General features: G+C 66.5%; 47 protein-coding genes (2 of these 47 cut by a window edge). 30 read left to right on the top strand and 17 right to left on the bottom strand.

Annotation, left to right across the window (positions count from 1 at the left end; all coding sequences use genetic code 11):
- Both mycP (ACFXNW_RS25790) and eccCa (ACFXNW_RS25785) read left to right on the top strand, forming a co-directional pair.
- On the top strand, positions 1-1,130 hold the 3' portion of the coding sequence (gene mycP, locus ACFXNW_RS25790) for a type VII secretion-associated serine protease mycosin (protein ID WP_379420364.1). It extends 301 nt beyond the left edge of the window; the window shows 1,130 of its 1,431 coding nt (coding positions 302-1,431); its start codon lies off the left edge, out of view; the stop codon is at positions 1,128-1,130.
- Between the two features lie 9 nt (positions 1,131-1,139).
- A complete protein-coding gene (gene eccCa, locus ACFXNW_RS25785; RefSeq protein WP_379420363.1) occupies positions 1,140-5,201 on the top strand; it encodes a type VII secretion protein EccCa in 4,062 nt (1,353 codons plus the stop codon).
- A gap of 125 nt (positions 5,202-5,326) precedes the next feature.
- On the opposite strand, the gene ACFXNW_RS25780 is transcribed toward eccCa (ACFXNW_RS25785), so the two are convergent.
- Positions 5,327-5,899 (bottom strand): GNAT family N-acetyltransferase, encoded by a 573-nt coding sequence (locus tag ACFXNW_RS25780; RefSeq protein ID WP_379420362.1) that lies wholly within the window; start codon positions 5,897-5,899, stop codon positions 5,327-5,329.
- A gap of 2 nt (positions 5,900-5,901) precedes the next feature.
- The gene (locus ACFXNW_RS25775) at positions 5,902-6,705 is read right to left on the bottom strand and encodes a GntR family transcriptional regulator (RefSeq protein WP_379420361.1); all 804 of its coding nucleotides are present in this window, start codon (positions 6,703-6,705) and stop codon (positions 5,902-5,904) included.
- Positions 6,706-6,876: 171 nt separating this feature from the next.
- Here ACFXNW_RS25775 and ACFXNW_RS25770 point away from each other — a divergent pair, with 171 nt between their 5' ends.
- Complete coding sequence (locus ACFXNW_RS25770) at positions 6,877-7,377, top strand: DUF4254 domain-containing protein (RefSeq protein WP_379420360.1); 501 nt, start codon at positions 6,877-6,879, stop codon at positions 7,375-7,377.
- 41 nt (positions 7,378-7,418) lie between these two features.
- Here ACFXNW_RS25770 and ACFXNW_RS25765 read toward each other — a convergent pair whose 3' ends face one another.
- Positions 7,419-10,889 carry an AAA family ATPase gene (locus tag ACFXNW_RS25765; protein ID WP_379420359.1) on the bottom strand — a complete coding sequence of 1,157 codons (3,471 nt, stop codon included), beginning with the start codon at positions 10,887-10,889 and terminating at the stop codon, positions 7,419-7,421.
- A 284-nt stretch (positions 10,890-11,173) separates the two neighbouring features.
- Between ACFXNW_RS25765 and infA the strand changes: the two genes are divergently transcribed.
- From infA to ACFXNW_RS25700, 13 genes are all read left to right on the top strand, one after another.
- Complete coding sequence (gene infA, locus ACFXNW_RS25760; RefSeq protein WP_003418601.1) at positions 11,174-11,395, top strand: translation initiation factor IF-1; 222 nt, start codon at positions 11,174-11,176, stop codon at positions 11,393-11,395.
- A 103-nt stretch (positions 11,396-11,498) separates the two neighbouring features.
- Positions 11,499-11,612, top strand: coding sequence for a 50S ribosomal protein L36 (rpmJ, locus tag ACFXNW_RS25755; RefSeq protein ID WP_003938068.1), 114 nt, complete (start codon positions 11,499-11,501; stop codon positions 11,610-11,612).
- A gap of 218 nt (positions 11,613-11,830) precedes the next feature.
- Entirely contained in the window at positions 11,831-12,202 is a 372-nt protein-coding gene (gene rpsM / locus ACFXNW_RS25750; RefSeq protein WP_014349146.1) for a 30S ribosomal protein S13, read from the top strand.
- Positions 12,203-12,211: 9 nt separating this feature from the next.
- Positions 12,212-12,625, top strand: a complete 414-nt coding sequence (gene rpsK, locus ACFXNW_RS25745) for a 30S ribosomal protein S11 (protein WP_040731638.1) — start codon at positions 12,212-12,214, stop codon at positions 12,623-12,625.
- A gap of 22 nt (positions 12,626-12,647) precedes the next feature.
- Positions 12,648-13,253, top strand: coding sequence for a 30S ribosomal protein S4 (gene rpsD / locus ACFXNW_RS25740; protein ID WP_163826185.1), 606 nt, complete (start codon positions 12,648-12,650; stop codon positions 13,251-13,253).
- A gap of 101 nt (positions 13,254-13,354) precedes the next feature.
- Positions 13,355-14,413 (top strand): DNA-directed RNA polymerase subunit alpha, encoded by a 1,059-nt coding sequence (locus tag ACFXNW_RS25735; protein ID WP_014349149.1) that lies wholly within the window; start codon positions 13,355-13,357, stop codon positions 14,411-14,413.
- 49 nt (positions 14,414-14,462) lie between these two features.
- Entirely contained in the window at positions 14,463-14,978 is a 516-nt protein-coding gene (gene rplQ, locus ACFXNW_RS25730) for a 50S ribosomal protein L17 (protein ID WP_379420358.1), read from the top strand.
- A gap of 108 nt (positions 14,979-15,086) precedes the next feature.
- Positions 15,087-15,944 carry a tRNA pseudouridine(38-40) synthase TruA gene (gene truA / locus ACFXNW_RS25725; RefSeq protein WP_379420357.1) on the top strand — a complete coding sequence of 286 codons (858 nt, stop codon included), beginning with the start codon at positions 15,087-15,089 and terminating at the stop codon, positions 15,942-15,944.
- A 46-nt stretch (positions 15,945-15,990) separates the two neighbouring features.
- Positions 15,991-16,821, top strand: a complete 831-nt coding sequence (locus ACFXNW_RS25720; protein WP_379420356.1) for an LLM class F420-dependent oxidoreductase — start codon at positions 15,991-15,993, stop codon at positions 16,819-16,821.
- Between the two features lie 120 nt (positions 16,822-16,941).
- Entirely contained in the window at positions 16,942-18,312 is a 1,371-nt protein-coding gene (locus ACFXNW_RS25715; protein WP_379420355.1) for an MFS transporter, read from the top strand.
- 43 nt (positions 18,313-18,355) lie between these two features.
- The gene (locus tag ACFXNW_RS25710; protein ID WP_379420386.1) at positions 18,356-19,015 is read left to right on the top strand and encodes a response regulator transcription factor; all 660 of its coding nucleotides are present in this window, start codon (positions 18,356-18,358) and stop codon (positions 19,013-19,015) included.
- 73 nt (positions 19,016-19,088) lie between these two features.
- A complete protein-coding gene (locus tag ACFXNW_RS25705; protein WP_379420354.1) occupies positions 19,089-20,726 on the top strand; it encodes a sensor histidine kinase in 1,638 nt (545 codons plus the stop codon).
- Complete coding sequence (locus tag ACFXNW_RS25700; RefSeq protein WP_379420353.1) at positions 20,723-21,646, top strand: TAXI family TRAP transporter solute-binding subunit; 924 nt, start codon at positions 20,723-20,725, stop codon at positions 21,644-21,646. The genes ACFXNW_RS25705 and ACFXNW_RS25700 overlap by 4 nt, the downstream gene beginning before the upstream one ends.
- 4 nt (positions 21,647-21,650) lie before the next feature.
- On the opposite strand, the gene ACFXNW_RS25695 is transcribed toward ACFXNW_RS25700, so the two are convergent.
- The gene (locus ACFXNW_RS25695) at positions 21,651-21,980 is read right to left on the bottom strand and encodes a metal-sensitive transcriptional regulator (protein ID WP_379420352.1); all 330 of its coding nucleotides are present in this window, start codon (positions 21,978-21,980) and stop codon (positions 21,651-21,653) included.
- 161 nt (positions 21,981-22,141) lie between these two features.
- Between ACFXNW_RS25695 and ACFXNW_RS25690 the strand changes: the two genes are divergently transcribed.
- Both ACFXNW_RS25690 and ACFXNW_RS25685 read left to right on the top strand, forming a co-directional pair.
- A complete protein-coding gene (locus ACFXNW_RS25690; protein ID WP_379420351.1) occupies positions 22,142-22,951 on the top strand; it encodes an S-methyl-5'-thioadenosine phosphorylase in 810 nt (269 codons plus the stop codon).
- Between the two features lie 33 nt (positions 22,952-22,984).
- Entirely contained in the window at positions 22,985-23,545 is a 561-nt protein-coding gene (locus tag ACFXNW_RS25685) for an NADPH-dependent FMN reductase (protein ID WP_379420350.1), read from the top strand.
- 10 nt (positions 23,546-23,555) lie between these two features.
- On the opposite strand, the gene eccE is transcribed toward ACFXNW_RS25685, so the two are convergent.
- A complete protein-coding gene (gene eccE, locus ACFXNW_RS25680; RefSeq protein ID WP_379420349.1) occupies positions 23,556-25,199 on the bottom strand; it encodes a type VII secretion protein EccE in 1,644 nt (547 codons plus the stop codon).
- A gap of 113 nt (positions 25,200-25,312) precedes the next feature.
- Between eccE and eccB the strand changes: the two genes are divergently transcribed.
- Positions 25,313-26,785 carry a type VII secretion protein EccB gene (gene eccB / locus ACFXNW_RS25675; RefSeq protein WP_379420348.1) on the top strand — a complete coding sequence of 491 codons (1,473 nt, stop codon included), beginning with the start codon at positions 25,313-25,315 and terminating at the stop codon, positions 26,783-26,785.
- 202 nt (positions 26,786-26,987) lie between these two features.
- On the opposite strand, the gene mycP (ACFXNW_RS25670) is transcribed toward eccB, so the two are convergent.
- Both mycP (ACFXNW_RS25670) and eccD read right to left on the bottom strand, forming a co-directional pair.
- On the bottom strand, positions 26,988-28,403 hold the full coding sequence (mycP, locus tag ACFXNW_RS25670) for a type VII secretion-associated serine protease mycosin (RefSeq protein WP_379420347.1): 1,416 nt from the start codon (positions 28,401-28,403) through the stop codon (positions 26,988-26,990).
- Entirely contained in the window at positions 28,400-29,866 is a 1,467-nt protein-coding gene (gene eccD, locus ACFXNW_RS25665; RefSeq protein WP_379420346.1) for a type VII secretion integral membrane protein EccD, read from the bottom strand. The genes mycP (ACFXNW_RS25670) and eccD overlap by 4 nt, the downstream gene beginning before the upstream one ends.
- Before the next feature lie 173 nt (positions 29,867-30,039).
- On the opposite strand from eccD, the gene eccCa (ACFXNW_RS25660) reads away from it, so the two are divergent.
- The 4 genes from eccCa (ACFXNW_RS25660) (at position 30,040) to ACFXNW_RS25645 (ending at position 36,354) form a co-directional block, all read left to right on the top strand.
- The gene (gene eccCa / locus ACFXNW_RS25660) at positions 30,040-34,080 is read left to right on the top strand and encodes a type VII secretion protein EccCa (protein ID WP_379420345.1); all 4,041 of its coding nucleotides are present in this window, start codon (positions 30,040-30,042) and stop codon (positions 34,078-34,080) included.
- Complete coding sequence (locus tag ACFXNW_RS25655; protein ID WP_379420344.1) at positions 34,077-35,540, top strand: type VII secretion-associated protein; 1,464 nt, start codon at positions 34,077-34,079, stop codon at positions 35,538-35,540. The genes eccCa (ACFXNW_RS25660) and ACFXNW_RS25655 overlap by 4 nt, the downstream gene beginning before the upstream one ends.
- Before the next feature lie 127 nt (positions 35,541-35,667).
- Positions 35,668-36,009: a WXG100 family type VII secretion target gene (locus ACFXNW_RS25650; protein WP_379420343.1), complete on the top strand. Its 342-nt coding sequence runs from the start codon at positions 35,668-35,670 to the stop codon at positions 36,007-36,009.
- Positions 36,010-36,060: 51 nt separating this feature from the next.
- On the top strand, positions 36,061-36,354 hold the full coding sequence (locus ACFXNW_RS25645) for a WXG100 family type VII secretion target (protein WP_379420342.1): 294 nt from the start codon (positions 36,061-36,063) through the stop codon (positions 36,352-36,354).
- A gap of 79 nt (positions 36,355-36,433) precedes the next feature.
- On the opposite strand, the gene ACFXNW_RS25640 is transcribed toward ACFXNW_RS25645, so the two are convergent.
- The 9 genes from ACFXNW_RS25640 to ACFXNW_RS25600 form a co-directional block, all read right to left on the bottom strand.
- Positions 36,434-36,934: a hypothetical protein gene (locus ACFXNW_RS25640; protein ID WP_379420341.1), complete on the bottom strand. Its 501-nt coding sequence runs from the start codon at positions 36,932-36,934 to the stop codon at positions 36,434-36,436.
- Between the two features lie 38 nt (positions 36,935-36,972).
- Positions 36,973-37,920, bottom strand: coding sequence for a serine/threonine-protein kinase (locus ACFXNW_RS25635; protein WP_379420340.1), 948 nt, complete (start codon positions 37,918-37,920; stop codon positions 36,973-36,975).
- 115 nt (positions 37,921-38,035) lie between these two features.
- A complete protein-coding gene (locus ACFXNW_RS25630; RefSeq protein WP_379420339.1) occupies positions 38,036-39,247 on the bottom strand; it encodes a hypothetical protein in 1,212 nt (403 codons plus the stop codon).
- Positions 39,248-39,297: 50 nt separating this feature from the next.
- Positions 39,298-40,455, bottom strand: coding sequence for a hypothetical protein (locus ACFXNW_RS25625; RefSeq protein WP_379420338.1), 1,158 nt, complete (start codon positions 40,453-40,455; stop codon positions 39,298-39,300).
- 103 nt (positions 40,456-40,558) lie between these two features.
- Positions 40,559-42,214 (bottom strand): serine/threonine-protein kinase, encoded by a 1,656-nt coding sequence (locus tag ACFXNW_RS25620; RefSeq protein ID WP_379420337.1) that lies wholly within the window; start codon positions 42,212-42,214, stop codon positions 40,559-40,561.
- A gap of 109 nt (positions 42,215-42,323) precedes the next feature.
- The gene (locus ACFXNW_RS25615) at positions 42,324-43,493 is read right to left on the bottom strand and encodes a hypothetical protein (protein ID WP_379420336.1); all 1,170 of its coding nucleotides are present in this window, start codon (positions 43,491-43,493) and stop codon (positions 42,324-42,326) included.
- 59 nt (positions 43,494-43,552) lie between these two features.
- The gene (locus ACFXNW_RS25610; protein WP_379420335.1) at positions 43,553-44,767 is read right to left on the bottom strand and encodes a hypothetical protein; all 1,215 of its coding nucleotides are present in this window, start codon (positions 44,765-44,767) and stop codon (positions 43,553-43,555) included.
- Positions 44,768-44,881: 114 nt separating this feature from the next.
- Complete coding sequence (locus ACFXNW_RS25605; protein ID WP_379420334.1) at positions 44,882-46,099, bottom strand: hypothetical protein; 1,218 nt, start codon at positions 46,097-46,099, stop codon at positions 44,882-44,884.
- An 11-nt stretch (positions 46,100-46,110) separates the two neighbouring features.
- Positions 46,111-47,271: a hypothetical protein gene (locus ACFXNW_RS25600; protein WP_379420333.1), complete on the bottom strand. Its 1,161-nt coding sequence runs from the start codon at positions 47,269-47,271 to the stop codon at positions 46,111-46,113.
- A gap of 321 nt (positions 47,272-47,592) precedes the next feature.
- Here ACFXNW_RS25600 and ACFXNW_RS25595 point away from each other — a divergent pair, with 321 nt between their 5' ends.
- Positions 47,593-48,903 (top strand): FHA domain-containing protein, encoded by a 1,311-nt coding sequence (locus ACFXNW_RS25595; protein WP_379420332.1) that lies wholly within the window; start codon positions 47,593-47,595, stop codon positions 48,901-48,903.
- Positions 48,904-48,912: 9 nt separating this feature from the next.
- On the opposite strand, the gene ACFXNW_RS25590 is transcribed toward ACFXNW_RS25595, so the two are convergent.
- Positions 48,913-50,358, bottom strand: coding sequence for a metallopeptidase (locus ACFXNW_RS25590; RefSeq protein WP_379420331.1), 1,446 nt, complete (start codon positions 50,356-50,358; stop codon positions 48,913-48,915).
- Between the two features lie 106 nt (positions 50,359-50,464).
- Here ACFXNW_RS25590 and ACFXNW_RS25585 point away from each other — a divergent pair, with 106 nt between their 5' ends.
- The 6 genes from ACFXNW_RS25585 to ACFXNW_RS25560 form a co-directional block, all read left to right on the top strand.
- Complete coding sequence (locus ACFXNW_RS25585; RefSeq protein ID WP_379420330.1) at positions 50,465-52,975, top strand: ATP-binding cassette domain-containing protein; 2,511 nt, start codon at positions 50,465-50,467, stop codon at positions 52,973-52,975.
- Between the two features lie 73 nt (positions 52,976-53,048).
- Positions 53,049-54,650, top strand: a complete 1,602-nt coding sequence (locus ACFXNW_RS25580; RefSeq protein ID WP_379420329.1) for a hypothetical protein — start codon at positions 53,049-53,051, stop codon at positions 54,648-54,650.
- A gap of 144 nt (positions 54,651-54,794) precedes the next feature.
- Entirely contained in the window at positions 54,795-55,238 is a 444-nt protein-coding gene (gene rplM / locus ACFXNW_RS25575; RefSeq protein ID WP_379420328.1) for a 50S ribosomal protein L13, read from the top strand.
- Positions 55,235-55,750, top strand: coding sequence for a 30S ribosomal protein S9 (rpsI, locus tag ACFXNW_RS25570; RefSeq protein ID WP_379420327.1), 516 nt, complete (start codon positions 55,235-55,237; stop codon positions 55,748-55,750). Before rplM ends, rpsI begins: the two co-directional genes overlap by 4 nt.
- 182 nt (positions 55,751-55,932) lie before the next feature.
- Complete coding sequence (gene glmM, locus ACFXNW_RS25565; RefSeq protein ID WP_379420326.1) at positions 55,933-57,330, top strand: phosphoglucosamine mutase; 1,398 nt, start codon at positions 55,933-55,935, stop codon at positions 57,328-57,330.
- A gap of 118 nt (positions 57,331-57,448) precedes the next feature.
- A protein-coding gene (locus ACFXNW_RS25560; RefSeq protein ID WP_379420325.1) for a hypothetical protein crosses the window boundary here: on the top strand, positions 57,449-57,671 show its start. 365 nt of this gene lie beyond the right edge of the window; only the first 223 of its 588 coding nucleotides appear in the window; its start codon is at positions 57,449-57,451; the stop codon falls past the right edge of the window.

Here is a 57,671-nt window from a genome sequence, read left to right as displayed (position 1 = left end):
TGGCGGTCATCGACACCGGCGTCAACCGGCATCCACGGTTGCCCGCACTACAGGCCGGCGGCGACTATGTTTCCGGTACCGACGGCACCGTCGACTGCGACGGCCACGGCACCCTGGTCGCGGGCATCATCGCGGCTCGCCCGAATCCCGACGACGCTTTCGCCGGAGTGGCGCCCGAAGCAGAGATCCTCACCATCCGGCAGCTGAGCCTGGCGTTCGAGGCGAAGGATCGCCGTGGCGCCGAAGAAAAGCCGGGCGCGATCGCCAGCGGCGGGTACGGCAATGTGCTCACCCTGGCCGCGGCGGTGGTCCGCGCCGTCGATATGGGCGCCACCGTCATCAATATCTCCGAAGTCGCCTGCGCCGCAGCCGGAGTCGACACGGTCGATGCGCCGCTCGGTGCCGCCGTGAAATACGCTTACGATCGTAATGTCGTGGTGGTCGCCGCGGCTGGAAACCTCCAGACAGACGGCGCCTGCAAGTCGCAGAACACCGGTTCCGGCTGGCCCGGTGTGCAGACGGTCGCCAGTCCGGCCTGGTTCGACCCATACGTGCTGTCGGTCGCCTCGATCGACCCCAACGGCATCGTCTCCGAGCTCTCCCTGAACGGTCCATGGATCGGTGTCGCCGCCATCGGCCGCCAGATCGTCTCGCTGGACAGCAAACCCGGCGGCGCCGGCCTGGTCGACGGCGTGCAGACCGCCGAAGGCATCAGCCCCATTGAGGGCACCAGCTTCGCCGCACCCTATGTGGCCGGCTTGGCCGCACTCGTCCGTTCCCGTTTCCCGGATCTGACCGCCGCCCAGGTGATCGACCGGATCGAACGCACCGCCCAGGCGCCGGGGCCCGGCCGCGACGATCGCATCGGCCACGGCCTGATCGATCCGGTGGCGGCCCTGACCGCCGAACTGCCGGACCAGCCGATCAGCGAGGGCGCCGACGTCCCGAGCCCCATGGCCAAGCCGTGGCGTCCACCCGGTCCGGACCCGCTGCCACGGCGCATCGCCGCCATCGGAGCCATCACCTGCCTCGCGCTGCTCGGAATCGGTGCGGCGCTGTGGATTCCATTCCGCCGCAAGAGTGACGACGCCGACATCGCCGACCTCGATCCGGAAGCGACAGAGGGGTAGAGGACCGCCATGGTTACCGAAGGTTTCGTGCGCCGCCCACGGATCGCGCCCCCGCGCGCCCCCGGCGGCGAGGTCGCGCTGAACTCGCCGCCGGAGATCCCACGTCCGCTGCCCGCCCCGCTACTGATGAAACTCATGCCGGTGGTGATGCTGGTCGCGGTCGTCGGCATGATCGCGATGATGGCGATGATGGGCCGCAACCTGTTCGCCAATCCGATGATGATGATGTTCCCGATGATGATGATCATGTCGATGGTCGGCATGATGATGGGAATGCGTGGCGGCGGCGGCCCGAAGTCGGCGGCCGAACTCAACGAGGAACGCAAGGACTACTTCCGCTATCTCGACCAGATGCGCAAGGACGTGCGCCGCACCGGCGGTAAACAGCTGGAGGCGCTCACCTGGAGCCACCCCGAGCCGATGGATCTGCGTTCGGTGATCGGCACCCGGCGCATGTGGGAGCGCCGCCCGGCCGACCCGGACTTCGGGCACGTCCGCGTCGGGATCGGCAGCCACCGCCTCGCGACGAAGCTCGCGCGTCCGGAGACCGGCCCGCTCGAGGACCTCGAACCGGTATCGACGGTGGCGCTGCGCCGCTTCGTGCGCACCCATTCGGTGGTGCACCGGCTGCCCACCGCGGTCTCGCTGCGCGCGTTCCCCGCCATCAATGTCGGCGGCGAGCCCACTGCGGCGCGTACCCTGGTGCGGGCGATGTTGATGGAACTCGCGGCCTTCCACGGACCCGACCATGTCGCGATCGCCATCGTCTGCGCCGACCCGGACGGCCCCAGCTGGGAATGGGCGAAATGGCTTCCGCACCTGCAACATCCGACCGCGCGCGACGGAATGGGTTCGGCCCGCATGATGTACGGCTCACTCGGTGAGCTGGAAACCGCGCTGTCGGCGGAACTGATCGAACGCGGCCGGTTCATGCGCAATCCGCAACCGACGCAGGGCAGGCTGCATCTGGTCGTGGTGATCGACGACGGGTACGTCAACGGCAGCGAACGCCTCGTCAGCGAATCGGGACTGGACTCGGTGACCGTCCTCGACCTCACCGCACCGGAGGACGGTCTGGCGGTGCGCCGCGGCCTGCAACTGGTGGTCGCCGACGATGACGTGAGCGCACGCAGCGCGGCAGGCACCGAGAAGTTCGCCACCGCCGACGAGGTGAGTCCCGCCGAAGCCACCGCCTTCGGCCGCGGCCTGGCCCGCTACCGGATCGCCACCGCCGCGCAGATCGTCAGCCTCGGCGACGAGACCAGGGCCGATCCCGGCTTGATGGCCCTGCTGAAGATCTCCGATGCCGCCCAGATCGAGGCAGGCAAGGTGTGGCGCCCGCGCACCGCCCGCGAACGCCTGCGGGTACCGATCGGCGTGACCCCTGATGGCACGCCAGTCGAGATCGACATCAAGGAATCTGCCGAGAACGGCATGGGCCCGCACGGATTGTGCATCGGCGCCACAGGTTCCGGTAAGTCAGAGTTCCTGCGCACCCTGGTGTTGTCGCTGGTCACCACGCATTCGCCGGACTACCTCAACCTGGTGCTCGTCGACTTCAAGGGTGGCGCGACCTTCCTCGGTCTGGATCCGCTGCCGCACGTGGCAGCGGTCATCACCAACCTCGAGGAAGAACTCTCGATGGTCGACCGCATGAAGGACGCGCTGGCCGGTGAGATGAACCGGCGTCAGGAACTGCTGCGCTCGGCCGGAAACTTCGCCAATGTCACCGAGTACGAGAAGGCGCGCGCCGCGGGCGCCCAGCTCGATCCGCTGCCCGCACTGTTCGTCATCGTCGACGAGTTCTCCGAACTGCTGTCGCAGAAACCCGATTTCGCGGACCTGTTCGTGATGATCGGCCGCCTCGGCCGATCGCTGCACGTGCACCTGCTGCTCGCCTCCCAGCGTCTGGAGGAGAACAAGCTGCGTGGCCTCGACTCGCATCTGTCCTACCGGATCGGCCTGCGCACCTTCTCCGCCAACGAATCCCGTGCGGTACTCGGCATCACCGATGCCTATCACCTACCGGGCGTACCGGGTTCGGGCTATCTCAAGAGCGACGCCGACGATCCGTTGCGCTTCAACGCGACCTACGTGTCCGGGCCCTACGTCTCGCCGACCGGCACCCGTGAGACCGGCGGCGGCGTCATCGGTGGTCAGTCGCCCGCGGTCTTCACCGCGGGTCCGGTGGAGATCCAGGCCAGGATCGAACCCGGCCCGCAGCCGTCCGCACCGTTCGGACTGCCCGAGCTGCCTCCGCCACCCGGCGCCGAGACCGCGGACAAAGAAGAGGGCCTGCCGGATTCGCTGCTCGAGGTCGTGGTGAAACGGCTGACCGGGCACGGCCGTCCGGCGCACGAAGTCTGGTTGCCGCCGCTGGAGGAATCACCGACGGTGGACATGCTGCTGCCCGAGCCGGACTGGCGCTCGCCGGTCAACCGGCACGGCCTGCTGTGGATGCCCATCGGCATCATCGACAAGCCCTACGAGCAACGCCGCGATGTGCTCACCATCAGCCTCGCCGGTGGTCAGGGCAATGTGGCCGTCGTCGGTGGCCCGCAGTCGGGTAAGTCGACCACCATGCGCACCATCATCATGGCGGCCGCGGCCACCCATACCCCGGAGCAGGTCCAGTTCTACTGCCTGGATTTCGGTGGCGGCAGCATGACCGGTCTGTCCGGCATCCCGCACGTCGGCTCGGTGGCCGGGCGACTGGACCGCGACCGGGTGCGCCGCACCATCGCCGAGTTGACCTCACTGCTCACCCAGCGTGAAGAACGGTTCACCGAACTGGGCATCGAGTCGATGGTCGAGTTCCGCCGCCGCAAGTACGCCCAGCTGGAAGCCGCCGCCAACGGCAACCCGCCGGCACCTGACGACCCGCTCGCCGCCGACCAGTTCGGCGACGTCTTCCTGGTCATCGACGGTTGGGCGGCCATGCGCGAGGAGTTCGACACCCTCGAACCTGCGGTCAATGCCATCGCCCAGCAGGGTCTGTCCTACGGCATCCACCTCATCCTCGGCGCCTCGCGATGGGGTGAGATCCGGCCGGTGATCAAGGATCAGATCGGCACCAGGCTCGAGCTGCGCCTCGGCGACCCGTCGGATTCCGAAATGGGCAGACGCAGTGCCGCGTTGGTGCCGGTCGGCCGCCCCGGCCGCGGCTTGACCCCCGATGAGCTGCATATGCTCGTCGCGCTGCCGAGGCTCGACTCGGATTCGGATCCGACCACCTCGACCGATGGTGTCGCCGCGGCCAAGGAGCAGCTGGTGCAGTTGTGGGGGAGCAGGCGTGCGCCCGAGGTGCGCATGCTGCCGCTGGAGATCTCCCGTGACCAGGTGCTGGCCATCGCCCGCGCGCACGGCGTCCAGCAGAGCGCGACCAAGGTCGTCGTCGGGCTCGGTGAGAACGAATTGGACCCGTTCGTCCTGGATTTCGACGCCGAACCGCACTTCATGGCGTTCGCCGACGTCGAATGTGGCAAGACCACCCTGCTGCGCAATGTCGCCATGGGCATCGTCGAGAACTCCGCACCCGGCGCGGCCAGGATCATCATGATCGACTACCGGCGCAGTCTGCTCGGCGTCGTCCCCGACGAACGATTGGCTGGCTATTCGACGTCTTCGCAGACCAGCGGCCCGATGATCACCGAACTGAGTCGCTACCTGTCCAAACGGATACCCGGCTCCGATATCACCCCGCAGCAACTGCGCGAGCGCAGCTGGTGGGAGGGCCCGGAGATCTACGTGCTCGTCGACGACTACGACATGATCACCGCGGGCACGAATCCGTTGCTGCCCTTGCTCGAATACCTCCCACAAGCCCGCGATATCGGCCTGCACCTGGTGGTCACCCGCCGCATCGGCGGCGTCTCCCGCGCCCTCTACGATCACGTCCTCGGCGGGATGAAGAACCTGTCCGTCGACGCGCTGATCATGAGCGGCCCCCGCGACGAGGGCAAACTCATCGGCGACGTCCGCCCCACCAAACTCCCACCGGGCCGCGGCATGCTCGTCTCGCGCACCCGCGGCCAGGAGATGATCCAGATCGCGCACCTGCCGCCGCTGTAGAGCAGCCGTTCGTTACGGACGCTACCCAGTCCAGGAGACGGCCGGCTTCGGGTATCGGCCCGCCGCTGAGCCGATACCCGTGAGGTGGCGATATACCGTCGGTGTCGTCCGGATCGTAGCGATTCTCACCCGTGCACCGGGGTGAACACCGGCGCGCGATCGGGCCGGACCGGTGACCACGAATCGGTGCGCCGCTCGAACAAGGCACGCGATGGTCCCTCCGCGGCGGGCCCGGCGATGCGGGCCAGCTGGAATCCTGCCCGGTGGTAGTACGCGTGCAGATCGGTGTTGGTGGTCCAGGCGTCGAGCCGCACCCAGTCCCGGCCGTACTCGCGGGCCAGCTCACCGGCATGGGCCAGCAGTTGACGGCCCACCGCACGACCGGCATAGCGCAGATCGACGATCATGTAGTGCACGATGACCGCGTCGGAGAGTTCCTCCGCATCCCAGAGACCTTGATCGGCACGGTCGTTCACCGTGATCGTGCCCGCGGGCCTGCCGCAGACCTCGGCGATCCAGGTTTCACCCGAGTCCAGGCAGTGGCCCACCGAACGGGCGAAGATCTCGATCGGCAAGCCACGGCCCGCCACGGTCCACTGGTCCGAACCGCGTGCGCTCAGCCAGGCGGTGCGCTGTACCCGAAGCCGGCAGATAGTTCCGAGGTCGCCGAGGACCGCGGGCCGGATGACCACGGACATGGCTACGCGATGCCGGGCCGATAGGAGCTGCCGAGCACCCGCCGGATGACGGCAGTGCCCTCCTCGTCACCTAGTTCATAAGCCAGACGGTTGCGCGTGGCGATGGAGCGATGCCTGGTCGCGCGCGTGACACGCTCGTGATCGGCGCCGATCCGAAGATGGTCGAGCAGAACGGTTCCGGTGGCGACTCCGAGCACGATGGCCTCCTCGGCGGTTGCGGGCCGGGCGACGACAGTATCCCGATGCGCGGTCTCGGCGTGGCCACGATCGGCCAGTCGGCGAGTCGTGCCCTCGGGGATGTCGTGCGGTGAGTCGATACCGGTGGCCTCGGCGAGATCACGCGGATAGAAGCTGACCTCCCAGGACCACGGTTCGTTATCCAAATACTGGACGACGGTGCGGGCAAGCACCCAGGAATCAGCCGGAACGCCCAGCCATTGGGCAACTTCCGTACCGGCGGGCTCCATTCGGGCGCTGAATTCCTTGGTCGGTTCGCGTTCGGCGGCGCGCGCGATCTCCTCGAATATGTCATGTGACGACCGTGGACGATTCGGTCGGATATGATCTGTGACCACGGATTCGAGTACTTCCTGGTTTCGAACCAGAGTTCCCCGGGAAGTAGCTGTGTAGACAAGATTCTCGGTGACCAGAACCTGAATTGCGTTGCGCGCGGTAGTGATCGATACCTGCATCTGATCGGCCAGCTCGGCATGACTGGGCAGTCGATCACCCGGCTTCCACCTGCCTGCGCGGATCTCCTCGCGGAGGAGGTCTGCGATCCGGTGATACGTCGGACCGTCCGCCATCTTGCTCCTCGGTTGGTCGTGCAGGTAACGAAGTGTACACTTTTCGGCCCACTACGGCCCGATTACGCTTGACAGGGGTTTTCCGAGGTTTATTGTAATGAACGTACTGATCCGGTGTTGTGCGGCGATGACGGCGAGGCAACCGTGGCAGGTTCGGATACAACAGTCGTAATGGCTCTTCCCGGCACTGTGCGCAGTGCCGATCCGGTGGCGCAGCCCCCGATCTCCGGGCCGCTGCCGACCTCGGATCTACTTGTCAGAGCGTGCCGAGGGCACCGTGTTATCGGCGGTCAGCTGCTCTGGTACGCCCGTGACCTGGCGATACTGCATGAAAGACGGCTCGTCGGACGGGGCGGATCGATCGATACCAGTCCGTCGACCGTCGTCGAAATCGAGCGCCGCCGAGGCGAATTGGTCCTGGCGATCGACGATTGGGTGGTGCGCAACGTGCCCCAGCACCGGCTGGGCGCCACCCTGCACACCGAGACCGTCGGCGCGGTGATCGATCGGCTCGCCGAGTCGTCGGTGCGCGCCCATCACGCGTTGATGACCCTCGACGCGCACGATGATCTGCTGCATATCGCCTGGCATCATCTGGCCGAATTGGCCGACGCCTACGACGACCTGGTCCGCGACGTGCTGGCCGGGCGGCGCAGACTGCCGGAATGGTGAGCTAGCGGGCTGCGGCCGGTGTCGACCGGCCGCCGCCCGCGTCAGCCCCGGTACCGGCGGTGGTCGGTGGCGAAATCGTCCGCGACCGTGGCCGCGAGTTCCACATAGGCCCGTTTGGTCTGCTTGTGCAGCCGGTGCAGATCGATCTCCGCGCCCTCGGACATATGCGGGTCGAACGGGATGATGTGCACCGCGCGGCACCGGGACAGGAAGTACTCACGTAACTGCTGGATGCCCACGTTCGGTGAACCGGCACGCGGAGAGTTGATCACCACCACCGCGTTTCGCACCAGATGGTCGTGCCCGTGCAGCGACAACCAGTCCAGGGTCGCGGCCGCACTGCGGGCGCCGTCGATCGCGGGGGAAGAGATGAGCACCAGTGAATGCGCCAGCTCCAGCACACCCGCCATCGCCGAATGCATCAGGCCGGTGCCGCAGTCGGTGAGGATGATGTTGTAGAACCGCTGCAGAATTCGCGCCACAGAGCGGTATTCGTCCTCGTTGAACGCCTCCGACGCCGCCGGATCGCGTTCACTGGCAAGCACTTCCAGCCGGCTGGTGGCCTGCGAAGTGTGCCTGCGGACGTCGGAGTAGCGCTGGATCTCCGAATCCAGCAGCAGATCACGCACCGTCGACCGGGTCTGCAGCGGCACCCGCTGCGACAACGTGCCGAAGTCCGGGTTGGCGTCGACGGCGATCACCCGGTCGCCACGGATCGAGGCGAAGGTGGAGCCGATACCCATTGTGGTCGTGGTCTTTCCGACGCCACCCTTGAGTGAGAGCACAGCGATGCGGTAGTCACCACGCACAGGCTGCCGGATACGGGCCACCAACTCCTGGAGCCTGAGTTCCTCGGCCGACATACCCGGGTTGATGGCGCCGCCGGACACATGGTGCACGGCCTTACGCCAACCCGAGCCCGACGCTTTCTTGGTCGCGCGGCCGCGGATCGGCACATTGTCCAGAGAGGGGGAGGCCCCGGACTGTTGTCCCGGCCCGCCCTGCCACTGATCTTGCGGCGGCCCCTGGTCGGCGGACCCGCGCCACTGCTGCTGCGGCGGTCCCGAATGCTGGGGAGGCACCGGATGTTGTGGCGCCGACGGGTATTGAGGTGCCGCATTCTGCTGCGGTGCTGAGTGCGGGGGAGCGGCATGCTGCTGTGGACCTGGCGCCTGCGCATAGCCCTGCGGACCGGGCGCCTGGTCACTCGGGGCGCGCATGCCCGCCTGCTGGTGCGGGCTCGCCTGGTACGCGGAGTCGGGACCAGGTGCGACCGGGCTCTGCCACTGGGGGGCTTGGGTTGGCGCCGGACGTCCTTGCTGGTCAGCGGGGGGTTGCCCGGCCTGCCGCTGCTCCGGGGCTGGGGTCGACTCGCGCGGCGCCCCGTCGAAGGAACGCAGTGGCTGGGCCGCCAATGCCGCTCGCAGCGCGGCGTCCGCGCCTGATCGGCCGGTGTGCCACTGCTGATGCGGCGCCTGAGCTGGACCCTGCTCGGCGCCGGGTGCGGACTGCGGCGGCAGCCGGTGGTCGAAGCCGGACGAATGAGTGGTCGGACCGGCGTGGGGGGCTCGAGCCCGATCCATGGCCTGGTCGCGGGGCGGCACGGGCGCGTCGGGTGCGGTGAACTGTTGCCCAGTTCCCTGCTCGGGCGCCTGTTGCCGCAGCTCGGCGCTGTCCGTGGCCGAGGGCCGGAGCTGATCGGTGGACGAGGCAGGCGTGATCTCGGAAGCCAGGCGGTGACGCCCACGGGTGGCCGAGACTGCATCGTCAGCAGCATCGAGCCGCCCGCCTGTGGCAGCGGTTCGGTTCTGGTCGCCGCTTTGTTCAGCGGGTCCTGCCTGCACATGGTGGGGTTCGGAATCAGGCCCGGGTGCGCGGACAGCGTCCGCAGGCGCGGCGTCGGCGGGCCGAGGTGTCGTCGGAGGGACCTGCTCCGGCGCCGCAGCATCGGTTGCGGGCGCGGAAGCGTGCATATCGGATTCGCTGGGTGACGGCGGCAGATCCGGTAGCCGTTGCAGCGGGCGCTGGGTGGTGGGCTGCTCGGGTGCGCTCGCGGAATCCGCCGGTCCGAGCCATGAAGGCGGAGCATCGGTTTCGGTGGCCGAGTCGGCCGCAGTGGACGTCGACGCGGAATCGACGGCGCGGGAGTCGGCCGAATTCGACGGTGCAGCTGTCTCGGCGGACTGCTGCACCATCTCCGACGCCATGCGCCCGCCGGCCTGCCCGCCGTCGGCAACCTGTCCACCGTCGCCGCGCGGCCCGTCCAGCCAGGACGGCGGTTCCGTGGCGGTGTGCGTCGTGTCGGCGGCCTGCCCCTGGTCCGCAGGCCGCGGTGCGTGAACGGCGTCGCCGACGGGCGACTGGGCTCGAGGTGCGGATTGCTGCGCCTGGAACTCGGCCTGCGGTGCGAGAGTTTCCGGCGCCGGTGGTTCGGGCAACGACGGACGATCAGCCGGGCTCGCCGCGCTGCCCTGCGCCGATGCCCCCTCGTTCGGTGCCTGATCGGGTACCGATCCGTCGCGCTGTGTATCCGGCGGCGGAGGTGTCGGGCCTTCGACCGGGCCGAGTCGGTCCTGCGGCGGTGGGCCGAGTCGCTCCGGCGCGGCGACCGGCGGCTGCGTCGGCGGAACAGGGCGCTGCGGTGGCGCGACCGGAGTCTGCGGTGGCGCGACGGGAGCCTGCGTTGGCGCGAGGGGAGCCTGGGGTGGCGCGAGGGGAGCCTGGGGTGGCGCGAGGGGAGCCTGCGGTGGCGCGAGGGGAGCCTGCGGTGGCGGCGGCGCGGGCAGATCCGGGCGCGGGCCCAGATGCACCGTCGCCTCGGTCGAGACCGGCGCCTGGTCGACAGGTGGCTGAGGCGGGCGCGGGCCGAGTGGCCGGAAATCGGCCGGCGGTTCGCTCGGCGTGCGGACGGGCAGGTGCGTGGCCGGACGCTCGCCGGTCTGCGCGGGCCCCTGCTGCCAGGAGCCGTCAGGTGCCGGACGGTACGGCTGCTGGTGGGCCGAGCCGGACTGGTAGGGGTCGGCAGGGCGGGCGTCGGGGCCTTGCGAACGATCCGAAGGCCCGTAGTCGGAGGGCGCCGGGCGCTGCTCAGGCGGCGCGCTCTGCCACCGGTCGCCCGGTCCGTCTATGTGCTGCGGTGGGTTCGACCACTGGTCGCGGGGTCCGTCGGTTTGTTGCGGTGGGTTCGACCACTGATCGTTGGGCCGCGGCGCGCGATGACCGGAGTCGGCCTCATCGTCGAACTGATCCGCGACCTGCTGCTCGTCGTTCTTGTCCCGGCGCCAGGGCTTGCGCTTCTTCTCCTTGCGCGGGCCGGGCGCATCGGAACGGTCGGCTTCGGGAGCGGGCCGCTTGAACCTCCGCTTGGGCGCGGGGGTGTCCTCGATCAAATCGTCGTGCGGAAGGTTCTGAACCGGTGGCGCTTCGTAATCGATCTGCTGGCCGACCTGGGTGACCTCGCTGTCGGAGAGCCACGGTGGCAGCATGGGGAGGCCGTCATTGCTGCGGCTCACGCATCCCCCTCTGATGTGCTGGACCTCGGACAGCGGTCAGTTTACGCGACAGCCACCCCTCGGCGTGGGGCAGGCGGTGCGCTGTTGGGAAGCCGCGCGAGACCGCATCTGGGGCGCGTTTTGCCCGATCCGGCGCCTGCCGGTAAGCTTGAGCGGCGGTGCACCTATGCGCCGACTGTCCGCGTGCGATCGGTCAGAACTCATGTGAGTTCACAACCGGCTGATTCATCGGGGCAGTTACCAACAATCAGACCAGGTTGAGCATAACCGGGATCGCGGAGGACATGGCGAAGAAAGACGGGGCCATCGAGGTCGAGGGTCGAGTTGTCGAGCCGCTGCCCAATGCGATGTTCCGGATCGAGCTCGAGAACGGCCACAAGGTTCTCGCGCACATCAGCGGCAAGATGCGGCAGCACTACATCCGCATCCTGCCTGAGGACCGCGTGGTCGTCGAGCTCTCGCCCTACGACCTGTCCCGCGGCCGCATCGTTTACCGCTACAAGTGAGCGGGTGCGCCGCGAGCGCGCCCCCGAAGATTTCCCCGGTCGTGTCCGACCGGGGACAACTGTGTTCACACCCAGGTGCGAACACCAACAAGATTGGACGGACGTGAAGGTTCAGCCGAGCGTCAAGAAGATCTGCGAGAAGTGCAAGGTGATCCGGCGTAACGGCCGGGTCATGGTGATCTGCGAGAACCTGCGTCACAAGCAGCGTCAGGGCTGACACCAGCCAAGCACCGAACGCGGTTTCGGATTGGCACACCAATTGAATGGGGCGAGCGCCACTCGCCCGAGAAGGACTCCCAGATCCAGCCGTGCACTGCGGAAATTCGGGTTCACCCCCGAGGTGCGCGTGCCAACCCCCGGTACGGAGGCCGGGGCCCCGCCACGACGAGGGGACGGACAGGGAGCAGACCTCCGCAACGATTAAGGAACTGCCACATGGCACGTCTCATGGGCGTCGACCTCCCGCGCGAAAAGCGCATGGAGATCGCACTGACCTACATTTTCGGTATCGGCCGTACCCGCGCCAAGGAAATCCTGGCGGCGACCTCGGTCAGCCCGGATCTGCGGTCGAAGGATCTGACCGACGACGACCTGACCAAGCTCCGCGACTACATCGAAGCGTCGGAGTTCAAGGTCGAAGGTGACCTGCGCCGTGAGGTGCAGGCCGACATTCGTCGCAAGATCGAGATCGGCTGCTACCAGGGCCTGCGTCACCGTCGCCACCTTCCGGTGCGCGGCCAGCGCACCAAGACCAATGCGCGTACGCGTAAGGGTCCGAAGAAGACCGTCGCCGGCAAGAAGAAGTAGGGATAACCGATGCCTCCGAAGTCACGGGCCTCCGGCCCCAAGAAGACCCAGAAGTCGCGTCGCCGGGAAAAGAAGAACGTCCCGCACGGTCACGCGCACATCAAGTCCACGTTCAACAACACGATCGTGTCGATCACCGACCCGGCCGGCAACGTCATCTCCTGGGCGTCCTCGGGCCACGTCGGTTTCAAGGGCTCGCGCAAGTCGACCCCGTTCGCCGCCCAGCTGGCCGCCGAGAACGCTGCCCGCAAGGCGCAGGAGAACGGCGTCAAGAAGGTCGACGTATTCGTCAAGGGCCCGGGTTCGGGCCGCGAGACCGCGATCCGTTCGCTGCAGGCCGCAGGCCTGGAAGTCGGCACGATCTCCGATGTCACCCCGCAGCCGCACAACGGCTGCCGTCCGCCCAAGCGGCGTCGCGTCTAACGGGAAAGGAAGGTAGACCACAATGGCCCGTTACACCGGACCCGCAACGCGCAAGAGCCGTCGCCTCCGCGTCGACCTGGTCGGCGGCGACCAGGCCTTCGAACGTCGCCCCTACCCGCCCGGCCAGCACGGCCGCGCGCGGATCAAGGAGAGCGAATACCTGCTCCAGCTGCAGGAGAAGCAGAAGGCTCGCTTCTCCTACGGCGTGATGGAGAAGCAGTTCCGCCGGTACTACGAAGAGGCCAACCGCCTCAAGGGTAAGACCGGTGACAACCTGCTTCGCCTGCTCGAGACCCGTCTGGACAACGTCGTGTACCGCGCCGGACTGGCGCGCACCCGTCGCCAGGCCCGCCAGCTGGTCAGCCACGGCCACTTCCTGGTGAACAACCGGAAGGTGGATGTTCCCTCCTTCCGCGTCACCCAGTACGACATCATCGATGTCAAGGAGAAGTCGCTGGGCACGCTGCCTTTCCAGGTGGCGCGCGAGACCGTCGGTGACCGCCCGGTCCCCGGCTGGCTCCAGGTCATCCCTGGCCGCCTGCGCATCCTGGTTCACCAGGAGCCCGAGCGCGCCCAGATCGATGTGCCGCTGCAGGAACAGCTGATCGTCGAGTACTACTCGAAGTAACGGCTGTGCCGCTGGTGCGTGATCGCCCGTCCTGGGCGATCACGCACAACCCCTGAGACGAGGCGTCAAATAGCGGGCGCCCAAAAAGGAGGATGATCCACATGCTGATTTCCCAGCGTCCGACCCTGACCGAAGAGGTCGTGGCGGAGAACCGCTCGAAGTTCACCATCGAACCCCTCGAGCCGGGCTTCGGTTACACCCTCGGCAACTCGCTGCGCCGTACCCTGCTGTCCTCGATTCCGGGGGCCGCGGTGACGAGCATCCGCATCGACGGCGTCCTGCACGAGTTCACCACCGTCCCCGGTGTGAAGGAAGATGTCACCGACATCATCCTGAACCTCAAGGGTCTGGTCGTGTCCTCGGAGGAGGACGAGCCGGTCACCATGTACCTGCGCAAGCAGGGCCCGGGGACCGTCACCGCCGATGACATCGTCCCGCCGTCCGGCGTCGTCGTGCACAACCCGGACATGCACATCGCCACCCTGAACGACAAGGGCAAGCTCGAGATCGAGCTCGTCGTCGAGCGCGGTCGCGGTTATGTCCCGGCGGTGCAGAACAAGGCGTCCGGTGCGGAAATCGGCCGGATCCCGGTGGACTCGATCTACTCTCCGGTGCTCAAGGTGACCTACAAGGTCGAGGCCACCCGTGTCGAGCAGCGCACCGACTTCGACCGGCTCATCCTGGACGTGGAGACCAAGAACTCCATCAGCGCCCGGGACGCGCTCGCCTCGGCGGGCAAGACCCTGGTCGAGCTCTTCGGCCTGGCTCGTGAGCTGAACGTCGAAGCCGAAGGCATCGAGATCGGCCCCTCGCCGGCCGAGGCGGATCACATCGCCTCGTTCGGTCTGCCGATCGAGGATCTGGACCTGACGGTCCGGTCCTACAACTGCCTCAAGCGCGAGGGTGTGCACACCGTCGGCGAGCTGGTCGCACGCACCGAATCGGATCTGCTGGACATCCGTAACTTCGGCCAGAAGTCCATCGACGAGGTCAAGGTCAAGCTGCACGCGCTCGGCCTCTCGCTCAAGGACAGCCCGGCCTCGTTCGACCCCTCCAGCGTGGTGGGTTACGACGCGGCCACCGGAACCTGGTCCGACAGCGGCAATTTCAGCGACAACGACGGCGGCGAGCAGGACTACGCCGAAACCGAACAGCTCTAGGCCTCTGGGGTAGGCGCCCCGGACCGGCCTCACACAAGGAGAACCAACAATGCCCAAGCCCAAGAAGGGTGCCCGCTTCGGCGGGTCGGCGTCGCACCAGAAGGCGATCTTCGCCAATCTGGCCACGGCGCTCTTCGAGCACGGTCGGATCACGACCACCGAGGCCAAGGCCAAGGCGCTGCGCCCGTACGCCGAGAAGCTTGTCACCAAGGCGAAGGGCGGCACTCTTGCCGACCGTCGCGAGGTGCTCAAGGTGATCCGCAACAAGGACATCGTGCACTCGCTCTTCGCCGAGATCGGCCCCTCGTTCGAGGGTCGCGAGGGTGGCTACACCCGCATCATCAAGGCGATGCCCCGTAAGGGTGACAACGCTCCGATGGCGATCATCGAGCTGGTTCGCGGCGAGACCGTGTCCAGGGAAGCCGATCGCGCCCGTCGCGTCGCCGCGTCCAAGAAGGCCGAGGCGCCCGCCGCCGAAGCCGCCGAGGACACCGCTGCCGAGGAGGCCACTGAGGCTCCCGAGGCCGAGGCCACCGCGGACGAGAAGGCCGACGACAAGGCGTGAGTCGTGGTCCCGGTTCTCCGGGATACGCGTGACGCGTTGAATACGCCGAACGAGCCCGCCTACCCGTTCCCGGGTGGGCGGGCTCGTTCACTTTTCGAGGAGGCCGCGGTGAGCGGGCAGGATGGGAATGAGGTCGAGGCACCGGAGACCACCCGGTTCCGGCTCGACATCGGCTATGACGGTACGGATTTCATCGGCTGGGCCCGTCAGCCCGGCCTGCGCACCGTCCAGGGGGTGCTGGAGGAGTCGCTGGGCAAAGTGCTGCGCGAGACTGTGCAGTTGACCGTGGCCGGGCGCACCGACGCGGGTGTGCACGCCGAAGGCCAGGTCGCGCATTTCGATACCGCCGCCGAGATCGACACCGCAAGACTCGTCCACCGCATGGCCCGCTTCCTGCCGAAGGATGTGCGCATCAAGGACATTCGGGTGGCGCCCGCGGACTTCGACGCGCGCTTCTCGGCAATCCGACGCCACTACGCCTACCGGCTGACCACCGCCCGCTACGGCGCCGAACCCTTGCAGGCGCGCGGCGTGGTGCCGTGCCGCCCGGAGGTCGATCTGCAAGCCATGCGGGCCGCATCGCTGAACCTGCTCGGGCTGCACGATTTCGCGGCGTTCTGCCGCAGGCGCGAGGGCGCGACCACCGTGCGTGAACTCCAGCGATTCGATTGGACTCGCGAGGGTGACCTGCTGACCGCCTATGTCAGCGCGGACGCGTTCTGCTGGTCGATGGTGCGCAGTCTGGTCGGTGCGATCCTGGCGGTGGGGGAGGGGCGACGCACTCCCGAGTGGACGGCGGAGTTGCTGAACGAACGCAGCCGGTCCAGCGCGGTGACGGTGGCGCCCGCCCATGGGCTGAGCCTGATCGCCGTCGACTATCCGGCCGATGCCGATCTAGCGGCCCGTAACGCGCAGACCAGGGAGCTGCGGACCGTTCCCGCCGAGGGTGGCTGCTGCGGTAGCTGATCGCCCCGCGGAAATAAACTCGCCCGCACCGTAGTTCGCTCCGAACATGACGATCGATGGGCTCGGACGGTTCGGTGTATGGCGTGGCTACAAGGGATTCACGCCCGAGGATGCGAAGGAGCTGGAGGGACTCGGCTACAGCACGCTGTGGCTGGGCGGCTCACCGCCCGCCGATCTGCCGGTGGTCGAAGACCTGCTGGCAGCCACCGAGACGCTGAGCGTCGGCACCAGCATCGTCAACATCTGGACGGCTCCCGCGGCGGAGGTCGCCGCATCCTTCCACCGCATCGAAGCGCGCTTTCCCGGCCGCTTCCTGCTCGGCATCGGTGCAGGTCATCCCGAGTTCAACGGCACCTACCGCAAGCCATACGACGCGCTGGTCGAATACCTCGACGAGCTGGACAAGGCCGGTGTGCCACGTAGCCGCCGCGCCCTGGCCGCGCTCGGCCCGCGAGTGCTGGAGCTGGCTGCCGAACGTAGCGCCGGCGCGCTGCCCTATCTGGTGCCAGCGGCTCATACGGCCTTCGCCCGGGAAACCCTCGGGCCCGCCGGTCTCGCCGTCGAACACAAGATCGTGCTGGACGAGGACGTCGACCGCGCCCGCGCGACAGCCCGGCCGTCGGTGCAGATGTACCTGGGTCTCGGCAATTACGTCCGCAATCTGCGCAAGTTCGGCTTCAGCGAATCCGATGTGACCGCACCCGGTAGCGATGACCTGATCGATGCACTGGCCCTGCACGGCTCGGCGGCCGTGGTGGCCGAGCGGCTGCGCGCCCACCTGGACGCGGGCGCCGACCATATCGCGGTCCAACCGCTCGGTGCGGACTACCTGGCCGATCTGCGGGAGTTGGCGCCTGCTCTGATCCATCCGGCCTGAGTCCGGAGCAATCGTCCTAAGGGACGGTTAGGAACGGACTCGTAGCCTTCCCTGGGGGCTGTGACTGCCGACACAGTGGTCTCCGACGGTGCAATGCCGCGCCGATAGAGGAGGCTTCAGGTGACAACGACACAGGCCGGTGGTGAACGGCGAGTAGTAGCGAATGTGCTGCGTGGCTCGATCGGCAATCTCGTCGAGTGGTACGACTGGTATGTCTACGCGGCGTTCAGCGTGTACTTCGCGAAGGCGTTCTTCCCTGACGGTGATCCCACCGCGCAGTTGCTGTCCACGGCGGCGGTCTTCGCGGTCGGGTTCATCATGCGCCCGATCGGCGGCTGGGCGCTCGGACGCTACGCCGATCGCTTCGGCCGACGCTCCGCGCTGACTCTCTCGGTGACGGTGATGGCCGCGGGTTCGCTGATGATCGCCCTGACACCGGGCTTCCAGACGATCGGTATCGCGGCGCCGGTGCTGTTGTTGCTGGCGCGGCTGCTGCAGGGATTGTCCGTCGGCGGTGAATACGCCACCAGCGCGACCTACCTGTCGGAAGTGGCCTCTGCGGGCCGGCGCGGCTTCTACTCCAGCTTCCAGTACGTGACGTTGGTGGCGGGCCAGCTCACCGCCCTCGGCGTGCAGATCATCCTGCAGCAGGTGCTCACCTCCGAGCAGATGCACAGCTGGGGCTGGCGCATCCCGTTCCTGATCGGTGCCTGCGGCGCCATCGTGGTGATGCTGCTGCGGCGCGGCATGGACGAATCGGAATCATTCAAGGCCGCCGCGAACGAGAGAGCGGCGACCGGGCAGACCGCGAAGGGTTCGCGCGGTTCGCTGCGGGTGCTGCTGCAGTACCCGCGTGAATGCCTGCTGGTGGTCGGCCTGACCATGGGCGGCACGCTGGCGTTCTACACCTACACCACCTACATGCAGAAGTTCATGATCAACACCTCCGGTATCTCCAAGGACACCGTGGCCTGGATCAACTTCGTCGCGCTGCTGTTCTTCGTGGTGCTGCAGCCGATCGCCGGTGGGCTGTCCGACCGGATCGGCCGGCGCAAGCTGCTCATCTTCTTCGGTATATCCGGAACGCTGCTGACGGTGCCGATCATGACGGCGCTGTCGCACACAACCAACGCGTTCGCGGCATTCGGGCTGATGATGACCGCTCTGGTGATCGTCACCGGCTACACCTCGATCAACTCGATCGTGAAGGCCGAGCTGTTCCCGACCAAGATCCGCGCGCTCGGTGTCGGCCTGCCGTACGCGCTGACCGTCGCGGTGTTCGGTGGTACCGCCGAAATGATCGCCCTCGCATTGAAGAAGGCGGGCCTCGAGTCGCTGTACTTCTTCTACGTCGCCGGATGTATCGCCATCTCGCTGATCACCTACTACTTCATGCGCGAGACCTCGGCCGAGTCCACCATCGACGCCGAAGTCGCCGTCGATGCCGGCACGGCCGAGCCGGAACGGGAGATGGCCACCGTGCGTGGCTGACCGAACCGGACACGCGCCGATCCTGCTGTGGGAGGATCGGCGCGTGCGGCTGGCGGTGGTCGAGGACGACGACGGCGTAGGCGATGCCCTGGTAGAGGCGCTCACGGCGCGCGGCTACCGGGCCGAACGCATGCGCCGCGGCGCCGATCTGCTCATCGCCCACCGCGACTATGACGCCGTCATCCTGGATCTGGGCCTGCCCGATGCGGACGGCCTGCAGATTCTGCGTCAACTTCGCGAGGTCAGCGCGATGCCGGTGTTGATCCTCACCGCACGCAGTGATGAACGGTCCATCGTGCGCGGTTTGCGTGGCGGTGCCGATGACTATGTGGTCAAACCCCCGCGGATCGCCGAGTTGATGGCGCGTCTGGAGACGGTGATGCGCCGAGCGGCGGTGGTGGCGCAGCGGGCGCGGACCGAAGTCGTCACCGGTGACGTCCGGGTGGACCTGCGCGCGCGGGTAGTGGAGGTGGCGGGTATCCCGATCCCGCTCACCCAGAAGGAATTCGAGCTGGTCGAGGTGCTGGTGGAACGGCCGGGCTCAGCGGTGAGCAGGCAGCAGTTGATGGATCGGATCTGGGGCGATGCGTTCGTCGCGGTGTCGCGTTCACTCGACGTCCATATGACGGGATTGCGGGCGAAACTGAACCGGCCCGGATTGATCACCACGATTCGCGGTTACGGGTATCGGTGGGGCGAATGATGTTCGTGCGGTCATCGGGAGTGCCGAGATCGGCGCGGTCGAGGCGGCCTGCCGGTCTGATCAGGAGGCCGGTATGCGCCGCCGCCTGCTGATAGTGCTCACAGTCTTCGCCGCGATCGCGGTGCTTGCCTTCGCTGTTCCGCTCTCGCTCACTGCCGCGACGAGCCGCACTCAACAGCTGGTGCTCGGCCGTTCCGGCGACGCGGACCGTTTCGCTACCCTCGCCGATGGCGCCGGATCGGCGGGCGGAGTACAGGCTCTGGCCGACGAAGTCGGGCGGTATCACGAGTTGTACGGCGAGAACGTGCTGGTGGTGGACGCGCGTGGGACGCCGATCGTCAATGCCGGGGTCGACGAAAGCGATCCGCGGATCATGGCGGCGGTAGCAGCGGCGCGGCGCAATCAACGCCCGCAGCACGTGGACCGGCTGACGCCGTGGAGTGATCAGACCATGCTCATCGCCCGCCCGGTCGGTACCGGCGTGCAGGTGAACGGCGCCGTGGTGATCGAGGCATCCACCACGGCAGCGCGCGTCGCGATCGCGCAGGTATGGGCCGTGATCGGCTTCGGCGCGGTGGGCGCGATGGTGGTGTTCATCCTGCTGGCGCTGGTGCTGAGCCGCTGGGTGTTGCGCCCGCTGGCTGCGATGTCGGATGCGGTCGCCGAACTCACCGCGACGCTGCCCAAGCCAGGGCCGGCCGCGCCACGGGAACCGAGCGGCGATCCGAGCACGGCGCTGATCACCCGAAGGTACGGCGGCCCACCCGAGGTCCGCGCGCTCGCGGAGTCGGTCGACGCCATGGCCGCCGCCGTCGCAGATTCCGCCGACGCCCAACGCCAGCTGGTCGCCGACACCGCGCACGCCATGCGCAACCCCTTGGCGGCGTTGACGATCCGCCTCGACTCGTTGGAAGCGGCCATCCCGGAACGCGCATCGGCGACTTTCCGTGGTGCGAGCGCGGAGGTCGACCGCCTGACCGCACTGCTGGACGCCCTGCTCGAGCTGGCTGTGGCCGAGGCACCGGCCGCCTTCGGTGCCGCAGCCTTCGCAGACGATTACTGCGATGCCATCCAAGTCGTAGCGGACCGAATCGACGCCTGGACACCTGCCTTCGCCGAAGCGGGAATACAGTTGACCACGGGTGTCCCGGTCGGCGGCGCCGAGTCGACTTATACCGATCGGGCCGACTGGGGTTCAGCGAAGCCGAGGGCGAGCAACGAGGCAGCCCATCGCGGTGCGGCGGTCGAGCACGTGCAGGTTTCGGGCGCAACCAACGGTCCGCGAGGTTCGGGTGCGGAGAACTCGCCGGCGACCGACGTGGCTGAGAGAGAGATCGCAGCTGCGGCGCGTGGGGAGCGGTCTACCGAGACGGCGATCAACTCTGCAGCGCTGGCCCAGATACTCGATGTGGCGCTGAGTAACTCGTGCCGATACGCGGGCTCCGGTGCACACACAGTTGTCGATGTGCTGATCGAGCCGGGCTGGGTGATCGTTCGAGTCGCCGATGACGGGCGGGGCGTCGAGGCGGGCGAGCTCGACAAGCTCACCTCCCGATTCTTCCGTGGCGCGACAGCTGCGGCCGGCGGCACAGGGCTCGGCCTGTCGATTGCGCAGGCCTTGACCAAGGCCAGGGGCGGCACGTTGACGGTGGAGTCTGTCCAGCCACACGGCCTCGCCGTCGCAATCCGATTACCGGCGGTGAGCCGATGAACGGGCCGCCGCTCTCGCGACGCCGGGCCTTGGCCTTGGCCGCGCTCGCGTCGGCGAGCGTGTTCGGCTGTGGGAGCAACGACCGGACGACGGTGCGCTTGGCCTCCGGCGAGGACGGCGGCTTCTATTTCGCCTTCGCGGGTCTGCTCGCCGCCGCGGCCGCAGCCGAATCGGATGTGATCCGCATCGAACCCGTGGAAACCGCAGGCTCGCAACAGAATCTACGAATGCTCGCCGCAGGCGAGGTCGATACCGCGCTGGCGCTGGCGGATTCGGCGGGGGATGACGGTGGGCGAGTGGTGGCGCTCGGCCGGGTGTATGAGAACTATTTGCAGCTGGCGGTACGCGCGGAGGGTCCGATAAAAGAGGTCTCGGATCTGCGCGGGCGGCGGGTGAACCTCGGTGCCGAGGGTTCGGGTGCGGCGGTGACCGGTCGCAGGCTGTTGACTACAGCGGGGCTCGATCCCGCCGTCGACGTCACGGTCGAGCACCGCCCGCTCCGTGAGGCGGCACAGGCGCTGACCGACGGCACAATCGATGCGCTGCTATGGGCCGGTGGCGTCCCGACGGGCGCGCTCGATGTGCCCGATCCCATGCGTCTGGTCGACCTCGGCGCGCTGGCCGGGCCGATGCGGGAGCGGTACGGCCCCGTCTACGACCTGGTCGCGATCCCTGCCGACGCCTACCCTGGCAGCCCGGCGGTGCACACCATCGGCGTCGCCAACCTGCTGCTCGCCGCGGCGACCCTGCCCGATGAGGCGGCCGCCGCGATCGTCGAGCTGCTGGTCTGGCATGCCGACGCTCTGGTTCCCGCCGAGGCCGCGGGCACCCAGTTCCTGGACGGGCGGTTCCTCATCGGCACCGGCACCGTTCCATTGCATCCGGGCGCCGCCGAGGTGTACCGGCGCTGGCACGGCTGAGCGGTCAGGAACGCACCATCCGGGCGATGGCGTCGGTGGCTTCCTTGATCTTGGCGTCGGCTTCCGGTCCGCCCGCTACCGCGGCGTCGACGACGCAGTGGCTGATGTGGTCTTCGAGCAGACCCATCGCCACCGCCTGCAGCGCCTTGGTCATCGCGGAGACCTGCGTCAGAATGTCGATGCAGTACTTCTCTTCTTCGACCATCCGCTGCAAGCCGCGGGCCTGACCCTCGATCCGGCGCAACCGTTTGAGGTAGTCGTCCTTCGCGGTGATGTAGCCGTGCGTGGAATGGTCGTGTGCGGTGTGGTCGTTGTTCGACGGGCTGGGTGTCACCGACTGCCTCCTCGTTGCCCGCCGGGTCGGCGGCCTGAACATCAGAATACCCCCCTAGGGTACACCGTGTGGCGGGAATTGTCAGGTGAGCGCGTCGTCCACCGCAGATCCGGGCACCCCTCCGCGCCGGGGGTTCGATCGAGACGGGGACAATCGTCATTATGAACTCGCACGCCCACCCCGCGATCGCCGTCATCGGCGGCAGCGGCTTCTACGACTTCTTCGACAATGAGGCGGTCACTGTCGAGGTGGACACGCCCTATGGCGCGCCGAGTGCGCCGGTCGCGGTCGGTGAAGTCGAGGGGCGGCCCGTCGCATTCCTGCCACGCCACGGCAAGCGCCACGAGTACTCCCCGCACACACTGCCCTACCAGGCGAATATGTGGGCACTGCGGTCGCTGGGCGTGCGCCGGATCTTCGCGCCGTGCGCGGTGGGCAGCTTGCGCCCGGACTGGGGGCCGGGCACGGTCGCCGTCCCGGATCAGATCGTCGATCGCACCTCCGGACGTCCGCAGACCTTCTTCGACGGCGGCGGCGTGCATGTGTCCTTCGCCGACCCGTACTGCGACGAACTCCGCACCGCCGTCATCGGTTCCGCCGGCGACGCGCTGCCGATGCGGGACTCGGGCACCATGGTCGTGGTGCAGGGCCCGCGCTTCTCCACCCGTGCCGAAAGCCGCTGGTTCGCCGCGCAGGGCTGGGAGCTGGTGAACATGACCGGTCATCCCGAAGCGGTCTTGGCCCGGGAACTGGAAATGTGTTACGCCGCAGTCGCTCTGGTCACCGATCTGGACGCCGGTGTGGAAGAGGGCGACGGCGTGCACGTCACCGACGTCTTCGCCGAATTCGAGAAGAACATCACCCCGTTCAAGGCGCTGGTCCGGCGCGCGATAGCCGCCGTCGACGGCACCGACACCTGCGCGCGCTGCCAGGTGCACGCGGGGGTCTCGCTGCCGTTCGAACTACCCTGACTCCCGCGGTACGCACAGGTATAGGCTCGCGCCGTGGACACCCCGTTGCGGCTCGAGGTCATCGTCGCCAGCGTGCGCCCCGAACGGTTCGCGCCGGTAGTCGCCGACTGGTTCCTGCGCACGGTGCGTGATCGGCCGGAATTCGATACGGGCGTCATCGATCTCATCGACACCCCGCTACCGACCGACCTCACCGAAACGCCGGAGGCGCAACGGTTTCGTGCCAGGCTCGCCGCCGCCGACGCCTTCGTGGTCATCACCTCCGAGTACAACCACGGCTACCCGGCTTCGCTGAAAACGGCCTTCGACACCGCCAAGCACGAATGGCGTGCCAAGCCGATCGGATTCGTCGCCTACGGCGGACTGTCGGGTGGGTTGCGCGCTGTCGAACAGTTGCGTCAGGTCGTCGCCGAGATCCATATGGTCTCGATCCGCGAGACGGTCAGCTTCCACCAGGCCAAGAAACGGTTCGACGCCGCGGGCGAAACCCACGACGGTGCCGCCATCGATGCGGCCGAACGCATGCTGCGTCAATTGGCCTGGTGGGGACGTACTTTGCGATCCGCTCGCGGGTCGGATCCCTATCCGGGATGACCTGCGTGTGCTACTGGTTCGCCATGGCGCGGCGTCCACGCGGCTGGCCGATGTAGGTGGCCTCCCGCGGAATCGACACCAGCGTCAGATCGACCTGTGCGGTGCCGGTCCGCAACACCACATGGTTGCCGATCGCACCCGGCTGGTGGATCGACAGATCCGGCTTGGTGGCGGGCCAGCCCATCGGATCGCCGGTCACATAGATCGTGGTGACACCGGCGTGCGGCGCGGGCGCGAGCACGCCGTCGACCACGGTCGCGGTGAATCCGGCATCGGACTGGTGGGTTTCCACCGCGATGGTCAGCCGCTCCGGGTTGCCGATCGTGGTGACCAGGTTCTCCCAGGCATGTGCACGGTCGGTGCGGATCAGGATGCGCTCACCGACCGCGAGGGCGCGGAACACCAGCTGCTGGGCCAGGTAGAGCTCGCCGGCCAGGTACACCGTCGAGATACCGGCACCGATGATGCGGACCGCGACACCGTTGCCCTCGTCGTCGGAGCCGATCAGCTGACCGCAGCCCGACGACGGCAGATGCAGCGCGCCGATCACATCGATCGGGTACTCGCTCATCGGCACCGTGTCGTCCACGTCCGGGATACCGATCGGCAGATGCGCGAGCAGTCCGTCGCGGTGTCTGCCGTTCATCGAAACCATGCCCTCGCGTTTGGTGCGTTCGGGCAGCTCACGTGCCGTCAGCCGCCAGGCCGCACCGATATTCACCGAATCGCGGCTGGTACCGGGCCGCAATCGCACCGCGACCGTGGTGCCGCGCGAGGGTGCCACCCACAGCTGGGCCAGCAGATCCGAGCCGAGCCGCTTCGGGTCGACCGCACCACCGATATTGACGCTGTTGCCCAGCTCGGCGTAGCGCCAGCGCTGAGTCAGCGTGCGCGGATCGTAGCCACCGGTGATCTGCAGAACCGCCTTGCGGATTTCCGGCGCGGTGAGGATACGAGCGTTGCAGTCGGCGTCTTCGAGCGCGCGCATGATCCGCTGCGTCGCGATCGTCACCGCGCGGGACGCTCCGTCGTTGCCGCCGCCGCGCCGTTCGGCCGCACCGGGGCAGCCGACCGCGTCGAAGCTGATGGCGAGCCACACCGTGCGGTGCGCGGTGGCGGGCAGCGGACCGAGCAGCGATTCGTAGATCTTGCCCGCGGGCGTGCCCGCACGGCTGCGGTGGCCATGGCTGATGATGTCGATGCCGCTGAGCAGGATGTCGTGCTGGGACAGGCATTGCGCCAGCTCGGGCAGCGGCAGCAGATGCGAGGCGTGCACGGTGGTGCGGGCGATACGGGTCAACCCGCCCTTGGGGGCGAGGACCTCGACAACGGTCACCACCCGGCTGCCGTCCCAGTACAGGCCGAGCGAACGTCCGTCGGGACCACGGAAGTCGACGGTGTCACCGATCTCGTACTCGCGCTGGGCCAGATAGCCGGTGCCGGTGCCGATCCAATCCAGCAGCACCCGCCGCCCGACCGGGATCAGCGGGATCAGCGCGACCACAACGCCTACGCCGACCGCAGGCCAGACGCCGAGCCCGGCCAGCAGCGCGATCGCACCCGCGATGAGCCCCACGAATTGCGCGATCATCAGGTTGCGCAGTGAGATGCGGCCCAGAAGCGGGCGCGGTCCAGCGCCGGCAGGTTCGGCCATCGTCAGTCCCCCAAGTACCCGTATCGGCCGCCTTCGGTGTGGCCGAGCTGAACAAGAGTCCTCGGGAACTGTACTGTGTTCCGCGGACGCGAGCACTGTTCGGGGGAGGAAACATGCCTTCAAAACCCACTACGCGCTGGCAGGTGAGCGGTTACCGCTTCCTGGTACGCCGGATGGAGCACGCCCTGGTGCGCCGGGACGTGCGAATGCTGCACGACCCCATGCGCTCACAGTCGCGTGCCTACGCCGCCGGGCTGGTTCTCGGCATCGTCGTGCTGGCCGGCTGCGGTGTGCTGGCCCTGCTACGCCCGCAGGACAAAATCGGCGACAACAAGATCCTGATCGGCAAGGAATCGGGTGCGGTGTACGTCGTCCTCAACGACGTCGTCCATCCCGCGCTCAACATTGCCTCGGCGCGGCTGGCGGCCGGTGACGCGCCAAGCGCCGTCATCGTCAAGGAGTCCGAACTCGGCAGCAAGGCGCGCGGCCCGCTGATCGGCATCCCCGGCGCGCCGAGCGTGCTGAACTTCGACAAGGACGGCAAGGGCCGGGCCTGGTCGGTCTGCGACTCCATGAAGATGGACGGCGGCCGCGACCTCACCACCTCCGTGCTGGCCGGCGACCCGGAACTGGGCGAGAAGGCCTCGGTCATGGGTGGCGACAAGGCGCTGCTCGTGCAGGGCGACGACGCCACCTACCTGGTCTACGACAAGAAGCGCGCCCGCGTCGATATGACCGATCGCGCCGTCACCGACGCATTGAACATCACCGGTGTGACGCCGCGGCCGATCAGCGAGGGTCTGCTGAACGCGATTCCCGAAGTGCTGGAACTCGAGCCGCCACAGATCGTCGATCCGGGTGGTATGCCGGATAAGCCGATCGGCGACTTCCGCAACGGCACCGTCGTACAGGTGTCGGCCACCGGTGAGACCGAGAACTATGTGGTCTTGCGCGATGGGCTGCAGCGGATCTCGCCGTTCACGGCCGAGATCATCCGCAACGCCAATCCGCAGCCGACCGGCGACACCACCATCAACCAAACGGTGCGCACCAGGGCCGATGTCTCGAATGCGCTGCGCGTCGAGAACTACCCGGTCACCGCCCCAACGATCGTCGACGCCAAGGACCAGCCGGTGAGCTGCCTGTCCTGGAAGCCGATCACCACGGCCACCGAGGATTCCGGCAACCGCGCCGAACTGTCGGTGATCATCGGCATGGCCCTGCCGATGTCGGAGAAGGCCAAACTGGTTCCGCTGGCCCAGGCCGACGGCTCGGGCCCCAACGCCGACTCCGCCTACATCCCCCCGGCGTCGGGCGCCTACGTCCAGACCACCGGCATCGAAGAGGACAGCCGCCGCAAGGACAGCCTCTTCTACGTTGCCGACACCGGCGTCCGCTACGGAATCAAGAACGCCGAAGCGGTGAAGGCCCTTGGTATGCCGGAAAATCCGGAGCCGGCCCCGTGGCCCATCGTCGGACTGCTCGCCAACGGGCCGAGCTTGGGCCGTGAAGAGGCGATGGTGGCGCATGACGGCGTCGCGCCGGACCCGTCACCGGCTCAGAAGCCGGTTGCCGCAGGGAAGTGAGAGGCGGTGCGCCGCTCGGATCGCGGCGCACCACCTATCCGCTGATCTGGTCCGGCGTCACTGAACAGCTTGGACTCTGTTCTGGGAGTGGAGCGTTGATGGTCTAGACCCTGGGGATCGCGACCGACAAGTATGGCCCGCCGTGTGGCGGGCCATACTTGTCGGTCGAATTCGTTGTCTGCCTGGTGTTACCGGATGGCCGTCAGTCTTCTCGAACCCCGAACCGGCGACGGATGGGGAACGAGGCCAGGTAGCCGAGGATCAGTCCACCACCGATGATTCCGGTGCCGATGAGCGCCACGTTGCGCGCCAGGTTGTCGGGCGGGGGTGGGGGAGCTGGGACCGGGAGTTGGATGCTCTGGGCCGGGCTGGGTTGCTTCGCCTGTAGTGGAGTGTCGGGAACTTCGTTGGTGAGTGCCGCGACGGGATCCACTGCGCCGTAACCGATATAGGGGTTCCAGCCCTCGGCGGGGGCGTGGGCCGTGGCTTCGAGACGCTTGATGACGTCCTGGGCGCTCAGGTGGGGAAAACGGGCCCGGACCAATGCCACAACGCCGGAGACGTAGGGCGCCGCAAAGCTGGTGCCTTGCAGTGTGGTGATCTTGTCCGGTTCGCCCTTGGCGACAATGGTCCCGTCGGTCAGGGTGTCCAGCGAGACGATCCCCTCACCGGGCGCCGCAATATCGACCCATGGCCCCGGTACCGTGAAATCCGACGGTTGGCCCTTCGGTCCGATCGAGCCGACCGTAAGGACGTAATCGTCATAGCGCGCCGGGGTGACGTTCGTGGACAGGTTCTCCCACAGGTCAGCGGTCGGATCGAGCGGATCGACATCCGGATTGCCTGCCCCGCACTTGGAGGTCTGATCCATGTTCCCAGCCGCTGCCACGACAACCACGTTCTTTTCCAGCGTCGCGTATCGCAATGCCGCACCGAGCGCCGAGTCCGCGGGATTGTGCGATCCCGGCACACACAGAACAAGCGAGATATTGATCACCGATACGCCGCGGTCGGCCGCGCGCCGAACCGCCGAGGCCAGCGCGTCGATATTGCCGTAGCCGTCCGGCGGATCTTCCGGCCGCTGCTCGGTAGAGCGACCCTTCTTCTGAAACTTGCTGCTGGTCTGCCGAATCGACATGATCCGGGCTTCCGGCGCGACACCGGAAAAGCCCTGGCCATCCACTTGACTGGCAGCGATCAAGCCTGCCACGACGGTGCCGTGGGCATCACAATCTTGCAGGCCATCACCGCCCGCCGCGACATAGTCTCCGCCAGGGATCAGTCCAGGCAGCCGTGGATGCGGGGCGACGCCGGTATCGATGACTGCGATCGTCTGGCCGGCTCCACGGGAGAATTGCCATGCATGCGGCAGATCGAGCGCCCGCTGTGGTTCCGGAATTGTCGGTCCATCGCCGCCGAGCTGGGTACTCGCGCAAGGCGTATTCGATTTCTGCTCGGTCGGTTCCGGCGGTACAGCCGGATCTCCCGGCGGCAACTTCCCCATATCGATCGGCGGCGGCGGATCCGCATACGCCACGCCCTGGCCGAGACCCAAACCGAACGACGCGCTGAAACCCAGCGTCAGGGCGGCGGCCGTGACGCGCAGGTGCCCGCTCACAGCCCGCGAACGAGGGAGTAGAGCGAGGCCACCCAGAAGACCAGGGGCAGTACGGCAGCGACGAACGCGTACTCGAGCAGTTCGACGGCCCGGCGCATCGGCGGTGTCGCCGACTGGTTCGGGATGATGATGCCGAGGATCAGCGCGCCGACCAGCATCGCCATCGCGGCACCGAACACCGCCAGCGGCTGTTCGGCCACGAAACCCATTCCGACCAGCAGAGTCAGCACGATCGCCGCGCCGCCCGCGACCAGCACGATCGCCTGTTCGGCGCCCGCGTAGGTGCGGCTGCGGAACATCAGCACCACGGCGCAGACCAGCGCGAGGGCGATGCCCTGCCAGTAGAAGCCCTCACCGGTGGGGTCGGTCGCCGCGAGCGCGCCGATCACGGTGACCAGCGTGGTCGCGGAGACGAGACCGCTCAGGTACATGCGAGCGCGCTCGGACTTGGCGCGCAGTGCCTCCATGGTCGGCAGTGCGCGGTGATCGTCGGGGTCTTCTTCGGTCGGGTCGATCGGGGTGCCCGGCGACGGCACCGGCGGCAGCGGCAGCTTCGACAGCAGCATCGAAACCCGCGGTGCCAGTGACAATCCGGCGAGCCCGAGGGCCGCGGCGACCGCACCGATCGCGCGGACCGACTGATCGGTCAGCAGTCCGACCAGCGAGGCAGGAACGGCGTAGATCGCGAGCGCGCCCGCGCCGATGAACAAGCCGAGCCCGACGCCGGTGACGCGCCACGCGAGGATCGCCGTCGCGCCGAGCAGCACGGACCCGAGCAGGAAGTTCGCCCAGCCGTAATGGTCGGGGACGATGAGCATGCCCCCGGTGAACGAGGTCGGCAGCGCGCAGCCGCCGAGCACCAGCGCGGTCGCGGTGTCGCCGTACATCCGGCTGAGCAGCATGCCGGCGACCACAAGCAGGATCGTCACGCCGAGTGCGATGGAGCCGGTGATCCAGCCCGCCATGGCGTCCGGGGCGGCCAAAAGACCCGCACATCCGGCGAGCATGGTGAATGCCGCCAGGATCGAGCCGGTGATGCGGGCGGTCTTCGGCGTCCAGCCCTTGAAATGGTCGGCGTCGGCGATCGCGACGTTGTACATGATGTCGTCGAACAGCGGCGTCGGCGCAGTATGGGCCGCGCTCTCCAGCATCAGCAGCTCACCGTCACGGACACCGTGCTCACCGAGGCTCAGCGAGTTGGAGAACGGGGGATGGCCGATGCGCGCCAGCACCCATTCGGCCGGTTCGAAACGTTCACCCTCATTGTCGAAATCGTTGGTGCGGCTGTGCTGGGCGACCATGTCGACCACGCTCGGAATCACCAGAGCGACCGGGACATCCACCGGGATGGCCATGTCCACTTGGGTATGTTTGGCCAGGATGGTGACCCTGGTCAGATCGGGTGCGCGGACGATGCCGCGTGAGGATTCCTCCTCGATGTGGTCAAGTCGCGCGTGCGTCAAGGCTCCCCCAACTCGGTCGCTACCTCGTGTTTTCCGCACCCCGCCGGCCCGAGCGGAGCTTGCGAACCCATGGGTCCGGGCAGCAGAATGCTGGTCGAACTGTACGACATGTCGGCGGTTGCCTCTACACTGAGGCCCGAACACCGCAGGCCAAGAGGGGGAATTCTCGTCTTATGAGCACAGTCCGGTTTCAGCGGCGCGCACGCCGGGAGATGCCGCGGACGCCCGGTGGCGAAGTCACCCTGCAGCCGCCTCCCGAGATCCCCCGGGTGACACCGGGCAACCTGCTGATGAAGCTGATGCCGGTCGTGATGGTCATCGGCATGGTCGGGATGATGGCCCTGATGTTCACCATGGGCGGCAGCAAGATGATGTCGAACCCGATGTCGATGATGTTCCCGGTCATGATGCTGTTCTCCATGGTTGGCATGGTCGCCGGCCAGGGTGGTGGCAAGGGCCAGAAGGCCGCCGAGGCCAACGAGGACCGCAAGGACTACCTGCGCTACCTCGACCAGGTCCGCAAGGATGTCGACGACACCGCCACCCAGCAGCGCGCCGCGGTCGAGTGGAGCCACCCCGAGCCCGGCCTGATCTGGATGCTCGCGGGCACCAGCCGGATGTGGGAGCGTCGCGCGGGCGACAAGGATTTCTGCCACGCTCGTATCGGTATCGGCGGCCAGCGCCTGGCCACCAGGCTGATCGCCCCGGAGACCGGTCCGGTCGAAGAGCTGGAGCCGATCGCCGCGGTGTCGCTGCGCCGTTTCGTGCGCGCGCACTCCACGGTCCCGGATCTGCCCACCGCCATCGCCGTCAAGGGTTTCGCCACCATCGCACTCGACGGTGATCGCGCCGAGGCGCGCGATATGACGCGCGCGATGCTGTTGCAGCTGGCCATGTTCCACGGCCCCGACCAGGTGCTCGTCGCCGTCGTCTGCGGTCCGGACACCGCGTCGGAGTGGGAGTGGACGAAGTGGCTGCCCCATACACAGCACCCCGACGCCCAGGACGGCATCGGCACCCAGCGCATGTTCTACAGCTCTATCCGTGAAGCCGCCGCGGGGCTGCAGCCGCTGCTGGCCAACCGTGTCCGGTACTCGCGCAATCAGCCTGCCAACGCGAACCTGGTGCACATCGTCATCGTGGTCGACGGCGGTCTGCTGGAGTCGGAGGAAGACCAGCTCCGCGAATCGGGCTACGAGGGCGTCACCATCCTCGACCTGTGCGGTTACGCGCCGCGACTGGCCGTTTCGCGCGGCATCAAGATGATCGTCGAGAACGGCGAATGCGTCGGTCGCGGTGCCACCGGTAATCAGGAACGTTTCGCGTTGATCGACCAGATCAGCCCCGAACAAGCCCAGCAGGTGGCCCGCAGGCTGGCGCCTTTCCGTGCCGCGAGCCAGCGCAGCAGCGACGTCGAGGTCAGCGACACCGAGGTCATCTCGACCTGGGCCCAGCTGATGAGCCTCGGTGATATCGGCATGTTCAACCCGGAGCACGCCTGGCGCCCCCGCTACGGCCGCGAGCGCCTGCGCGTGCCGTTCGGTGTCGGTGCCGACGGACTGCCGGTAGTGCTCGACATCAAGGAAGCCGCCGAAAGCGGTATGGGCCCACACGGTCTGTGCATCGGTGCGACCGGTTCGGGTAAGTCGGAGTTCCTGCGCACCCTGGTGCTGAGCCTGCTGGCCACGCATTCGCCCGACCAGCTGAACCTCGTTCTTGTCGACTTCAAGGGTGGTGCCACCTTCCTCGGCTTCGATGATGTGCCGCATGTCGCGGCGGTCATCACCAACCTCGAGGACGAAGCCGACCTCGTCGACCGTATGCGTGACGCCTTGGCCGGTGAGATGAACCGGCGCCAGGAAGTGCTGCGCCAGGCCGGTAACTTCGCCAACGTCTCCGAATACGAGAAGGCGCGCGCCGCGGGCGCCGACCTCGATCCGCTGCCCGCGCTGTTCGTGGTGCTCGACGAGTTCTCCGAATTGCTCACCCAGCACCCGGATTTCGCGGAGCTTTTCGTCATGATCGGCCGCCTGGGCCGCTCGCTGCACGTGCATCTGCTGCTGGCCTCGCAGCGCCTCGAAGAGGGCAAGCTCAAGGGCCTGGAGAGCCACCTGTCCTACCGTATCGGCCTGAAGACCTTCTCCGCCAACGAATCCCGTCAGGTCCTCGGTGTCCCTGACGCCTACAACCTGCCCAACAGCCCCGGTGGCGGTTACCTGAAGTCCGACTCCGGTGAGATCCAGCGCTTCCAGGCGTCCTATGTCTCCGGTGACTATGTCGGTGGCGGTTCGCAGCGCGATATGACCATCGCGACGCAAGCCGGTGAGATCGACGTGCGGGCGCGACCGTTCGCCGCAGGGCATGTCGACTTCCGCAATGCCGACCGCCTTCCGCTGCCGTCCGCACCCACCGACGATCCGGAACCCCAGGTCAGTGACGACGGCGAACAGCTGTCCAACATCGGCATGCTGGTCCAGCGCATCAAAGACCACGGCAGGCCCGCGCACGAGATCTGGCTGCCGCCGCTCGACGACGCGCCCACCCTCGACCAGCTCGTCCCGCGTTCGATCCTCACCGGCGAATACGCCGCGGTGGCAACGCTGCGCGCCCCGATCGGCATCGTCGACCGCCCCTACGATCAGCGCCGTGATCCGCTGGTCGTCGACCTGTCCGGTTCCCGAGGCAACGTCGCGATCGTCGGCGGTCCGCAGTCCGGTAAGTCGACGATGCTGCGCTCGCTGATCATGTCGATGTCGCTGACCCACACCGCCGAACAGGTGCAGTTCTACTGCCTCGACTTCGGTGGCGGCACGATGGCCAGCCTCGAAGGCATGCCGCATGTGGGTTCGGTGGCCGGTCGTCTCGACGAAGACAAGGTCCGCCGCACCCTCGCGGAAATGACCACGATCGTCCGCCAGCGCGAACTGCGGTTCCGGCAACTGGGTATCGAATCGATGGCGGAATTCCGTCGCCTGCGCTCGATGGATCCGTCCAGCAGCCCCGCTGCCGCCGGCGCTCACGAAGATCCCTTCGGTGACGCCTTCCTGGTGATCGACGGTTACGGCTCCATCCGCCAGGATTTCGACACCCTGGAACAGCCGATCATGAATCTCGCCGTGCAGGGTCTGTCCTACGGCGTGCACGTGGTGATCGCGCTGTCGCGCTGGATGGAAGCGCGCCCTGCGCTGAAGGACCAGATCGGCACCCGTCTGGAGCTGCGGCTCGGTGATCCCGCCGACTCCGACTTCGGCCGCAAGATCGCGGCGCTGGTTCCGCAGGGTCGCCCGGGTCGCGGTATGACCCCGGAGAACCTGCACATGCTGACCGCGCTACCTCGTGTCGACGGCAGCTCCGACCCGCAGGACATCAGCACCGGTGTCGCGAACGCGGTTCAGCAGCTCGCCTCGATGACGCCCGGTCGCCACGCGCCGAAGGTGCGTATGCTGCCGGAGCGGTTGGATCGCAACGATTTGCTGGCAACGCTCGAGGGTTGGGGCACGGTTGTTCCCGGCCGGAAGAATGCCAGCATTCCGATCGGTATCAGCGAGTCCGAGCTGGCGCCTGTCTTCCTCAACTTCAACGAACAGCCCCACTTCCTCATCTTCGGTGACACCGAATGCGGCAAGACCACGCTGCTGCGCGCTATCTGCCAAGGCATCATGGAGTCGAACCGGCCCCAGGAAGCGGCCATCATCCTTGCCGACTACCGGCGCTCGCTGCTCGGTGGCGTCGAAGGTGACCACATCGCCGCGTACGCGACGAGTGCACAGGGCCTCACCACCAATGTCAAAGACATTGCGGGGCTGCTCGCGTCGCGCATGCCCGGCCCGGACATCACGCCACAGCAGTTGCGTGATCGCTCCTGGTGGGCGGGTCCGGATCTGTATCTGATCGTTGATGACTACGACCTGGTTGTCACGGGCAGCGGCAACCCGATCGCGCCGATCGTCGAATACCTGCCGCACGCGAAGGACGTCGGCTTCCACTTGATCATTGCCCGCCGCTCCGGCGGTGCGGCACGTGCCATGTACGAAGCGGTCATCTCGCGACTGCGCGACCTGGCCACCCCCGGCTTGATCATGAGTGGCACCAAGGATGAAGGAATCCTGCTCGGCAATGTCAAACCCAGTGCGATGCCGCCGGGTCGAGGCACAATCGTCAGCCGAGCCGGCGCCGAGCTTGTCCAGACCTCATGGATGCCTCCGATCGTATGACCGCCGTCGAGCTGACTCTCACCGAAACGCGCTTGTGGGCGCGTAGCTCGAATACCCACGCGGACCTTCCGCCGTCGGTCGCACCCGGCAGCGACGGGTTCAGCCTCGTCGTCGGCGAGCCGCTCATGCCGCAGTCGATGGCATGTTCGGCAGTGCAACTGCTGACCGCCGACCGAATCGCCTATCTGCCGAGCTTGCCCTCGCCCGTAGACGCTATGTCGGCGGTCTTCGGCAGATTGCTTGCTGAGCTTCGGGTTCCGGAGCCCTGTGAGCGCCTAACGATCGTCACCCCGACCGAATGGGGGACAAGGCGCCGTTCCGACATCGAAACAGCTGCGTCCCGCGTCGCCTCCGAGGTCGAGTTCCATACAGCGGCGTTGCGTGCGGTTGCCGCTGATACTCGAAACCGAGACCGCCGCACGGTGGTGATCGAGTTCGGCCCGCTGTCGACAACCGCGACATCGGTGATCTACGGCCAACATGGGCCCGAGATCGAGGCGTGTGAGCACGAGCCGAATCTGGCCGCTGTCGAGATCGCGCCGGACAGCCAAGGTTTGAGCGAGCTGCGTGCGCTTTTCGAACTCCTGCTGGCCGGTCGGCCGGCCGACAGTGTGTTGCTCGTCGGCGGAGCCGACCCGGGTTTTCTCGAGCTGATCGGTTCGGCCGTCACCGAGGTTTCCGGACCCGATACCGACCTTCGGACTGTGGCGAGCGCTGATCTGGCTCGCAACAAACAGAACGAGGCCACGCACTACCCGACGGCGGCGATTCCACAACTCCCGCAGACCGAATGGCTACAACCATTGCGTGAGCGCGCCGCGGCCACCCGCCCGCCTCGCTCGCGTACACCGATCTACATCGGCGCCGCGGCGGTCGCGGCGATATTGGTCGCAGGTGTCGGCGCAGCTGTGGTCCTGAACCAGCCCGACGACGCAGGAAGCGCGACAGCCGCGGCCCAATCGTCGACGGTTGCCGAACCTTCTCGGTCGGCGGTCGCGCCGACGACCGCTCCGAAGGCGACCACCACGAAGGCGGCGCCGGCGCCTCAAACCATCGGCAACGTCCGATTCAAAGTTCCTGCCGGCTGGCGGATCACAGATGCCGCAGGCGGATCCCGCATCTACCTGGTCCCCGAAGACGGCACCAAGGCTCGAATCACACTCACCCAGAAGCAGGTCGTCCCTGGCGTCGGCTACGAACAGGTCGCGGCCAACCTCGAGGCTCAGATCAGGCAACGCCCTGAAGGAACCATGAGCCCGCTGCGCCGCGATGTGGTCTTCGGCGGCCGCTCCGGCCTGGCCTACAGCGAACATCCAGACGACGGCTCACAGGTCGACTGGCATGTTATCGTCGAACACAGCACCCAGGTCGGGATCGGGTGTCAATATCAGACAGGGGGGCAAGACACGACAACACAACTCTGTGCAGATGTCGCAACCACGCTGGAAGTCATCCCATGACACCAGCCCAAAATTCTTTCCAAATTGATGGAACCGATTGGGCGGGTCTCTGCGTCCAATCTAGTAGTTGGAACGAATCGGCTCGGTCCACGAGGGGCGGCCGAATCAAGTCACAAGAACGGAGTGCATGATGTCGGGTACCGTGAGGAACGACCTCGCCACGATGGAGGCCACTTCTGGCCACGTCGTGAATGTCAGCAACCAGATCCAGAGCGAGATCACCGGGGTCAGGAATCTGGTCGACGGCGCAACGCACTGGGGTGGTACAGCGAAGCAGGCGTTTACGACTGTGATGGCTGATTTCGACAAGGCAGCCTCTGACCTGAAGGTCATCCTGGAGGACAAGATCGCCGCGAACATCAAGAAGAACGGCGTGGCGTACGACCAGCAGGAACAGGACATCCAGGCGCAGGTGCTGAAGGCCGGCGCCTCCGGTGAGCTCGGTTCGAGCCTGAATATCCAGATGTAATCGAACGAGCTTCGAAATCAACAGACAATCGCTGAAATAGGGAGATGAGCAGTGGCTGATCAGGGGATCAATTACAGCAAAGAACAGCTGATCGAGCTTGCCGGCCAGATCCGCGCTAGCGAGCGGCGCCTGCAGGAAACGCAGGAGGAGCTCAAGGGCTACGTGAACGGTCTGGTAGCGGAATGGGATGGTGCTGCTCGTGAGGCGTACCAGACGACCCAGGCCGAGTGGGACAAGGCGCAGCAGACGATCATGACCACCCTCGAGACGATCGCCAAGGTCGTCGAGGACGGTGCCATTTCGATGGCCGAGATGGACATGATGAACTCGCGCTCCTGGGCGTAATTCAGCTGTTCCTCGCGAACACACAGTGGGCTCCGGCGTTTTCGCGCCGGAGCCCACTTGCGTATGGGCTCGTAGCGCTCTACCTGACGCGACCTTGCAGCGCCGGGATCGCCTTCTCGACCAACACCGATTCCGAGTTCGTCGACCAGTTGCGCAGGGCGACAACGGCAGTCGGGTCGTCCAGTGCGATCACTGTCGCGGCCGACCCAGTGATGAGGAAGGGCAGTCCGGAAAGGCCTCCGCCACCGGCCTCCGAGTCGCTACGAACAACCAGGACATAGCTGTCACGATCCGCCGTCAACCGGGAAGTATCCACTGCCCGTGGCGATGGCTCATCGCCCTGCTTCTCATAGCTGAAGTTGTAGACGAACCCGAGATCCTCGAAGAACTTCGTTTGCGGTGAAGGGCTCAAATAGACTGCAGGGGAGCCGTTCGCGCTGTAATCGATCAGAGTGATCGTTTTCCCGTGGAACGCCGGATTGTTCTGGCGGGCCCGGCCGATCGGCGTTTGCGCTTCCGAGGTCGGCGAGGAAACGGACCCAGCGGCTTCGGCCGAACCCGACGGGTCGTCTCCGGACATGGCCAGCGCAGTGCCGCCAACGGCAAGTCCGAGGACAACTACTGACGCGCCGACAGCAACCGGCCATCGCCGCCGATGTTTCTGCTGGCTCGGGGGCGAGGTAGTGTTCGGCTCGGAAACCGGTCGCGGATCAATGACCTGCACCGGGTAGGTCGGCGAAGTGTTAGTGGACACCGGTTATGGCCAGGCACAAGGGAATCAGCCGCCGCATCGGTGAACTCTCGGCAGCTGTTGAACCGATCGCCCGGCTGCTTCGCCAACGCCTTGGCGAATACCTGGTCGAGTGCGGCGGGAAGGCCCGGATTGACAGCGGTCGCCAATGGTGGCGGCTGATGGAGGTGCCCCATCATGACCATGGCGGGCTGGGCGCCCGGGTATGGGTTCTGGCCGGTGATCAGCTTGAACAGTGAGCAGGCGAGACTGTAGATGTCGGCGCGATGGTCGAGAGGTTGTCCGGAAAGCTGCTCAGGCGGCGCGTAAGCAATCGTCGCGAGCAAGTTTCCGGTCTTGGTGAGCTCCGAGGCATCGTCGGCTGCCTTCGCGACACCGAAGTCGGTCAGCAGCACACGCTCGTCCTCGCCCGAATCGGGGGACGACAGCAGGAAATTTGCGGGCTTGACGTCGCGATGAAGCAGACCCCGCCGATGTGCGTAGTCAAGACCTTTGCCGACCTCAGTGATGATGCGAAGCGCGCGCAACGGCGTCATCGAATGAGGGTCATCGGCTGTCACGGCAGATGCGTCGGTTCCCTCGATGTACTGCATCGAGATCCACAGCTGGCCGTTCTCATCGCCGCGGTTGTACACCGACACGATGTTCGGGTGGTCCAACCCAGCCGCGATGTTGGCCTCGCGCTCGAAGCGGACGCGGAACTCGCGGTCACGTGACAGCTCCGGGCTCAGCACCTTCAGCGCATCCATCCGAGGCAGGCTCGGATGCTTTGCGAGATAGACGGCTCCCATTCCGCCCGCGCCGAGCGCCCGCACGATCCGGTATCCGCCGATCACGGTTCCTGGGCTCAGCGCCATGATTTACCTTCTCCTGGCTCGGGCGTGAGAGATTCAACCACTCGAAATGCAGTGGCGACATATAGAGATCCGGTCATCGGCCGTTCGCCAAGATGGAGTATTGCGCCGCCGCACGCTGATGCACGTCGATCAGTTGGTCACTGTTCACTATTCCGACGTACTCGTGATACGCGACCATGCACACAAACCGGTCGAACCTGGCCAGGCCGAACTTCTCGGGTGTTTCCGCGCACACGGAATCCGGAATATTCGGGACGGGGTCGGCAGCTCTGGTGGTGGCGAAAGGAAACAACTTGTCAGTGATCGATGTGCGTGCCGAATCGTGGCTATCGGTGCGGACAACGATCGAGTCACCGGCAGTGCCGAACCGTACGGCATTCATTGCTGTATAACCGCTGCGTGCTGTGCCGCGGTCAGGTGCGGCATGCAGGATTCCGCGTAAGCCGACATTCAACGAAGAGTCGCCGAGGGACGGCCTGCCGCTGTTCAGTGGATCCATGGCGCGCACTACCAAGCGATCGGCGTCCCATGGTAGCGAGAGCATTTCGATGTCGCTGATCGGCGGCAGCTGGTCCAAGAGCGGTAGCTGGGCGTCGTATGCCTTCTCGGTGAGAGTGGTCAGTGTCTGTAGGTCATTTGTCGGAGCTGAAATCTGGTATACAACGACCCACTTGCCGTGGGAGATCGTCGATCTGATGAAGGTGGAATCTGGGTTCCAGTGGCTTAGAGCGTTGGGATACTTACCCAGCGCAATAGCCTTGTTCTTCTCCTTGAAGTGGGCAAGATCGCGGTCGTACAGCTGTTGGGAAGTTCGTTCGGCTGCGCCCTCGTCCGGGAACTGCAGGATCAATGTGTTGATCGTGCCTGCGCCGGGTTCGACCTTTGCCGGCCATTTTCCGGATGAGCGGCTGACCGACGTGGGTGCGCTGCTCCCACCAGTGATGAAGCCGTACAGAAAGCGATTGCTCTCCGCAATCTCTCCTAGACCCGTTCCGAACTTCTCCATATCCGACTCGAGCACCGTGTATGACACATCATGATGGAGGGTGTATTTGAAGGATGGATCGATCTCATCCGCAGTTGCGGTGTAATCCGCGAGACGCATTCCCGCGACCCCGGCCATGTCATAAAAGGGTGCGTCGATCGGGTCATCATGGGCATCGACAGCGAGGGTCGGGTATGTTCCGGTATCGAGATTTCGCACGTCGATCTCGCCTGGCATCGGGCTTCCGGACAGCGTATCGCCACATGCGCCGACGGATGTGGCGAGCAGCGCAATGGCCATGGCTCTAGCAACGGTTCGGCCGGCGATGCGAAAGCGGCCACTCCTCTTGATCATTCTGCGTTCACCAACAATGCGTACTGAGCGGAAATCCGCTGTTGAGCATCCAGGAGCTGCGACGACCAGGTATACGCCGCGTAGCGTCCATGCGACACCGAGCAATAGAACCGGAAGGCCAGCATTTCCCGGCCGATATATTCGACGCATCTGGCTTGCGGGAGATTTCGTGGTGAATCTTCGCTGCGAAGTTTGCGCGAAAGCTTGGTGAGATGTGCGCTGACGTTCGCAGCACCAGCGGCATCCTTGGCTCGAAAGAGTTCGGATCCATCGAAGGCGAATTTGTCGACGCCGTTGTCGGCGATTACCTGCCTCAGCTCGCTCATATCGACCGCGAAATGTACAGCTGAGACACCATCGTAAACACCGGGTGGGTTCTTGGTTCCTTCGCTTGTGGTCCCGGGCAAGGTACGTCCGAGGACGCCCTCCGGGTCCACGTCGATGTCCATCAGCTTGTCCGGTGGCGTCGGTTCGAACTCGGACATTGCGGGGATGACCACATCCAAGTTCCTCGCGACCAATCCTTGCAGACCGGCGAGGTCATGCCGCTCGACATATGACAGCTTGTAGTCGTAGACCCAGCTGTAGATCACGACGGGCCCCACTGCATACCACGACCCGATCGATTGACTACCCTGCGGCTGCCAGTGTGCATGGGCCTCAGGGTATTTGGGGATATCGACGCGTTGATTTCGATTGTTGTACTCGAAGTCGACCCGTTCGAGTTCCGCGGCGGCGCGCTGTGCCGATTTCTCGCTCGGAAACAGTAGCGCGGCATTGAGAATATCGATGCCTTCGTTGTCGCGCTCGCTACCCGCTGTGGTCACGAACCCGCCGATGAAGTCGGGCGCTGCCTCGGAAAACCGTTCGGTGGCCATTATCGCCCCCAGCGGCTTCGGATCGATGAACGCGTTGACCCACATACCGTCGTTGTGGACGAAGATCGGGTCGGTGGCGGACGGCAGCGGAAGGTAATTGCCGAGCCGTTGGGCCTCGACCAGCCGCGCGTGTTCGCGGGAGACAGGCTTTCCGAGATCGCGCGGCTGCGTAGGGAAATTGCCGGGATCGAGTTGTGCGATATCGACCGCCGGCGTGGGAGCCGGATCGGGAGCAGCGGACGCGGCCTCGTCCGCACCGCAACTTCCGACGCTCACCGTCAATGCGCTAGCGGCCAGAATCGCCCAAGCGGCCCGGGCCCCCCGTGACCTCGCCGTGGGCATAACAGACTTCCCCCTTCGATCGAGCGTTTCGCGGATCCTACTTCACCTGTGCACGCAAGATCGGAACGAGCTTCTCCAGCAGCAGCGGTTGGCTGGAGGAGGTCCAGTTGCGGAAGGCGTTCACGGTCGCGGGGTCGTCGACGACGATGACGGTGGCTGTGACGTCGTTGACGTAGGGGTTGAGGCCCGAAAGTCCGCCGCCGCCTGCGCCTTCGTCGCTGCGGATCGCGATGAGGTAGCCGGAGTTGATCTTGGAGAAGGTCGTGTACCGGTCTTCTTTGGTCACCGGGCGAGGGGAGGGCTCGCTACCGGAGCTGTTGAAGGCGGAATTGAAGGCGAAACCGAGGTCCTGCAAGAACTTTGCCTGGTCACTCGGCGTGAGATACATGGCGAGCTGGTTGTCGTAGGCCTTACCGCCGGTGACGTCGACGACGGTGACGGTTTTACCTTCGAACGCCGGGTTATTCTGACGCTCTTCCTCGATGGAGCCTGGTGCGGCGGCGGAGGTCGATGTGTCGGTCGGTCCCGCGGGAGTGTCACCACCACTGAGGGCCCAGATGCCGATACCCGCGGCAAGGGCGACCACGACCACCGCGGCTGCGGCGCCGACCAAGCGATTGCGTTTCGGTCCGGGCGAGGCGGACTGCGCGAGCGACACCTGATTGGTTGCCGACGTGTGCGCCCGTGGGTCGGTGGGCGGACGGGTCTGCTCGGCGGTGTTGTTGACGGCGTAGCGGGGCCAGCTGGGCTCCTGCGCGTGTGGATGTGGGCCGGAGGTATAGCCGATCGCGCCGGTGGCAGTCGGATGCGCGCCGGAGGCGTAGCCAACCGGACCGGGAGCCTGCGGAATCCCGCCGGAGAGCACCTGGGTTGCCGCGTCGGTGAATTCGCGGCAGGTGTTGAACCGTTCGGCGGGGTTCTTGGCCAACGCGCGAGCGAAGATCTGGTCGATCGCGGGCGGCAGGTTGCGGTTGACGGCGGTCGCACGCGGGGGTGGTTCGTGTAGGTGGCCCATCATGACCATCGCCGGTTGGGTTGCCGGATATGGGTTTTGGCCGGTCAGCAGCTTGTAGAAGGCGCACGCGAGGCTGTAGATGTCGGCGCGGTGGTCCAGGCGGCCCCCGGCGAGCTGTTCCGGCGGCGCGTAGGCGATGGTGGCGACGAAGCTGCCGGTCTGGGTGAGATCGGTGGTGTCCTCGGACGATTTGGCGACGCCGAAATCGGTGAGCAGGACGCGCTCTTCCTCGTCCTGTTCGTTCGACAGCAGGAAGTTGGCCGGTTTGACGTCGCGGTGCAGCAGGCCACGGCGATGCGCGTAGTCCAGGCCCTTACCGACCTCGGTGACGATGCGCAGCGCGCGCTGCGGCGTCATGGCGCGGGGATCGCGCTCCAGCTCGGCGGCGGCGTCGGTGCCGTCGACGTACTGCATGGCGATCCACAGCTGGCCGTCTTCCTCGCCGCGGTTGTAGACCGAGACGATATTGGCGTGGTCCAGCCCGGCGGCCAGGTTTGCCTCGCGTTCGAAGCGGGCTCGGAACTCGTTGTCGGCGCTGAGGTGTCCGCTGAGTACCTTGAGCGCGTCCATCCGCGGGAGGCTCGGGTGTTTGGCCAGATAGACGGTGCCCATCCCACCCGCGCCGAGTACACGCTGGATGCGATATCCGCCCACGATGGTGCCGGGGCTCATCGCCATCTCGCGGTCTCCTGTCTTGGCTGGTTCGGCATGTGGATGCCGTCTGTGTCGCTGTCCATCGGAGCATAGTGGGCGGGTGGTCGAGCCTGCCCGCCGTCCGTGATCGGGGCTACTGGAACTGGCTATTGGCGAGCAGGGCGTACTGTGCGGCGGCTCGTTGTTTGACGTCGATCGGCTGTCCGCTCTGAACCTGTGCGACATAACGGTCGTACTGGACGATGCAGGCGTATTTGTTGTCCGAGTCGGAGGGGTCGGCGTCCTCGGTACAGCGCACGCCCGGTACGTCCTTCGGCGCGTCGATCGGCGTCCATCTGCTCGACTTCAGTCGGGTGTCGGCGAACTTCGCCGCCGAGTCGGCATCTCGCGCTCGCCACAGATAGGTCTCGTCGGCTATGGAGATACTGTCGACGCCGCTTTCTTCCATCGCCTTCTGTAGCTCGGCCGGTTCGCCCACCCAGTGCAGGATGCCGCGCGGCTTGTGGGTAGCGACTTTGCCGACCATGAATGTGAAGTAGAAATCGTCGGAGGTCAGCGTTCGCTGGAACATCGAGTCCGGATCGAACGGCAGCTCGAGCACTTCACGCTTGGACAGTGGCGGCAGTTTCTCGAGCAGCGGTACCTGTACCGCATAGGTCTTCTCGGCGAGGTCCGTCAGCGAATCCAGGTCCGGAGACGGCCAGGTGAGTAGCAGGGTGATCACGTAACTGCCGACCGCCATGGTCGAACCCAGTGTCGGAATCCCAGGACGCCAATGGGAATGGGCGTCGGGGTACTTCTTCAGCTCGACCCGCTTGTTCTGGTCCGGCGCGACCGCGAAATCGGTCTGGTCCAGGTCGCGTGCGGCGGCCTCGGCGGTCTTGTCGTCCGGGAACTGGAGGACGCCGATGGTGACAGTTGTCCTGTCGGCCGATTTGTCGGCTGTCTTGGCAGTGTCCGCGGAGGTCAAGCCGAGTCCGAACATGAAGTTGTGCCTATCCAGCACCGGGCCATTGACATCGGCCAGCAGTTTGGTCGCCGACTTGCTGTCGTTGAACCCCTCGACCCCGCGGTTGTACTTCAACTTCGGGTCGACTTCGATGCCGTTGATGACGTTGTCCGACAGTCGCATGATCGCCAGCTCGGTGCCGGAGGGCAAGCCGTTCAGGTATTCCCAGCGCATGTCGAGTGGCGTGGTCGGATAGGTGCCGATAGTGAACTCGCGGACGTCGACCTCACCCGGCAGCGCTGTCCCGGATACCGAAGAGCAGCCGGTCAACGCGGCGGTCGCGGCGATGGCCACGGCGGCATATCGGACGGTCGAGGTTCTCAGAATGTTTCGAATTCGCATGTGCCGCAGCCCTACTTCGAGTTGGCCAGGATGGCGTACTGGGCGGATATCCGTTGCTGGGCATCCAGCAGCTGTTCGGCGCCAACGAACGCGTAGTAGCGGTCATAGGCGACGTGGCAGTAGAACCGGATCGCGCCCTTGGCCGGGCCCTTGTATTCCATGCAGGTGGCCTGCGGCAGGCCCTTCGGCGACGCCGAGCCGCGGAAGTAGCGGTCGAGTTCGGACATTTTGTCCTTGAACTCTTGTGCGGACTCCGCGTCCGCGGTTCGGTACAGCTCACCCGCGTCATAGGCGACCCGATCGACGCCCGCTTCTGTGAGCGCTTCCTTGCGCTTCACCGGGTCCGTGGGGAAGTGCAGGGAGCCGTGCATGTCGTAGGTGCCGGGGACGTTCAGGAAGGAATCGCCCTCGGGGCGGCGCAGGGAGATCGAACGCATACCGTCCGGGTCGACGGAAGTGTCCATGAGCTGGTCCGGAGGGGTCGGCTCGAATTTCTCCAGGGCGGAAGTGGTCGCCGCAATGGCCTTCTCTGCGAGCGCCGTCAACCCGGGTTTGTCGGATTCCTTCAGAATGACGTTCTCGTAATTGTTTGTGATGGTGACGATCACGAACTGGTCCTGGGCCAGCCAGGACGCGAGCACCTGCCCACTCGGCTGCCAGCGGACATGGGCGTCCGGATACTTCTCCAGTTTCGCAGGCTCGACCGGGCCTTCGTCGTAGAACGCCGCCCGGGAGAGGTTTGCCGCCGCATCGGTCGCCGACTTCTTGTCGGGGAAGATCAGCACCGAATTCGACAGCGTGTAGGCGATGCTGTTGACCTTGTTCGATTGCCCGGTCGCCGAGAACCCGGAGACGAACCCCTTCGCGTCATCGGCGAAGTTGTCTTCCTTGATCCAGCGGTGGATCGGGCTCGGGTGCGACTCATCCGGCAGCAGGAACGGGCGCACCGTCCCCGGCGGCTGATACACCAGCTTCGGGTCGATCTCCACCGGCAACGGCATGATGTTGCCGAGCCGCTGCGCTTCGACGAATCGGGGGACCCAGTCGTTCTTCGGTTCGTTGAGCTCGCGCGGTAGCGTCGCGTATCCGCCGACGTCGAGCTGCGTCAGGTCCACCGCCGGCGCGGCCGCTTCTGTGTCGGACCCGCAGCTCGTGGCCGCCAAGGCGCAGGCGAACAGCAGGGCGACCCCCGCCCGGAAACGATGCGATCTCGCGGTGAGCTGCACGCTCCCCCCTTTGCTCGAGTGTGTCAGCCGGATAGTACTGCACCGTAGCGATATGCGAATGTGATCTCGGGTGCACAGCCGGCCGATGAGTTCGTCCGGTCTCCTCGGCCGAATTCACCAAGGCCGGCTATTGGCGAGCAGCGCGTACTGGGCGGCGACTCGTTGCTTGACGTCGACCAGCTGCCCGCTCTGAACCTGTGCGACGTAACGGTCGTACTGGACGACGCAGACGTACTTGTTGTCCGAGTCGGCGGGTGTGGAGTCCTCGCTGCAGCGGGTATCCGGTACGTCTGCCGGTGCGTCGATCGGCGTCCATCCGCTCGACTTCAGCCGGGTGCCGGCGAATTTCGCCGCTGATTCGGCGTCCCGCGTCCGCCAGAGGTAGGTGTCATCGGCGATGGAGATGCGGTCGGTGCCGCTGTCTTCCATGGCCTTCTGTGTCTCGGCCGGCTCGCTCGCCCAGTGCAGAATGCCTCGCGGTGTATGGACCGCGACACTGCCGACCCTCGGCGACATGAAGAAGTCCTCCGAGGTCAGCGTTCGCTGGAACATCGACTCCGGATCGAACGGGAGCGCAGCCACCTCACGCCTGGACAGCGGCGGCAGCTTCTCCAGCAGCGGCACCTGTACCGCATAGGTCTTCTCGGCGAGGTCCGTCAGCGAATCCAGGTCCGGAGACGGCCAGTCGATCAGCATGGTGATCACGTAGCTGCCGACGGCCATCGTCGTCCCGAGAGTGGGAACGCCCGGACGCCAATGGGAATGAGCGTCGGGGTATTTCTTCAGCGCCACCGGCTTGTTCTGGTCGGGCGAGACCGCGAAATCGGTCTGGTCCAGCTCACGTGCGGCGGCCTCGGCCGCCTTGTCATCGGGGAATTGGAGGACACCGATGGTGATCGCCGTTTCACCCATTGATTTGTCGCCGGCCTTGGCTCGGTCCGCCGAGGTTATGCCGAGACCGAACATGAAATTGTGCCGTTCCAGCACCGGTCGGTTGACGTCGGCGAGCAGATCGGTGGCCGCCTCGGCATCCCCGAATTCCTTGACTCCGCGGTTGTACTTCAGCTTCGGGTCGATGTCGATCCCGTTGACGACGTGGTCCGACAGCCGCATGATCGCCAGCTCGACACCGTCGAGCAAGGTGTGGGTGTACTCCCAGCGAAGATCGAGCGGCGTGGTCGGGTAGCTGCCGATATCGAACCCGCGGACGTCGACCTCACCTGGTACCGCCGTTCCCGGCACTGATGAGCAGCCGGTCACAGCGGCGGTCGCGGCGATGGCGAGGGCGGCGCACCGGACGGTGGACGTTCTCAGAATGTTTCGAATTCGCATGTGCCGCAGCCCTACTTCGACTTCGAGTTGGCCAGGATGGCGTACTGGGCGGATATCCGTTGCTGGGCATCCAGCAGCTGCTCGGACCCCATGAACGCGTAGTAGCGGTCGTAGGCGACGTGGCAGTAGAACCGGATCGCGCCCTCAGCGGGCCCCTTGTACTCCATGCAGGTGGCCTGCGGCAGACCCTTCGGCGACGGTGTGCTGCGGAAGAAGTGGGTGAGTTCGGCGGACTTGTCTTTGAGCTGCTGTGCGGATTCCGCATCGGCGGCCCGGTACAGCTCGCCGGCGTCGTAAGCGACCCGGTCGACGCCCGCGTCGGTGAGTTCCTGCTTCCGTTTCACCGGGTCGGTCGGGAAATTCAATGAACCATGCAGGTCGTAGGTTCCCGGGACGTTCATGAATGAATCACCCTCGGGGCGGCGCAGCGAGATGGACCGCATGCCATCCGGGTCGATCGAGGTCTCCATGAACTTCTCCGGCGGCGTCGGCTCGAACTTCTCCAGGCTGGTGCTCGTCGCGGCGATGGCCTTCTCCGACAGCGTCGACAAGCCGGGCAGATCGGATTCGCCCAGCATCTTGGCCTCGGCGTTGTAGGCGATCGTGACGATGACGAATTCGTCCTTGGCAATCCACGAAACCAGCGTCTGCATTCCGGGCTGCCACCGCACATGAGCCGCGGGGTATGCGTCCAACTTCGCCGGTTCGACCGGGAAGTCCTCGTCACGGAAGAACTGGGCGCGCGACAGGTTCGCCGCCGCATCGGTCGCCGACTTCGCGTCCGGAAAGATGAGGACATTGCTCGACAGCGTGGAAGCCAGGGCCGGAGACTTGCTCGACTGCGCTGTGGCGGAGAACCCGGAGATGAACCCCTTCGCGTCGTTGGCGAAGTTCACCTCACTGATCCAGCGGTGGATCGGGCTGAGGTGGGACTCACCGGGCAGCAGAAATGTATGCGTAGCGGGCCCCTGGTACACGAACTTCGGGTCGATCTCCACCGGTAGCGGCATGATGTTGCCGAGCCGTTGTGCCTCGACGAGCCGGGGCACGACGTCGTTCTTCGGCTTGCCGATGTCGCGAGGCAACGTCGCGTATCCGCCGACGTCGAGCTTGGCCAAGTCCACGGCCGGTGCGGCCGCCTCGGTGTCGGCCCCGCAGCTCGTCGCAGCCAACGCGCAAGCGAACAGTAGGACGATGCCCGTCCGGAAACGATGAGATCCCACGGTGAGCCGCACGCTCCCCCCTAACTCGAGTGTGTCAGGCGGGATAGTACTGCACAGGTACGACAGCGGATCGCGCTCGCGGGTCGATCACTGCCGATCAGCGCCTTGATAGCGAACGCGTCTCAGTCGATCAGGGGCCGTCGGCGCGCGGACTCCGGACGAACCACGGGTAAGCGGGCCGGTGATGTTCGCATTGCAATACTCTGGTCTGGTGGCGACGATCCAGCATTCCGCACCAGGGGAAGGCCGATACCGTTGAAGGATCGGCAGGTGGAGGTTGTCGCCGGGAACCACGCCGCGGCTCGGGTCGCGGGCGCGGTGGTGGTCGTCGCACATCGGGATCGGGGTAAACCCAGCCAGGAATCTTCTGCTGTTCGCGCCCTGGAATCACTGGCCGAGCTGGTCACCGAGGCTGTCGAGCAGCAACCGAGCGGCCCCGGCGCGCTGGTCGCGCGCAATGCGACGCGCTGGCTGATGAAAGACGCCGAGCAGATCAGCCCCGGGCGCCCGATCGACTTCGGCATTCTGTCGCCCGCCGAGAACGGCGGGGTGGCGATCTTCCTGCACGGCGCGGTGACGGCGGTACTGGCGGGGGAGCAGATCGAGCGGTATCGCGGCAGCGATGCGGCGTTCACCGTCGACCGGGTCGCCTCGGTGCCCTCGCGTGCGGTGGCGTTGTTCGTCGACGACACCACGGGACGCGTTCCCGAGCTGCCCACCGAACGCGGAATCGGCTGGCTGGTCGAAGGTATCGCCCAGGCCGACGGAATGATCGTCTGGTCGGATGAGGTGCGCGCCCATGGGCCCCGCACGGTGAATGTGGAGGCGACCGAGGGCGGCTCACATCGCCGTGCCACCCCACCGCCGCTGCCGACCGCGCGCATCGACCAGGAGCGCTCACCGGAACCCGTTGCGGCGCAATCCTCGCCGGTGGACCCGAATGTGACGCCGACCCAGGCCGCTACCTCGATGCTCGACCTGAGCGACGGCCAGGAACCGCCCGCCGAGCCCGAATCGATCGAACACCGCGGAACCGATCCGTCGCCGCGCCCCGATCCTCAGCTGCAGCGTCGACTGGAGGCGACGGCGCGCGCCACCACGATCGCGGTGAAGGTCATGGGATTCAAATGCGCCCGTGCGCATCCGAGCGATCCACGCGCCGCGTTCTGCACGGTCTGCGGTATGCCGGTCGATCAGACCCAGGCGATGACCGAGGTGGTGCGTCCGCCGCTCGGCGTGCTTGTACTCGATGACGGGATGACGTTCATGCTCGCCGCCGACGCCGTCATCGGACGCGACCCGGAGCATTCCGAGCAGGCCCGGCGCGGCCTCATCCCGCTCAAGATCGAGGACAACTCGGGCGGCATGTCCCGCGCGCACGCGGAGATCGTGCTGGTGAATTGGGATGTGACGTTGGTGGACCGTGGCTCGACCAACGGAACCAGGACTCGGGTCGCCGGCTATCGCGACTGGGTGCGCCTGACCCCGAATCAGCCGATGGTGCTGCTGCCCGGCACCGAGATCATGATCGGCAACCGGGTACTGCGTTTCGATCCGGCGGCCCCGCCCCCGTTCGGCTGAGCGGTTCCGTCAGGAGTACCGCGACATGCAGGTGGTCTCGCCGTTGAGTACCCCGGCGCGGAAGGCGTCCACCCTGGCGAAACCACTCGGCACGGTCTGTCCCTTGATGTCGCTGGCGGCCAGACCGTCGGTGAGCAGTCCGGATACCGCCTCGTCCAGATCGCCCGCGGCCAGCGTGATATCGCCTTCCGAGGAAGGCCTGCCCGGTTCGGCGAGCTTGCCGGTGACAACACCGGACAGGCAGGCCGAACGCAATCCGGTCTTGGCGCCGACGAGCTGCTGTCCGTGGTCGCGCTGTACGGCGAGTGCGTATCGGGCGATGAAGACGACGTAGCCGTTGTAGTCGCCGGTCACTTTCACCGGCAGCGGATCGTCCGGATCGGTGTCGGAGGTGCCGCGCTCGGCCAGCCCGGGGATATCGGTGGCGATGGTGTTGCTGGCGGGGCAGTAGCTGACCGGTTCGGTGGTGGTGCCGTTGGTGCAGTCGACCGTCGCGCCGCCGTAGCTGTAGGTGGGGCCGGCGTCGATCGGCAGGATGGCGGCGAGTGCCTTGGTCAGCTCGATCAGGTTCTCTTTGGTGATCGGGTATTCGCCGCGGCCGGAATCGCCTTCGAAGCTCTGCGGCAGATCGCCACGGCGCTGCTCGATCTCGCCCATATCGATGGCCTTGCAGCCCTTGGGGCCGTCGGTGAAACCGATCTGCACCGCGGTGACTCGTTCGAAGGCCGAACCGTGCACGCTCTCCGGATCGTCGGGGTCGGAGTCGCGGATGGCGACGGTCGCGGCCAGGACCGAATTGAGGCCGTCGGAGGTGTTGATGGTGAAGTGCTCGGACTTACCTTCGGCGACATGGCGCATGAAGGCGCCGGCGAAGCAGTCGGCCTGCTGTTCCTTGACGATGACCGGATCTTTGCGGCCGACGATCTTGGACATGGTCTGGATCGCGTGCCCGTACTCGTGCGCCAGCACCATGACCACCGACATCTTGCCGAAGGTCTCCTCCATGGTGGGAAGCAGCAGCGAGCGGTCCCAGCCGATGGAATTGTCGAGCCTGCAGTAGGCGGCATTGACCAGTCGGTAGGTGGTCTCGGTGCAGAATTCGACCGAGTCGTTCTTACTGGCCTTGGCGCTCCAGGAGATCAGCTTGTCGACCGGCTCGAACTCGCCGTCGAATTCGTTGGGGTACTCGGCCGCCCAGTAGGTCTGGATGTCCTCGACGGCGTTGAGCGCCAGCTGGTCCACATCGCCGCCGTCACCGTTGCGTGCGGTCAGCGAGCTGTCCGGGGCGTCGGGACGCGGGCCGCTCGGGCCGCTGGTTGTCGGCAATCCGGCCACTTTGAACGGATCGTCGTAGATGGAGACGGCGCGTCCGTCCACGGATCGGGTGCATCCCGCGAGTGCAGCCACAGCGCACAGCACGGCGATGATGACGGCGATCCCACGACGTTGCCGCATCTTTCTCCCCCTCGTCGGCCGGTCGGTCAGTGTTTCGGTCGCCGGAACGGGGCATGGCGCATCGGGGGCACCGCCGATGTCCGGGTGATGGAATAGTATCCGCTGCATGTCTTCACCGGGGGCGCAGACCATCACCGTGCGCCATGATGGAACCGAACGAGTATTCGATTCGAGCCAGCAGGTCACGATGGGCCGCGCGCCGGAAGTGATGCTGTTCGTGGACAGTCCGCTGGTCTCACGGGTGCACGCGATCCTCGCCTGGCAGGGGGGTGCCTGGGTGCTGCGCGACAATGGCAGCACCAACGGTGTGTTCGTCGAGGCGGCCCGGCTCAGCCGCCCCGTATCCATCGACCGGCCTACTCAGGTGCGTCTCGGTGACGCGATCACCGGTCCACTGTTGCATCTGGTGCCCGCGGTCCCGCAGGCTCGTCCGCCGCAGCATCAGTCGCAGCCGCCGCGCACGGGGTTGCGTCCGCCGCCCGCGCCACCGCAGCGTCCGCAGTCCGGCCCGCAGTCGGGCGCGAATCGGGTCTCCGGATTCCACAGTCAGCCGCAGCCGCAGGCGCAGCCGAACATCAATATGACGACCAAGGCCGACACCTCGGCGCTGCCGCCGGTACGGGCGAGGCCGTCGACCTCGCCCGTCGCGCGGGCGGACCGGCTGCCCTCCGGTGGGCTCAAGATCGGCCGTACCGCCGACAACCAGATCGTGGTCAACGATCCGCTGGCCTCGCGCAGCCATGCCCGGCTGATGGCGGGCTCGCAGGGCCTCACGATCGAGGACCTCGGGTCCGCCAACGGCACCTTCGTCAACGGTGTCCGCCAGCAGAGTTCGGTGCTGCGTGAGCGCGACATCATCACCATCGGCAATATCGACTTCGTCGTCCAGCAGGGCACCCTGGTCCACCGGCAGCGTCCGGTCGCCGAACAGGGTCTGCATGTGCACGGAGTCGGGTTCACCGTCGAGGGCAACAAGCAGCTGCTCGTCGACGTCAATTTGCAGGCAGGCCGTGGCACGTTGACCGCGCTGATCGGTCCGTCGGGTGCGGGTAAGTCGACGCTGTCCAAACTGATCGCGGGCAACACCCATCCCTCCGGCGGTGTGGTCACCTTCGAGGGCCGCAATCTGCACGCCGAATACGAGGCGCTGCGCTCCCGGATCGGCATGGTCCCGCAGGACGACGTGCTGCATCGCCAGCTCACCGTCCGCCAGGCCCTCGGCTTCGCCGCCGAACTTCGCCTGCCGCCCGATACCTCGAGCGCCGACCGGCAGCAGGTCATCGACGGTGTGCTCAAGGAACTTTCGCTCACCGAGCACGCCGATACCAGGGTGGACCGCCTGTCCGGTGGTCAGCGCAAGCGTGCCTCGGTGGCGTTGGAACTGCTGACCGGTCCGTCGCTGCTGATCCTGGACGAGCCGACGTCCGGTCTGGACCCGGCGCTGGACCGCCAGGTCATGGTGATGCTGCGCGAGCTGGCCGACGCGGGCCGCGTCGTCATCGTGGTGACGCACTCGGTCGCCTGCCTGGATATGTGCGATCAGGTCGTGTTGCTGGCGCCGGGCGGTAAGACGGCCTACGCGGGCAACCCCGCCGGGGTCGGCGGAGCACTCGGGACCAGCGACTGGGCGGAGATCTTCGCCAATGTCGCGGCGAACCCGGATCAAGCGTTCGCGGCGTATCGGTCGCGGCAGGCGTTCGTGCCGCCACCGCCACCGCCTGCACCGATGCGGCATGGCGGGATGGGCAGCCCGCCGCAATCGAGTGGGTGGCGGCAGTTCTCCACCCTGGTGCGGCGCCAGGTCCGATTGATCCTCGCCGACCGCGGCTACCTCGCGTTCCTGGTGATCCTGCCGTTCGTCCTCGGTGTGCTGACACTGGTGGTGCCCGGCGACAACGGGTTCGGGGCAGGACCCCAGGTGCCGGTTCCCGGGCCGAATGGTGAGCAGCTGTTCGTCCATCAGGGCGGCGGGGAAACTCAGCAGCTGCTGGTGGTCCTGGTTCTCGGCGCCTGCTTCATGGGTTCGACCCTGACGGTGCGTGATCTGGTCGGCGAGCGAACCATCTTCTACCGCGAGCGGGCCGTCGGTTTGCTGCCCTCGGCGTATGCCATGGCCAAGATCGTGGTCTTCAGCATCGCGGCGTTCCTGCAGTCGGCGGTGCTCATCGGCATCGCGCTGGCAGGTAAGACGCCGCCGGGCGCGGGGGCGTTGATACCGTCCGGCAGCCTCGAGTTGTATTTCGGTGTCGCCTTGACCGCGGTGTCGTGTGTGGTCGTCGGTCTGGCGTTGTCGACACTGGCCAAGTCCAACGAACAGGTCATGCCGCTGCTGGTGGTGACGATCATGGTCCAGCTGGTGATGGCGGGCGGCATGATCCCGGTCACCGACCGCGTCGTGCTCGAGCAGCTGTCCTGGCTGTTCCCCTCGCGCTGGGGCTATGCCGCCGCGGCGTCGACCGTCGACATCAAGACCTTGTTCGCCAATGCGCAGCCCGACAATCTCTGGGAGCACAGCGCGGGTATCTGGTTGCTGAACATGACCATGCTTCTTGTGGTGACCGCGATCCTCTCGGCGCTCACCTGGCATCGGCTGCGGCTGAAGAAGACCGCCTCGTGACCGGGCGTGTCCTCGCAGGTAGCGGCCGGTCTGCCGGTGCGGCGAGCGTGTCGCGCGTACAGCAGGCACACTGATGCCTGTGACGGTGCGAGTAGGGGCGGTACATCTCGGGTGGGATGTGGTGTCCGTGGCCGCAGGCGGTGGGGGCACCCCGATCCGCCCGGTCCAGGTCGATGGAAGTTATACGACGCCGGCATATCTGCTGGCCGATGCCTCGGGGCGGTTGCATACCGCAGGTGTGGATCGTCAGCGTCCCGATCTCGGCATGGCCATTGCCGATGTGCGCGACATTCTCGGACATCAGCAGATCGTCATCGCCGGGGCCACTTGGCCCGCCGAACTGGTGTTCCGGGCTCGGCTCTACAACCCCATGGCCTCGGTCGGTAAGTATCTGCGCGGCAAGCCCGACGTGGTGGCGTTGCCGTACCCGGACGGCTGGCCGGATGAGAAGGTCGACGCCTACTGCGAGCTGGTCGAGCAGCTCGACGTCACCGTCGAGCCGCTCCCGGAGTCGGTCGCGCTGTCGGGCTATGTGCGCGCGCTCGGTCTCGTTCGTGCTCCGGACCGCCACAACCGCCGGGGCGTCGGCGCGACCGGCGTGTACTCCGACGGTCGCACCGTGCTGGTGGTCGCGGTGCACGCCGATGACGAACAGCCCACCGAATCGGTCGACGTCGCGATTTCCCCCGAGGCCACCCGCGACGCCCGCTCCGCCGACGACGCCGTGATCGAGGTCATGGCCGCCGCCCGCGCGATCGGCGCCGACACCTCCACGGTGCTGCTGGCCGGAAACGTGTGCTTCAACGATCCGATCCGGCTCGCGTTCCAGAACCACCTCGGCCAGCGGCTGCACAGCGCCGACCATCCCATGCATGCGCTGGTGCTCGGTGCCGCGCATCTGCTGCTCAGCGAGGGCGACGAGGCGGAACCGGAGACCGGCGGCAGGCATGCCGACCCGCGGCAGGAACCGGCGCCGCGTCCCCCGGCGCCGCCACGTCAGGAGCCGCCGCGTCAGCCGCAGCCCCAGCACCGGCAGCCGCCGCCCGCCCCGCAGCGTCCGCCGATGCAGCAGGAACCGCCGCGTTCGCAGACCTCGGAGATGCGGGACCGGCCGCCGATGACCGAAGGTAGGCATCGGCAAGGCGCTCCGCTGGGTGACAGCGACGTCGCGATGGTCCGTGCCGGCGAAACCGGCGGACCTCTGACGTCGGATCGACCCGACCCGGGCAGCCGATTCACGCGGCCGCCGGAGCCGGGGGATCAGTCCGGTGGGCCGCCGCCCTACGCGCCGCCCGGCCAGGAACGTGCCGGATGGACGGGTTCATCGCAAGCCCGAGGCCAGGACGACCACCCGGACCGTAAGGGCAGGGTGCGGAACATGATGACGGGCAACGCGTTCGGCGCCCAGGCGGTGGCCGGTGCGTTCGCGCTGGCGGCGTTCGCGCTGGCGCCCGGCGCCGGAGCGGTCGAACTCGTCGCGGCAGCGGTCGACACAGATCCGGCGCCGGTGGCCTGCTCGCTCACTCCGGAAGCGCTCCTCGAACCCCAGTCGGGCATCTCCTCGGTCCGTGGTACCTCACTGACCGAATGCAGTCAGCCGGGCGTCAACACCCTGCGCTACCTGGTGCCGGGCCCGCCGGGAGCCGCCGACTTCGGGCCGCCGGTCGATATCTGAGCCGCGGTTTCGTCGCGGCCATACCCGACTGGTATCGTGACCAGCTGGTGTGTGGCATGCCGAGGCCCGGGTCTCAACCGGCCGCCGGGAACAACCTCGACCGCACACCAGGCCGGCAGCACCGACGACAGACAGGGAAGCACTGTGCCTACGTACAGCCCGAAGGCGGGTGACGTCACCCGTAAGTGGTACGTCATCGACGCCACTGACGTAGTGCTCGGCCGTCTTGCCGTTCAAGCAGCGACTCTGCTGCGTGGCAAGCACAAGCCGACCTACGCTCCGCACGTCGATGGTGGCGATTTCGTCATCATCATCAACGCTGACAAGGTTGCCATCAGCGGCAACAAGAAGCAGGACAAGCTCATCCACCACCACTCCGGACACCCGGGCGGCCTCAAGTCGCGCACTGTCGGTCAGGTGCTGGAGTCGCGGCCCGATCGTCTCGTGGAGAAGGCCGTCAAGGGCATGATCCCGAAGAACAAGCTCGGTAACGCGATCGCAGGCAAGCTGAAGGTGTACGCCGGCCCGAACCATCCGCACACTGCCCAGCAGCCCGTTCCGTTCGAGATCAAGCAGGTGGCCCAGTGACCGCTCCCGAGGAATTCAACGAGGAATACGTCGTCGAGGACACCACCGTTGAGGTGGTCGAGGACGGCGCCGGTTACGAAGAGGCCGGTTTCGAGTCCGACGAGGCTTACGTCCCCGTCGTGATCGACCGTCCGGTGCAGACCGTCGGCCGCCGTAAGGAAGCCGTCGTCCGCGTCCGGCTGATGCCGGGCACCGGTAACTTCGTGCTCAACGGCCGCACCATCGAGGATTACTTCCCGAACAAGGTGCACCAGCAGCTGGTCAAGTCCCCGCTGGTCACCGTCGAGCGCACCGAGAACTTCGACGTGCACGCTCGCCTGGTCGGTGGCGGCCCGTCGGGTCAGGCAGGCGCGCTGCGTCTGGCCATCGCCCGTGCGCTGATCGAGGTCACCCCCGATGATCGCCCCGCCCTGAAGCGGGCCGGCTTCCTGACTCGTGACCCGCGTGCCACCGAGCGTAAGAAGTACGGTCTGAAGAAGGCCCGTAAGGCGCCTCAGTACTCGAAGCGCTGATTTTCGCATCGTCGACTGTCCGCTTCCGGCACCGTGCAGGTGCCGGAAGCGGTACGGTCGGCGCGGCACCTGTACGAGAGCAGGCTTCCAGCAACGCTGGGCGCCTGCTCTCGTGCTGTATATAGGCTGCGTGCGCGGGGCGGTCGCGTTCGGAGCAGGATTCATCGATCGAGGGGCGAGGTATGGGACGTCTGTTCGGCACCGATGGGGTTCGCGGGCTGGCCAATGAATCGTTGACACCGGAGCTTGCGCTGCGCGTGTCCGGAGCGGCGGCACAGATTCTGAGCCGCGGCAAGAAGCGGGCGCTCGCCGTCGTCGGGCGTGATCCCCGGGCCAGCGGCGAAATGCTGGAAGCCGCCGTCACCGCGGGGTTGACCGCCGCCGGGGTCGACGTGCTGTCGGTCGGTGTGCTGCCGACCCCTGCCGTCGCCTACCTGACCGGCCTCTACGACGCGTGCCTCGGCGTGATGATCTCCGCCTCGCACAATCCCATGCCCGACAACGGGATCAAGATCTTCGCCGCCGGTGGGCACAAGCTCGACGACGCCATCGAAGACCGGATCGAGGCCGTGATGGCCGAGGCGCCGGTGCGCCCGACCGGTGCGGGCATCGGCCGGGTGGTCGGTTCCTCGGGTGTGCGCGATCACGGATTCGCCATTCCTGATCAGTACAGCGTCGCCGGCACCCATGAGCGCTATGTCGAACATCTGGTGGAGGCGACCGGGCAGGAGCTCAACGGCCTCACCGTCGTCGTCGACTGCGCGCACGGTGCGGCCTCCGAGGTGGGTCCGGCCGCGTATCGGGAAGCAGGCGCGACCGTCATCGCGATCAGCGCCGACCCCGACGGCCTCAACATCAACGACGGCTGCGGCTCCACCCACCTCGACCAGGTGCGCCGCGCCGTCCGTGAACACGGCGCCGACCTCGGCCTGGCTCATGACGGTGACGCCGACCGCTGCCTGGCCGTCGACGCCGACGGCAATGTCGTCGACGGCGACGCCATCCTCGCGATCCTCGCGCTCGCCATGCGCGATGCCGGCGAGCTCGCCGAGAACACCCTCGTCGCCACCGTCATGAGCAACCTCGGCCTGCACATCGCCATGCGCGAGGCCGGAATCACCATGCGCACCACCGCCGTCGGCGACCGCTACGTGCTCGAGGAACTGCGCCGTGGCAAGTTCACGCTCGGTGGCGAACAGTCCGGTCACGTGGTGTTCCCCGCACACGGCACCACCGGCGACGGCATCCTCACCGGTCTGAAACTCATGGCCCGCATGGCCGTCACCGGCCGCACCCTCGCGGATCTGGCATCAGTGTTGCAGACCGTCCCGCAGATCTTGGTGAACGTTCCTGTCAACGACAAGGCCGCCGTCATGGCCGCCACCGACGTCCTCGACGCCGTCGCCGAAGCCGAACGGGTGCTCGGTGAGACCGGTCGAGTCCTGTTGCGCCCCAGCGGGACCGAACAACTGGTCCGGGTGATGGTCGAAGCCACAGACCTCGGCCAGGCTCAGCGTTTGGCCGATGATATGGCCGAGCGGGTCGCGGCGGTTCAGCGGGTTTCGGCGCCCTCGCACTGAGTGTTGCCGTCGTCTGCGCAACGGCGAACCGGTATACCCGCAGCGCAATCGCGTTGAACATGGACGTTGTGCCGCATTTCCGCTGGTCTGTCGGTCGGTCGGCCGTATCCTCCGACTCATGGCTCATGAGCCGTTGCCCACTCGCCGCCCGATCTTCGGGCACCGTGCTGTAGCTCTGATGTGCCTGGTCGCGCTGGCCATAGTCGGCACGCTCACGCCCCCGTTTCACTGGGCCTCGACCACGCTGGTCGTACTCATCGGCCTCGCGGCGCTGGTCCTGGCACTTTTTCCGCCCTCGACCGTCCGATTCCCATCGGTTGGCCGGACGGACGGTGGCGAGA

Source organism: Nocardia sp. NPDC059180 (assembly GCF_042754945.1).
Lineage (GTDB): Bacteria > Actinomycetota > Actinomycetes > Mycobacteriales > Mycobacteriaceae > Nocardia.
This window is presented reverse-complemented; position numbering and strand designations above follow the sequence as displayed.

What these genes read in the sequence shown, in the direction of transcription:
- eccCa (WP_379420363.1), top strand. Translation starts at nt 1,140, where the DNA reads ATGGTTACCGAAGGTTTCGTGCGCCGCCCACGGATCGCGCCCCCGCGC.
- ACFXNW_RS25780 (WP_379420362.1), bottom strand. Translation starts at nt 5,899, where the DNA reads ATGTCCGTGGTCATCCGGCCCGCGGTCCTCGGCGACCTCGGAACTATC.
- ACFXNW_RS25775 (WP_379420361.1), bottom strand. Translation starts at nt 6,705, where the DNA reads ATGGCGGACGGTCCGACGTATCACCGGATCGCAGACCTCCTCCGCGAG.
- ACFXNW_RS25770 (WP_379420360.1), top strand. Translation starts at nt 6,877, where the DNA reads ATGGCTCTTCCCGGCACTGTGCGCAGTGCCGATCCGGTGGCGCAGCCC.
- infA (WP_003418601.1), top strand. Translation starts at nt 11,174, where the DNA reads ATGGCGAAGAAAGACGGGGCCATCGAGGTCGAGGGTCGAGTTGTCGAG.
- rpsM (WP_014349146.1), top strand. Translation starts at nt 11,831, where the DNA reads ATGGCACGTCTCATGGGCGTCGACCTCCCGCGCGAAAAGCGCATGGAG.
- rpsK (WP_040731638.1), top strand. Translation starts at nt 12,212, where the DNA reads ATGCCTCCGAAGTCACGGGCCTCCGGCCCCAAGAAGACCCAGAAGTCG.
- rpsD (WP_163826185.1), top strand. Translation starts at nt 12,648, where the DNA reads ATGGCCCGTTACACCGGACCCGCAACGCGCAAGAGCCGTCGCCTCCGC.
- ACFXNW_RS25735 (WP_014349149.1), top strand. Translation starts at nt 13,355, where the DNA reads ATGCTGATTTCCCAGCGTCCGACCCTGACCGAAGAGGTCGTGGCGGAG.
- rplQ (WP_379420358.1), top strand. Translation starts at nt 14,463, where the DNA reads ATGCCCAAGCCCAAGAAGGGTGCCCGCTTCGGCGGGTCGGCGTCGCAC.
- ACFXNW_RS25720 (WP_379420356.1), top strand. Translation starts at nt 15,991, where the DNA reads ATGACGATCGATGGGCTCGGACGGTTCGGTGTATGGCGTGGCTACAAG.
- ACFXNW_RS25705 (WP_379420354.1), top strand. Translation starts at nt 19,089, where the DNA reads ATGCGCCGCCGCCTGCTGATAGTGCTCACAGTCTTCGCCGCGATCGCG.
- ACFXNW_RS25700 (WP_379420353.1), top strand. Translation starts at nt 20,723, where the DNA reads ATGAACGGGCCGCCGCTCTCGCGACGCCGGGCCTTGGCCTTGGCCGCG.
- ACFXNW_RS25690 (WP_379420351.1), top strand. Translation starts at nt 22,142, where the DNA reads ATGAACTCGCACGCCCACCCCGCGATCGCCGTCATCGGCGGCAGCGGC.
- eccE (WP_379420349.1), bottom strand. Translation starts at nt 25,199, where the DNA reads ATGGCCGAACCTGCCGGCGCTGGACCGCGCCCGCTTCTGGGCCGCATC.
- eccB (WP_379420348.1), top strand. Translation starts at nt 25,313, where the DNA reads ATGCCTTCAAAACCCACTACGCGCTGGCAGGTGAGCGGTTACCGCTTC.
- eccCa (WP_379420345.1), top strand. Translation starts at nt 30,040, where the DNA reads ATGAGCACAGTCCGGTTTCAGCGGCGCGCACGCCGGGAGATGCCGCGG.
- ACFXNW_RS25655 (WP_379420344.1), top strand. Translation starts at nt 34,077, where the DNA reads ATGACCGCCGTCGAGCTGACTCTCACCGAAACGCGCTTGTGGGCGCGT.
- ACFXNW_RS25650 (WP_379420343.1), top strand. Translation starts at nt 35,668, where the DNA reads ATGATGTCGGGTACCGTGAGGAACGACCTCGCCACGATGGAGGCCACT.
- ACFXNW_RS25640 (WP_379420341.1), bottom strand. Translation starts at nt 36,934, where the DNA reads ATGTCCGGAGACGACCCGTCGGGTTCGGCCGAAGCCGCTGGGTCCGTT.
- ACFXNW_RS25630 (WP_379420339.1), bottom strand. Translation starts at nt 39,247, where the DNA reads ATGGCCATTGCGCTGCTCGCCACATCCGTCGGCGCATGTGGCGATACG.
- ACFXNW_RS25620 (WP_379420337.1), bottom strand. Translation starts at nt 42,214, where the DNA reads ATGGCGATGAGCCCCGGCACCATCGTGGGCGGATATCGCATCCAGCGT.
- ACFXNW_RS25605 (WP_379420334.1), bottom strand. Translation starts at nt 46,099, where the DNA reads ATGCGAATTCGAAACATTCTGAGAACGTCCACCGTCCGGTGCGCCGCC.
- ACFXNW_RS25590 (WP_379420331.1), bottom strand. Translation starts at nt 50,358, where the DNA reads ATGCGGCAACGTCGTGGGATCGCCGTCATCATCGCCGTGCTGTGCGCT.
- ACFXNW_RS25585 (WP_379420330.1), top strand. Translation starts at nt 50,465, where the DNA reads ATGTCTTCACCGGGGGCGCAGACCATCACCGTGCGCCATGATGGAACC.
- ACFXNW_RS25580 (WP_379420329.1), top strand. Translation starts at nt 53,049, where the DNA reads ATGCCTGTGACGGTGCGAGTAGGGGCGGTACATCTCGGGTGGGATGTG.
- glmM (WP_379420326.1), top strand. Translation starts at nt 55,933, where the DNA reads ATGGGACGTCTGTTCGGCACCGATGGGGTTCGCGGGCTGGCCAATGAA.